This is a genomic window from Pseudoalteromonas sp. Of7M-16, from assembly GCF_022347805.1.
Lineage (GTDB): Bacteria > Pseudomonadota > Gammaproteobacteria > Enterobacterales > Alteromonadaceae > Pseudoalteromonas > Pseudoalteromonas luteoviolacea_F.
Genome location: NZ_JAKRFY010000010.1, coordinates 57,672 through 115,342 on the forward strand (window position 1 = coordinate 57,672; position 57,671 = coordinate 115,342).

50 protein-coding genes and 2 tRNA genes (2 of these 52 cut by a window edge) are annotated in these 57,671 nt (G+C 44.8%); 31 read left to right on the top strand and 21 right to left on the bottom strand.

Features of this window, described 5'->3' with window-relative positions; all coding sequences use genetic code 11:
• Positions 1-1,212, bottom strand: the 5' portion of a protein-coding gene (locus tag MHN81_RS12285; protein ID WP_231105477.1) for a PLP-dependent aminotransferase family protein. The gene continues 174 nt to the left of window position 1, outside the view; 1,212 of the gene's 1,386 nt are visible here — the first part of the coding sequence; it begins with the start codon at positions 1,210-1,212; the stop codon falls past the left edge of the window.
• A gap of 169 nt (positions 1,213-1,381) precedes the next feature.
• Between MHN81_RS12285 and MHN81_RS12290 the strand changes: the two genes are divergently transcribed.
• Positions 1,382-2,305 carry a DMT family transporter gene (locus MHN81_RS12290; protein ID WP_239425827.1) on the top strand — a complete coding sequence of 308 codons (924 nt, stop codon included), beginning with the start codon at positions 1,382-1,384 and terminating at the stop codon, positions 2,303-2,305.
• Here the strand turns inward: MHN81_RS12290 and MHN81_RS12295 are convergent.
• On the bottom strand, positions 2,283-3,155 hold the full coding sequence (locus MHN81_RS12295; RefSeq protein WP_343224731.1) for a diacylglycerol kinase family protein: 873 nt from the start codon (positions 3,153-3,155) through the stop codon (positions 2,283-2,285). The genes MHN81_RS12290 and MHN81_RS12295 overlap by 23 nt on opposite strands.
• A gap of 254 nt (positions 3,156-3,409) precedes the next feature.
• Here MHN81_RS12295 and MHN81_RS12300 point away from each other — a divergent pair, with 254 nt between their 5' ends.
• The 4 genes from MHN81_RS12300 (at position 3,410) to MHN81_RS12315 (ending at position 4,897) form a co-directional block, all read left to right on the top strand.
• Positions 3,410-3,559 carry a hypothetical protein gene (locus MHN81_RS12300; RefSeq protein ID WP_023399022.1) on the top strand — a complete coding sequence of 50 codons (150 nt, stop codon included), beginning with the start codon at positions 3,410-3,412 and terminating at the stop codon, positions 3,557-3,559.
• A 199-nt stretch (positions 3,560-3,758) separates the two neighbouring features.
• A tRNA-Ser gene (locus MHN81_RS12305) sits at positions 3,759-3,849 on the top strand.
• Positions 3,850-3,867: 18 nt separating this feature from the next.
• Positions 3,868-3,960 (top strand) — tRNA-Ser (locus tag MHN81_RS12310).
• A gap of 169 nt (positions 3,961-4,129) precedes the next feature.
• On the top strand, positions 4,130-4,897 hold the full coding sequence (locus MHN81_RS12315) for an MBL fold metallo-hydrolase (protein WP_023399021.1): 768 nt from the start codon (positions 4,130-4,132) through the stop codon (positions 4,895-4,897).
• On the opposite strand, the gene MHN81_RS12320 is transcribed toward MHN81_RS12315, so the two are convergent.
• Together MHN81_RS12320 and MHN81_RS12325 are read right to left on the bottom strand one after the other, a co-directional pair.
• The gene (locus MHN81_RS12320; protein ID WP_239425829.1) at positions 4,890-6,002 is read right to left on the bottom strand and encodes an aminotransferase class V-fold PLP-dependent enzyme; all 1,113 of its coding nucleotides are present in this window, start codon (positions 6,000-6,002) and stop codon (positions 4,890-4,892) included. The two genes, MHN81_RS12315 and MHN81_RS12320, sit on opposite strands and share 8 nt — an antisense overlap.
• The gene (locus MHN81_RS12325; RefSeq protein WP_239425830.1) at positions 5,992-7,185 is read right to left on the bottom strand and encodes a monodechloroaminopyrrolnitrin synthase PrnB family protein; all 1,194 of its coding nucleotides are present in this window, start codon (positions 7,183-7,185) and stop codon (positions 5,992-5,994) included. Before MHN81_RS12325 ends, MHN81_RS12320 begins: the two co-directional genes overlap by 11 nt.
• A 137-nt stretch (positions 7,186-7,322) precedes the next feature.
• Between MHN81_RS12325 and MHN81_RS12330 the strand changes: the two genes are divergently transcribed.
• The 4 genes from MHN81_RS12330 to MHN81_RS12345 are packed head-to-tail and all read left to right on the top strand — an operon-like array spanning position 7,323 to position 12,952.
• The gene (locus MHN81_RS12330; protein ID WP_023399018.1) at positions 7,323-7,784 is read left to right on the top strand and encodes an Lrp/AsnC family transcriptional regulator; all 462 of its coding nucleotides are present in this window, start codon (positions 7,323-7,325) and stop codon (positions 7,782-7,784) included.
• Between the two features lie 20 nt (positions 7,785-7,804).
• The gene (locus tag MHN81_RS12335; RefSeq protein WP_023399017.1) at positions 7,805-10,555 is read left to right on the top strand and encodes an ATP-binding protein; all 2,751 of its coding nucleotides are present in this window, start codon (positions 7,805-7,807) and stop codon (positions 10,553-10,555) included.
• Positions 10,507-11,802, top strand: coding sequence for an alpha/beta fold hydrolase (locus MHN81_RS12340; RefSeq protein ID WP_023399016.1), 1,296 nt, complete (start codon positions 10,507-10,509; stop codon positions 11,800-11,802). Before MHN81_RS12335 ends, MHN81_RS12340 begins: the two co-directional genes overlap by 49 nt.
• On the top strand, positions 11,792-12,952 hold the full coding sequence (locus MHN81_RS12345; RefSeq protein ID WP_239425831.1) for a GNAT family N-acetyltransferase: 1,161 nt from the start codon (positions 11,792-11,794) through the stop codon (positions 12,950-12,952). The genes MHN81_RS12340 and MHN81_RS12345 overlap by 11 nt, the downstream gene beginning before the upstream one ends.
• On the opposite strand, the gene MHN81_RS12350 is transcribed toward MHN81_RS12345, so the two are convergent.
• Complete coding sequence (locus tag MHN81_RS12350) at positions 12,929-13,519, bottom strand: DUF938 domain-containing protein (RefSeq protein WP_023399014.1); 591 nt, start codon at positions 13,517-13,519, stop codon at positions 12,929-12,931. The genes MHN81_RS12345 and MHN81_RS12350 overlap by 24 nt on opposite strands.
• A 197-nt stretch (positions 13,520-13,716) precedes the next feature.
• Here MHN81_RS12350 and MHN81_RS12355 point away from each other — a divergent pair, with 197 nt between their 5' ends.
• The 5 genes from MHN81_RS12355 to MHN81_RS12375 all read left to right on the top strand — a co-directional run bounded on the left by MHN81_RS12355 (position 13,717) and on the right by MHN81_RS12375 (position 16,910).
• Entirely contained in the window at positions 13,717-13,887 is a 171-nt protein-coding gene (locus MHN81_RS12355; RefSeq protein ID WP_023399013.1) for a hypothetical protein, read from the top strand.
• A 94-nt stretch (positions 13,888-13,981) separates the two neighbouring features.
• The gene (locus MHN81_RS12360) at positions 13,982-14,353 is read left to right on the top strand and encodes a hypothetical protein (protein ID WP_023399012.1); all 372 of its coding nucleotides are present in this window, start codon (positions 13,982-13,984) and stop codon (positions 14,351-14,353) included.
• Between the two features lie 8 nt (positions 14,354-14,361).
• Positions 14,362-15,738 carry a class II fumarate hydratase gene (locus MHN81_RS12365; RefSeq protein ID WP_023399011.1) on the top strand — a complete coding sequence of 459 codons (1,377 nt, stop codon included), beginning with the start codon at positions 14,362-14,364 and terminating at the stop codon, positions 15,736-15,738.
• 192 nt (positions 15,739-15,930) lie between these two features.
• Positions 15,931-16,530 carry a hypothetical protein gene (locus MHN81_RS12370; RefSeq protein ID WP_239425832.1) on the top strand — a complete coding sequence of 200 codons (600 nt, stop codon included), beginning with the start codon at positions 15,931-15,933 and terminating at the stop codon, positions 16,528-16,530.
• Positions 16,527-16,910, top strand: coding sequence for a hypothetical protein (locus MHN81_RS12375; RefSeq protein WP_239425833.1), 384 nt, complete (start codon positions 16,527-16,529; stop codon positions 16,908-16,910). Before MHN81_RS12370 ends, MHN81_RS12375 begins: the two co-directional genes overlap by 4 nt.
• A gap of 315 nt (positions 16,911-17,225) precedes the next feature.
• Here the strand turns inward: MHN81_RS12375 and MHN81_RS12380 are convergent, their stop codons facing one another.
• Positions 17,226-18,218 (bottom strand): zinc-dependent alcohol dehydrogenase family protein, encoded by a 993-nt coding sequence (locus tag MHN81_RS12380; RefSeq protein ID WP_023399008.1) that lies wholly within the window; start codon positions 18,216-18,218, stop codon positions 17,226-17,228.
• Positions 18,219-18,316: 98 nt separating this feature from the next.
• Here MHN81_RS12380 and MHN81_RS12385 point away from each other — a divergent pair, with 98 nt between their 5' ends.
• Positions 18,317-19,207: a LysR family transcriptional regulator gene (locus tag MHN81_RS12385; protein ID WP_023399007.1), complete on the top strand. Its 891-nt coding sequence runs from the start codon at positions 18,317-18,319 to the stop codon at positions 19,205-19,207.
• On the opposite strand, the gene MHN81_RS12390 is transcribed toward MHN81_RS12385, so the two are convergent.
• Both MHN81_RS12390 and MHN81_RS12395 read right to left on the bottom strand, forming a co-directional pair.
• Complete coding sequence (locus MHN81_RS12390; protein WP_239425834.1) at positions 19,204-20,016, bottom strand: SDR family NAD(P)-dependent oxidoreductase; 813 nt, start codon at positions 20,014-20,016, stop codon at positions 19,204-19,206. The genes MHN81_RS12385 and MHN81_RS12390 overlap by 4 nt on opposite strands.
• A 142-nt stretch (positions 20,017-20,158) precedes the next feature.
• On the bottom strand, positions 20,159-20,869 hold the full coding sequence (locus MHN81_RS12395) for a DUF2306 domain-containing protein (RefSeq protein WP_239425835.1): 711 nt from the start codon (positions 20,867-20,869) through the stop codon (positions 20,159-20,161).
• 186 nt (positions 20,870-21,055) lie between these two features.
• On the opposite strand from MHN81_RS12395, the gene MHN81_RS12400 reads away from it, so the two are divergent.
• The gene (locus tag MHN81_RS12400) at positions 21,056-22,267 is read left to right on the top strand and encodes an AraC family transcriptional regulator (RefSeq protein WP_239425836.1); all 1,212 of its coding nucleotides are present in this window, start codon (positions 21,056-21,058) and stop codon (positions 22,265-22,267) included.
• Between the two features lie 10 nt (positions 22,268-22,277).
• Here MHN81_RS12400 and MHN81_RS12405 read toward each other — a convergent pair whose 3' ends face one another.
• From MHN81_RS12405 to MHN81_RS12415, 3 genes are all read right to left on the bottom strand, one after another.
• Complete coding sequence (locus MHN81_RS12405) at positions 22,278-22,496, bottom strand: TIGR02450 family Trp-rich protein (protein WP_023399003.1); 219 nt, start codon at positions 22,494-22,496, stop codon at positions 22,278-22,280.
• A 109-nt stretch (positions 22,497-22,605) separates the two neighbouring features.
• Entirely contained in the window at positions 22,606-24,597 is a 1,992-nt protein-coding gene (locus MHN81_RS12410; RefSeq protein ID WP_239425837.1) for a methyl-accepting chemotaxis protein, read from the bottom strand.
• 279 nt (positions 24,598-24,876) lie between these two features.
• On the bottom strand, positions 24,877-26,064 hold the full coding sequence (locus MHN81_RS12415; RefSeq protein ID WP_023399001.1) for a cellulase family glycosylhydrolase: 1,188 nt from the start codon (positions 26,062-26,064) through the stop codon (positions 24,877-24,879).
• 344 nt (positions 26,065-26,408) lie between these two features.
• On the opposite strand from MHN81_RS12415, the gene MHN81_RS12420 reads away from it, so the two are divergent.
• The 4 genes from MHN81_RS12420 (at position 26,409) to MHN81_RS12435 (ending at position 28,975) form a co-directional block, all read left to right on the top strand.
• A complete protein-coding gene (locus MHN81_RS12420) occupies positions 26,409-27,020 on the top strand; it encodes a biliverdin-producing heme oxygenase (protein WP_023399000.1) in 612 nt (203 codons plus the stop codon).
• Entirely contained in the window at positions 27,010-27,486 is a 477-nt protein-coding gene (locus MHN81_RS12425; RefSeq protein ID WP_023398999.1) for a YbaN family protein, read from the top strand. Before MHN81_RS12420 ends, MHN81_RS12425 begins: the two co-directional genes overlap by 11 nt.
• Positions 27,487-27,794: 308 nt before the next feature.
• Entirely contained in the window at positions 27,795-28,319 is a 525-nt protein-coding gene (locus tag MHN81_RS12430; protein ID WP_239425838.1) for a TlpA disulfide reductase family protein, read from the top strand.
• A gap of 398 nt (positions 28,320-28,717) precedes the next feature.
• Positions 28,718-28,975 (top strand): helix-turn-helix transcriptional regulator, encoded by a 258-nt coding sequence (locus tag MHN81_RS12435; protein WP_239425839.1) that lies wholly within the window; start codon positions 28,718-28,720, stop codon positions 28,973-28,975.
• 459 nt (positions 28,976-29,434) lie between these two features.
• On the opposite strand, the gene MHN81_RS12440 is transcribed toward MHN81_RS12435, so the two are convergent.
• From MHN81_RS12440 to MHN81_RS12450, 3 genes are all read right to left on the bottom strand, one after another.
• The gene (locus tag MHN81_RS12440; protein ID WP_023398996.1) at positions 29,435-29,710 is read right to left on the bottom strand and encodes a helix-turn-helix transcriptional regulator; all 276 of its coding nucleotides are present in this window, start codon (positions 29,708-29,710) and stop codon (positions 29,435-29,437) included.
• A gap of 489 nt (positions 29,711-30,199) precedes the next feature.
• Entirely contained in the window at positions 30,200-30,634 is a 435-nt protein-coding gene (locus tag MHN81_RS12445) for a response regulator (RefSeq protein WP_239425840.1), read from the bottom strand.
• Complete coding sequence (locus MHN81_RS12450) at positions 30,627-32,597, bottom strand: PAS domain S-box protein (RefSeq protein WP_239425841.1); 1,971 nt, start codon at positions 32,595-32,597, stop codon at positions 30,627-30,629. The genes MHN81_RS12445 and MHN81_RS12450 overlap by 8 nt, the downstream gene beginning before the upstream one ends.
• A 938-nt stretch (positions 32,598-33,535) precedes the next feature.
• Between MHN81_RS12450 and MHN81_RS12455 the strand changes: the two genes are divergently transcribed.
• The 11 genes from MHN81_RS12455 (at position 33,536) to MHN81_RS28255 (ending at position 47,227) form a co-directional block, all read left to right on the top strand.
• On the top strand, positions 33,536-34,039 hold the full coding sequence (locus tag MHN81_RS12455) for a sigma-70 family RNA polymerase sigma factor (RefSeq protein WP_239425842.1): 504 nt from the start codon (positions 33,536-33,538) through the stop codon (positions 34,037-34,039).
• Between the two features lie 19 nt (positions 34,040-34,058).
• Positions 34,059-35,024 (top strand): FecR domain-containing protein, encoded by a 966-nt coding sequence (locus MHN81_RS12460; RefSeq protein ID WP_023398992.1) that lies wholly within the window; start codon positions 34,059-34,061, stop codon positions 35,022-35,024.
• Between the two features lie 112 nt (positions 35,025-35,136).
• The gene (locus tag MHN81_RS12465) at positions 35,137-37,641 is read left to right on the top strand and encodes a TonB-dependent receptor (protein ID WP_239425843.1); all 2,505 of its coding nucleotides are present in this window, start codon (positions 35,137-35,139) and stop codon (positions 37,639-37,641) included.
• Positions 37,642-37,661: 20 nt separating this feature from the next.
• Positions 37,662-39,569 carry a choice-of-anchor tandem repeat GloVer-containing protein gene (locus MHN81_RS12470; RefSeq protein WP_239425844.1) on the top strand — a complete coding sequence of 636 codons (1,908 nt, stop codon included), beginning with the start codon at positions 37,662-37,664 and terminating at the stop codon, positions 39,567-39,569.
• A 133-nt stretch (positions 39,570-39,702) separates the two neighbouring features.
• Positions 39,703-40,311, top strand: a complete 609-nt coding sequence (locus MHN81_RS12475) for a heme acquisition protein HasA (protein ID WP_239425845.1) — start codon at positions 39,703-39,705, stop codon at positions 40,309-40,311.
• A 54-nt stretch (positions 40,312-40,365) separates the two neighbouring features.
• Complete coding sequence (locus tag MHN81_RS12480) at positions 40,366-42,258, top strand: choice-of-anchor tandem repeat GloVer-containing protein (RefSeq protein ID WP_239425846.1); 1,893 nt, start codon at positions 40,366-40,368, stop codon at positions 42,256-42,258.
• A complete protein-coding gene (locus MHN81_RS12485) occupies positions 42,255-43,961 on the top strand; it encodes a type I secretion system permease/ATPase (protein ID WP_239425847.1) in 1,707 nt (568 codons plus the stop codon). The genes MHN81_RS12480 and MHN81_RS12485 overlap by 4 nt, the downstream gene beginning before the upstream one ends.
• 1 nt (position 43,962) lies before the next feature.
• Entirely contained in the window at positions 43,963-45,246 is a 1,284-nt protein-coding gene (locus MHN81_RS12490; RefSeq protein ID WP_239425848.1) for an HlyD family type I secretion periplasmic adaptor subunit, read from the top strand.
• 96 nt (positions 45,247-45,342) lie between these two features.
• A complete protein-coding gene (gene exbB, locus MHN81_RS12495; RefSeq protein ID WP_239425849.1) occupies positions 45,343-46,050 on the top strand; it encodes a tonB-system energizer ExbB in 708 nt (235 codons plus the stop codon).
• Position 46,051: 1 nt separating this feature from the next.
• Entirely contained in the window at positions 46,052-46,471 is a 420-nt protein-coding gene (locus tag MHN81_RS12500; RefSeq protein WP_023398984.1) for a biopolymer transporter ExbD, read from the top strand.
• Positions 46,472-47,227 (top strand): energy transducer TonB, encoded by a 756-nt coding sequence (locus MHN81_RS28255; protein WP_239425850.1) that lies wholly within the window; start codon positions 46,472-46,474, stop codon positions 47,225-47,227.
• A gap of 225 nt (positions 47,228-47,452) precedes the next feature.
• Here the strand turns inward: MHN81_RS28255 and MHN81_RS12510 are convergent, their stop codons facing one another.
• From MHN81_RS12510 to MHN81_RS12540, 7 genes are all read right to left on the bottom strand, one after another.
• On the bottom strand, positions 47,453-47,650 hold the full coding sequence (locus MHN81_RS12510; RefSeq protein WP_023398982.1) for a hypothetical protein: 198 nt from the start codon (positions 47,648-47,650) through the stop codon (positions 47,453-47,455).
• A gap of 523 nt (positions 47,651-48,173) precedes the next feature.
• A complete protein-coding gene (locus MHN81_RS12515) occupies positions 48,174-48,716 on the bottom strand; it encodes a cytochrome b/b6 domain-containing protein (RefSeq protein ID WP_239425851.1) in 543 nt (180 codons plus the stop codon).
• Between the two features lie 178 nt (positions 48,717-48,894).
• Positions 48,895-50,175 carry an FAD-dependent oxidoreductase gene (locus tag MHN81_RS12520; protein WP_023398980.1) on the bottom strand — a complete coding sequence of 427 codons (1,281 nt, stop codon included), beginning with the start codon at positions 50,173-50,175 and terminating at the stop codon, positions 48,895-48,897.
• Positions 50,175-51,038 carry an ACP S-malonyltransferase gene (gene fabD, locus MHN81_RS12525; protein ID WP_023398979.1) on the bottom strand — a complete coding sequence of 288 codons (864 nt, stop codon included), beginning with the start codon at positions 51,036-51,038 and terminating at the stop codon, positions 50,175-50,177. Before fabD ends, MHN81_RS12520 begins: the two co-directional genes overlap by 1 nt.
• A gap of 514 nt (positions 51,039-51,552) precedes the next feature.
• The gene (locus tag MHN81_RS12530; protein WP_239425852.1) at positions 51,553-52,653 is read right to left on the bottom strand and encodes an efflux RND transporter periplasmic adaptor subunit; all 1,101 of its coding nucleotides are present in this window, start codon (positions 52,651-52,653) and stop codon (positions 51,553-51,555) included.
• 87 nt (positions 52,654-52,740) lie between these two features.
• Positions 52,741-55,839 carry an efflux RND transporter permease subunit gene (locus tag MHN81_RS12535; protein WP_239425853.1) on the bottom strand — a complete coding sequence of 1,033 codons (3,099 nt, stop codon included), beginning with the start codon at positions 55,837-55,839 and terminating at the stop codon, positions 52,741-52,743.
• 353 nt (positions 55,840-56,192) lie between these two features.
• A protein-coding gene (locus MHN81_RS12540; protein WP_023398976.1) for a cytochrome c peroxidase crosses the window boundary here: on the bottom strand, positions 56,193-57,671 show its 3' portion. It continues 18 nt past the right edge of the window; 1,479 of the gene's 1,497 nt are visible here — the last part of the coding sequence; its start codon lies beyond the right edge, outside the window — the gene reads right to left on this strand; its stop codon occupies positions 56,193-56,195.

Genomic DNA, 57,671 nt, shown 5'->3' on the forward strand with positions numbered 1-57,671 from the left:
CATATTGAACAATGTACCACCATCAATACTTGCATCCAGCTCTAACCAGACTACACAACCGCCTCGCGGATCACTGATCCGTGTCTCAATTGGAAAGGCACTGCGAATACAGGCCAGCATTTTTTGTTTGTTTTCCTGTAGCCGCAGTCGCAACTTTTTGAGATGGCGATCATAAGCGCCCGATGCCAAATACTCTGCCAATACCCATTGATTGATCAGTGATGAAGAGCAGCTCAGCGCCCGTTTATATCGACGCGCTCTGGCAGCATGTCCCGGTGCCAACATCCACCCAACTCGATAGCTCGGCGCCGCTGTTTTAGAAAATGAGTCACAGGTGATCACTTGCCCAGGTTGGGCATAATACTGAGCAGGTTTGCCACGGTATTTGGTAAAATACAAATCGCCATATACATCATCCTCGATAAGCGTGACGTTATTTTCTACCAACATTTGTAGCAAACTTTGACGGCGACTATCCGGCATGAAACTGCCAATCGGATTGTTAATACTGGTAGAGCACACACATGCTTTTACATCGTGTTTGGTCAGCGCATGTGCTAAGTCTTCAAGCCATAAGCCATCATCAGGACAAACTGGAATTTCAATTGCTTGTAGTCCAAGGTTTTCAATTAGTTCTATGATGCCAAAATAGCCAGGAGACTCAATCGCTACGACGTCTCCGGGCTGCGTCACGCACTGCAACGCAATCGCCAGTGCTTCTTGGGCACCATTGGTGATGACAATATCATCGGCGACTACAGATAACCCCATATGCAAATAACGCTGTACTATCTGCTGCTTTAACTTCAACAGCCCATCCATAGCGCCATACTGCAACAGTTGCTCACCTGCTTGTTTTAAGGCACTGCGCATCATTTTTGCCAATATAGCTTCATCCCCCATCGCAGTCACTGGGTTAGCAATGCCAAATTTCGCCTCGTGTGGCGCGTGTATCCCTTCATATACCTGTTCAATTAAAGACTGCTTGTTGACCTGAGTTGGGTTGATGGGCAACTTGCAGCGCCTTGGTAAAGTATTTTGCTCACCATCAAATAAAAAGTAGCCGGATTTTTCTTTCGAATAGATTCTCCCTTGCCCTTCAAGGTGATAGTAGGCTTGTTTAACTGTCGGGATACTAACTGACAGCTGTTGCGCAAGTTTTCGCAACGAAGGAAGTTTATCTCCTGGTTTGAGCACCTGCTGAGAGATCATGTCATTGATCACATCAATGACCTGCTGATAAAGGAATTGACTGCTTTGCACGCGATGACTCCACATCAATCTGTATAGGTTAAAAATGACTTTTTCTGTATCTATTATACACAGATTATCCGAGTAAACTGCTCCTTGTCGCAATAATCCAATTATACAAGGACCAACGATGAGAAATTGGCTGTTATATATCATTACCGTTCTTATTTGGGGCTCAACTTGGCTGGCCATTGAGTTCCAGCTCGGTCAAGTCAACGAAGTTGTATCACTCTTTTATCGCTTTGCTATTTCTGCACTCTGTATGTGGGGCTTTGTTGTTTGGCGACAGCTTCCCATGCAGTTTAAGCTCATTGATCACGGTTTTTTCATACTTTTGGCCATAGGTAACTTTGGACTCAATTACCTGCTACTTTACTGGGCACAAGGTAGTTTATCTTCAGCGATGGCATCTATCGCTTTCTCCTTTATGCTGATCTTAAACATGATCAATACTCGCCTATTTTTTGCCAAGCCAATTGCCTTTAAAAGCTATATTGGCGCGGCTTTGGGTGTAGCTGGGATCGTCAGTTTGTTTTGGCACGAATTAGGGACGGCTGATTTATCTTCTAATACCTTGGTTGGTCTGGCATTGGCACTGGCGGGAACCTTTGTCGCATCTTTGGGAAATATGGTCAGTATCCGCAACTCAGATCGCGCCATTGGTGTTTTAGAGGGCAACGCTTGGGGCATGTTGTACAGCAGTGTGTTGCTCGGGGCATATATTGCCTTCAGCCCACTGTCATTTGTGGCACAAGCCGATACCAGTTACTGGCTCTCTCTGCTTTACCTCTCTGTTTTTGGCACTGTGATCGCCTTTGCATGTTACTTTTCTCTACTAAAAAATATTGGTCCAGAGCGCGCCAGCTATATCATCGTATTATTCCCGATTGTAGCAGTAGTGCTCAGCACACTTTTTGAAGGCTTTACTTGGCAGCTCAATACTTTTATTGGCTTTGGCCTTATTTGCGCAGGCAATTTACTGGTACTTGCCCCCAAGAAGCTACTCAACAAGTACAGCTCTGTGTTGCAAACTAAACAGGCCCATCCAAACTAGGCACCTTCAATCGCAACGACGCCGCATTGCACTTAACCAACGCGGGCGTTGTTGCGATTAAATCCCCATCGGCTTCAACACAAATGTTTGAAGAAGTTATCTTGAAATTGCTCCCACTTTGCACCTTTACCCACGATAATTTGGTGTGTAAGCCAAATAACATCAATGCAAAACTCAGCAAACGTTTGTGCCAAGCAATATTCGGAATAGTAACCATCTGTAGCTGGCCATCGCCCACCTCAGCCAATGGCGCCGGTGTTAATCCCGCAGCAAAATGACGACCATTGGCAAATAGACTCATTAAGACGCGCTGCTCAATACCGTCGACATTAACAGTGACACCCTTGTAAAAAAATAACTTAGCTATCCCTGCAAATGTATAACTAAGCGCGCCAAAACGCTTTTTTCCTGCCATCGCGGATACCACTTCAGCGCTAAAGCCGACACCCGCCATGTTGATAAAATAGCGTCGGTCTACTTGACCTACATCTACATTGCACGTGGAATCAGCAAAAACGGCAGCGCGCCACTGCCTGATTGAATAGCCAAATTGTCGAGCGAAATCATTGCCCGTACCGCAAGGTAATAAAGCCACACTCTTGTTTGTATCAACCAAAGCGCTTTCGTTTACACATAATAAAGCGTTGATGGCTAAGTTTAACGTGCCATCACCACCTAAAACTGTCACTTGATTTTGCTGTTTTATTAAACACTTTAGCTGTGCTAAATCGCGCTCAAAACAGCCACATGTTGCATACCATTGCAATTTGATTTGACGCTCAAGAGCGTTTTTTTCTAACCACTCCTTATGCGCCAGCATTTTTTTTCCACCCTGCGGGTTATACACCACTAACAAAAGATAAATCCCTAAATATTTTTATCTGAATAACTATTCAACCGTTCAATTATAAATCACAAAACACAACAAAAGCACCAACAAACCATTGAATAAATATTCATTAGTTCATATAAACAGCACAACAATACAACCACTCATTAGTTTTTCTAATGCTTCACAGGCAATTTTTATCGTTTTAATTTTAATCATCCCGAATGCAAAATAACCAAGTAAATTAACCGACAGTCAATTATTTGGAGTACGATATGCTTAATTCAGCTGCTGCGTGCAGCAACACGCAAACCACCCATGAACCAATCCGCGCTATTGCACAAAAACCACAAATTCAGTGGATGGCTTGGTTAAGTACAATCGGGCGATCACTGAACCTTAGTGCTGTGGTAATGCATAAGTAAATCTGTACTCTTGTACACTTGATGGCCAATTCAGTGCGGCCATCAACTGTTTTTCCCGTCTACATTTTAAACACACCCTATCAAAAAGTATAAATTTCAGGCAAACAATTCAATAACTTCGCTTTTTTGACTATTTTTTCAGCAAACGATTAAAAAACTATTTACAGCACCCAATTCGATAAGTATTATCTGTGCCCATGGAGAGATGGCTGAGTGGTTGAAAGCACCGGTCTTGAAAACCGGCATACGTTAATAGCGTATCTAGGGTTCAAATCCCTATCTCTCCGCCATTTTTAAAGTTTTGCGCCGGAGAGGTGGCCGAGTGGCTGAAGGCGCTCCCCTGCTAAGGGAGTATAGGGTTTGTAGCCCTATCGAGGGTTCGAATCCCTCCCCCTCCGCCATTATCTTGTAAAGAAACCGTCCATTGGACGGTTTTTTTATGTCTGAAATTTACATTCAACTTCTTTTAAGCCCCCATCCCTTAATTTCGCATTGAATACTTTTTCACTTCACAAACTGGTCAGATGTGTTAAGAATATAGTCATGTCTTTTTAAACTTTATGATCACCCATGCAAATTCATTTTATCGAAGGGTACATTCAACAAATTTACTTAGTCGAGTACCCCGACAAGTTATTGTTACTCGACGGATGTACACGCGCAGATGTTGATATTGTCTGTCATTTTATTTGCAAGGAGTTGTCGCGCCCGATCACCGATCTCAAACTCATTATTGTGACGCATATGCACCCCGATCATGCCGGAGGGGCGCACTTGCTCAGATCCCGTAGTGGCGCAAAAATAGCAACAGCCAAAGTAGCAGGTCATTGGTATAGCGGACTCGATGGCATTTTAATGCATTGGTCCGATATGATTCTGGCATTGTGGGTTGCCGGAAGAAAAAAGAAAGCACGGAAGAATCTTTGGTATGCGAGAAAATTAGCCGCAGACTACTATTTAGCAGATCAAGAGCGACTACCTGACTTTAATGAATGGCAAGCTATATACACACAAGGCCACACAGACAGAGATCTTTCTATATATCACGTGACTACACAGCGCCTTTACGTGGCCGATCTTTTTGTTAAAGTCAGAGGCCAGTTTATACCGCCCTACCCAATTTTTTACCCCAATCGTTATCGCAGATCACTACAAAGGATCCGTAAGCTGAAACCGGCATCGATCATTTTGGCACACCAAGGTGAGATCCCATTTACTGATATTGACTTTGATCGCTTAGATCAACTTGCGCCCCACGTACCTGTCACACATTGGCGCTCAGTCAAAGCGAAGACCAAAAAAGCCCTTGGCCTTCACCAACCTTTACCACCTAAATAACTGACTTAATAACTGCAATGAAACGTTCAATGTCCGTATTGTCGTTGTACACGTGCGGTGATATGCGCAACCCATAACGACGCGCATCCACCGCGATACCTTGCTGAGACAACTGATGTAAACAACTTTCCATATCATCAGATACATTAACAATCGCGGTGCCAGAACAGCGCTTTTCAAATTGCGGCGATGAAATACACCCAGGTGGGAGTGCTTGCCAAAGACGCTCAAGCAAAGTTAAGTTGTGATGGCGAATGTTTTCAATGCCATATTCACGCAACATATCAATGCTGTGCGCTGCCATCACATAAGGTGCAACCGAAGGCGTTCCACCCCAAAAGCGCAATGCGGTGTCGTGAGCAGCAAAATGATGAATATCAAATTCAAACGGATCTTGGTGTGAAAACCACCCGACATCTTTTGGCGCGCAGTCAGCCAATGACGCCGGTGAGACCCAAATAAATCCAGCTCCAGGTCCTCCACACAGCCACTTCACACATGAGCCCAGCACACAGTCTGCCTGCCACGCGGCTAAGTCTACTGCCAAAATCCCCGCAGATTGTGCAATATCGACAATCACCTTACATTGGTGCTGTTTTGCCAGTGATACGATCTCAGCAACAGGTGCTTGATGTCCCGTATTAGAGTAAACATGACTGACAAAAACCAAATCGAAATGTGCCGTTAAATGCGACTGCCAAGTCGACATTGCACTCACATCTTCGCCAGCAGGAATAAAGCACAACTCAACATCTTCAAGTGCCTGCTGTAAAACAAACCCCATACTTGGAAAGTCATCTTCACTGAGCAAAACTCGAATGCGACGACCGCGCAGCGACGGCATACTCATTAACCACTTGGTCAAACCACTCGACAAGTTTGTTTGTGGACAAAAATTGTCGGCGTGACCATTGAGCAATTTGGCCAGTGCTTGGTTAAACTGCATAATGCCATCTAGCCACTGTGCCCAGGGCTCACGATTCTGCTGCTGCCACGGCTGTATAAACTGATTGTGAAAGTGTTCAGGTGCACTCTTTAGCATGCGCCCGACCGAATGACTCAACAAGTAGGTTCCCTGCGGCATAAAAAAGTTATCAGCTTGCATCTGTCACCTCACTCGACACTAAGGTTTTGCGCAGGGTTTGTAAATCATCATAGCGGGTATCAAGATCTGTTCGCTTTGCACCAGCCCGCTTGTCTCGTAGCGTTTCAAGCTGAGCCAACAATACCTGCAATGGTGGGCCACTGGCAGTAACTTTGTCTAAATGCTGGTTAGCCAGCGCTTTTGCTGGACCACAAATATATTTTTCAACTAATTGATTATGATGCTGAATTGCCGTATCACCATGTAACTTGCACGCTTGTAAAAATACTTTTAACGCCGCTTGATACCAAGGCTCCTTGCACTGTGCCTGTGCCGCTAAAAAAGCATCCAATAAGTTGGGTAATCGCATACACTCTTTCAAAGTAGCCTGATCTTCCGGCATCATGTACAACAGCTTTTCAACGAGGATCTGAGCATAATCGACATCATTCGCCTGACATAAACCCAGCATCATATCAATCACATTTATACCGGCAAAATCACCGGCATTGGCACCACGATAAACTTCTTTGCCAACCCGGTACGGTTTGTAATAAGGCCTGACGACATAAAAGAAAGACTCGGTATCCAATTGCTTAAACAGTGCTTGGTTCGAATTGATAACATCGACCAGTGCGCGTTTAACTTCCTCTAACAACACTGGCGCCATTGGGTGTGAAATACCCAGAGGCTGAACTTTTAATAGCGCTTCTGCGGCCCGCTTGTAGGCTAAAATCCCACGTGTGTTGTAATCTATAAACAGCTTTTCAGCCGGATCGCTGGTAAAACGCTTATACGTCCCATTAATTGCAGTATTGTGTGTTGTTAAATGCGCTGTTGCAAATCTAGGTGTTACACCTATTGATGAACCAATATGCATTGCTAGTGCAGAAGCAGCCTTTAATGGGGAATGTCGCTCTCTACTTGGCTCAGTCAACTCATGACGGCGACATGCTGCCATATACAAGCCAACATTGCCGAGTAAGTCAAACGCATTATCGAACCCCTCATCGGTATTACCCTCAGCGAGTAGCGCCTCAATAAAGTGCTGCCCCTGCAACAATAATTGCTGTTTTATTTCGTCACCGACCCCTTCTACGTTGGCCGGATCAGCCTGTTCACGATAGATTGCCTCTAATTTATCGTTGAGCATGACAAACTCATTTCTTATCCAGAGGTCAAATTCTTGTGTTCGCTGTGTCATTGTAAAAATCCTGAAAATTGCATCATTGTCAGGCTAACAAAACATCGACAGAGATATTTGCCAATTATTTATTAATCGTTACACTCAAATAGCGGAATACTGATTTTTAATCATAAAAAGTAGCAGAATTAACTAATATGGCTGATATTGATAACAAAGATAGAATATTACTCAGTGCTTTACAGCAAAATGCACGACTGAGTAATGCTGCACTTGCCGAGCAAGCGAGCTTGTCCGATACCCCCTGTTTGCGGCGAGTTAAAAAACTTCAGCAAGACGGTGTTATTTTGGGGTATCATGCCGATATTTCACCTCCGGCTGTTGGTTACTCTGTTTTAGTATATGCATTTATTCGCTTGACCAAAAACTCGGTTCAAGCCGCAGAAAGCTTCGAAAATCATGTCGACGCATTGCGACAAGTCAGGAGTTGCTCTGTGGTGTCAGGCAGTCACGATTACTTGCTAGAAATTATCGCTGAAGACTTACCAAGTTATGAGCATTTTGTTAAACATAGCCTTGCGTCGTTAGATTTTATTGCAGCTGTCGAATCAACCATAGTGCTAAAGCAGACCTTTAATAAACGCGGAGTTCCTTTATGAGTCCAATAGGCATGTAATCTATGCAAATTCAATTCCGCTCGCCAATTCACCATCTCCTCGCCTATATCGGCTTGGCGTTAGGCTATTTTGGATTTGGAAAACTATTTACCCTGATCGCATTTCAAGATCAGGTGCTCCCGATTTGGTTGCCTGCAGGCATAGCTTTAGTCGGCAGCTACTTATGGGGCTGGCGTTTCGCACCGGCGATTTTCATCGCATCAATTTTGTTTAACTGGAGTACCTACTTCGGATTCAAACCCCATATCCATAATTACAGTGATATTTTGCAAGTCTCAATGGTCGCCACTGGCGCTGTAGTGCAGGGCTTGATAGGGGGCTACTTAATGCGCTTCTGGTTGGGTGATCCGCTATTGATGCGCTCAAGAAAAAACATCGCGTACTATGTCTTGCTAGTGGGTATCATCGCCAATGTCGCATCCGCTAATATCGGTATGTTAGCACTTAGCCTCTTCAACCCGCTGTATGCGTTTTCGCAGCATTGGCAAAACGTTATTGCATGGTGGTTAGGTGATAGTTTAGGCATTTTAATATTTACGCCTCTGTTGCTGATGCTGCTCAATTTGACTGTGTTTGAGCCGCGTCACTATCAACACAAACGCATCATCTTGGCTACTTGTTCGATACTCTTGCTCTCTGTGACCGCCACCACATATCTCTACAATCAAGGCAATCTTCAAGCGGCACAAAGAGAAGCACAACGCGAAGTGAATATCATTGAAAATGTCGTTTTGCGCCATGTAAATCTGAGCATGTTGGCCGTGCAAGGGGTTGCAGCTAAGTTGCAGTCTTTACCCAAATTCGACCAAGCCAAATTTATGCAAATCGCTGAGCAACAAAGGGCTCGTTATCCATTTTTATTTGCGGTTTCTTGGGGACAACGCATCGCGCAATCCCACGCGAACGATTTACAATCCGAGCTCAATGTTCTTTATCGCAACGAAGTGAAGTTACACGGCTTACCTTTGAATCCAAGGGACCCCATGGTGATCGTGAAATATGTCTCGCCTCAAGCTGAAAACTTTGCCTCACTAGGCTTTAATATATACTCCAGAGCCAACCGCAAAGCAGCATTGGAAGATCCAGAAATCATTTTGCAGCCCAGAGCAACAAACGTGGTCAAATTGGTACAAACTCATCCAGCAAAACCTGCCTATGTACTCTTTTCTCCGGTATTTCATCAAAATGCAACGACATCGCAAACTATCAACGCGGATATTATCGGCTATGCTATTGGCGTTGTACAAACAGATGTTTTGCTAACCTCAGTCTTAAAAACGACACTGGGAAATAATTACGACCTCGCTTTTTATGATGGCAACAGCGAAACGCCTTTTTTCAGCAATTATGATATTGCGCAAAAACCCTACGACGCCAATACGCATTACAACACGCAAATTCATTTTGCAGGCCAAACCTGGCGCTTAACCTTGGCTATTAAAGATAGCTATATCAGCAACTTAAACCACCAGCAGACCATTTGGCTGCTGACGATACAGCTCAGCATATGCGCGTTAATCACCTTTATTGTGCTGCTTTACAACTATCAAAATATTGCCCTTAACCATTTGGTTGCGGCACGGACCGAGTCGCTCAATATTGCATTGCAGGATGCACAAAAAGCGAATCAGGCAAAAAGCCGCTTTCTCGCCAATATGAGTCATGAAATCCGGACACCACTCAATGCCGTTATTGGCTTTGCGTCACTGGCCAATACCACACAAGCTGTAGACACCTTGAAAAAATATGTCACGAACATTGATATGGCAGCCAAAACTCTACTCGGCTTGGTCAATGACATTCTCGATATCACCAAGATTGAGTCGAACAAGCTGCACCTAGAGCAACGTGATTTCGATCTCCAACAGCTGTTGACGCGCATGGACAGTTTATTCGCTACCAGTGCAACAGAGAAAAACCTACACTGGCGACTGCACAGCAATGTAGAGCATGCCGTGTGGCTCAAAGGTGACGAACTTAGAATTGAGCAAATTCTGATAAACCTGTGCAGCAACGCCATTAAGTTTACTGATTCTGGTCAAGTAAGTCTGCACTGCGAGATAACAGAAAGTGAATCCGATTATCGCGTACAATTTATTATTTCTGATTCAGGTATAGGTATTGACGCCACACATCTAGCCCATATCTTTGCGCCATTTGTTCAAGCAGATGATTCTACATCGCGGCGCTTTGGTGGCACTGGTTTAGGGCTGGCAATTTGCAAAGAATTAAGTGACATGATGGATGGCAACTTATCGGTTGAAAGTCAGCCAGACGTGGGCAGCCAATTCCACTTCTCACTACGCTGCCCTTTTGGTGAAGCCCATAGCGCTCAATTACCCGATTTCGATGAAGCAAACATCGCGACACTGTCTATACTGGTCGCCGAAGATAACCCAGTGAATCAGATCGTGATTAAATCAATGCTAGATTCTTTTGGCGTCTCGTACCACCTGGTTGAGAATGGTCAACAAGCTGTAACACTTGCACAACAACAGGCGTTTGATTTAATTTTGATGGACTGCCAAATGCCGGTGCTAGACGGCTATCAAGCAACGACCACACTACGACAGCACTTCGATCAGCAAGCGCTCCCTATTGTCGCGTTGACTGCCGATGTCATGCCTGAAGATAAAGCGTATGCGCTGGCTATTGGCTTTAATAGTCACCTTGCAAAACCGCTTGATCGCGATAAGCTAGGGGCATGTCTGGCCCATTACGCAAAAACATGCTCAAAAAATTCATCGGCATAATCTCAGCACTGTGTGCAATCGGCGCCGCCGCGCAGGATTGCACTACACTGCCTAAAAACCATCAACAATACCTAACTGGCATGGCGTCCGGAGAATATCGCTACGCGAATCAAATTGGTTCGCCGGTGCTTAAACTGAATGCTAAGATGCAGTATAGCGAATATATTCAGGCTACAAACACCTTGCTCGCAACGCGTAATAAGCGAGCAAGTCTGCCTTGTCCACTGCCAGTTGTTGCACAAAATACGGCGGAAAAACACCGAGTAATTGATCACATCGTCCCTTACCAGCTCTTGCATACCAATCAAGACAAAGCCATCTTACTGATCCATGGCTTAACCGACTCCCCTTATATTTTTAGTTCAATCGCACAAGATTTGTATCGACAGGGCTTTAATGTCAGAACCTTACTGTTGCCAGGTCACGGTACTGCTGCCGATGATTTACGCCGTGTTCAATACCAAGATTGGCAACAACACGTTCGCTATGCCATCGAACGTACAAGCAAAGACTTTAACCAGTTTGCGGTCATGGGCTTTTCTACTGGTGCGGCTTTAGCTACGCTGGATATCGCCAAATATACGCCTGAAAACCTCAAAGCACTGGTCTTGATCGCTCCGGCGACCGCGTCCCATAACAAAAACAGTGGACTGGCTCAGTGGGTTGATTGGCTGCCCTTTATGGATTGGCTTGATAAAGATGCAGATCTTGATTTTGCTAAGTATGAATCATTTCCTCTGGCTGCTGCCGCACTTGTTCATGAAGTAATGGTTGATATGATGCAAACACCAGTCCCGACAGATCTACCCATCTTAACCATAATGAGCCAAGTAGATGCGACAATCGACAGTCAAGCAACCATGCGCTTGTTAACTCGCTGGGCAAAACGACATAGTGCACCGATGGCGTTGAGGCTATATGCCGAACAGCCTGTGGCTGTGCCTGATACCATCAAAACAACACAAATCAGCAAATTAGATGGGGTCGTTGATATGTCGCATATCGGTTTGCTTATTCCAAAAGAGCACCCCTACTACGGCTTGCATGGTGCCTACCGCCATTGTGGTAGCTACTTTGAAGACGCACAAGCCTATCGAGCGTGTAAATCGGCTGACATCATCACCTATGGCGAACACCACGAAGCCAATAAAGCAGCCTATCAACCTTTTGCACGTGTTACATTTAACCCTGACTACAAGGGTATGACGGTTCAACTTATCGAGTTCTTAAACACCCATGTCAACTGAACAATTTAGCCATCAATTTATTACTGAGATTAGTGAAGTTGACCAAAACGACTGGCAACGACTCGCGGGTCGTAGCTTGTTTACCAGTTATGCTTGGCTTGGAGCACTAGAAAGCAGCGGCAGTGTCTCCGAGCAGATCGGTTGGCAACCATACCATCTTGTGATCTACCAGCAAGGCAGCTGCCAACCCTTTGCTATTTTGCCCGGCTATATAAAAAGTCACTCCTATGGTGAGTATGTGTTTGATTGGGCGTGGGCCGAAGCTTATGAGCGCCATCAACTTGATTACTACCCCAAATGGCTCTGTGGCGTCCCTTTTACACCGGTCGTGGGTACTAGGTTATTATGTAAAACACCAACTGAGTCTCTGTATCAATATATTCTATCGGCTTTGAATGAAGCGACGGAACAACATGACTGGTCCGGATGGCATGTTAACTTCCCTTCAACAGCGGAAGCTTGGTCTAATACCCGGTTACTTGAACGACACGGGGTGCAATTTCACTGGCACAACCAACAGTATGTCGACTTCGATGCGTTTTTGGCGACCATGAAAGCGCGAAAACGCAAGATGATTAAAAAAGAGCGCGACAAGATAACACAATCTCAACTCACGATTGTCTGGCTAGATAAGTCGAGCATCAACAAAGAGATTATCGACCTGTTTTATCAATGTTACTGCCATACATATCGCAAACGTTCTGGACACAATGGCTATTTAACGCGGGCATTTTTTGATCTCTTATTTACTGCGATACCTGATCAGATAAAACTGTGTTGTGCATATCGCAAGGATACTCAAACAGACATTCAAAGTTTTGTTGCTGCCAGTTTATATTTACAAGATGAAGATACTTTGTATGGCAGATATTGGGGTGCACTTGAGCATAGTGAGCACTTACACTTTGAATTGTGCTACTACCAGGGAATAGACTACGCTATCAGCCAACAACTCGCACGTTTCGACGCTGGCGCTCAGGGTGAACACAAGCTGCTGAGGGGCTTTGAACCTGTGTTAACCCACTCATATCACACTATTTGCCACCCCTTGTTTAATCAAGCAATCGACAACTTTATCAATACAGAGCGCTCGCAAATTGCACACTATGCGCTTCAGTGCAAAGCGTTATTGCCCTATAAAACACAATAAGCGGTTATTGGCTGGCATCGCATGATCAGCGTCTAGTTCCAGCCCAGCAGCCTGTGCTAAATCGATTATCCACTCGATATCCCGGATCCCACTGTTGGGGTCTCGGGATTTTAAAAATGCGTCAAACTCTGCATTGCTCGCAGATGTATACTGCCCTTGATAATTGAATGGACCATAGATAATAACCTTGCCGTGCGGTGCGAGATGACGCCTGACTCCTTCGAAAAAGCGCACCACCAATTGAGGTGAGACAATATGTAAGGTATTCGCAGTATAGATCGCAGGTACTTGCTCAACAGGCCAATGCTGCGTTAAGTCAAGCGTTATAGGTCGCCGCAGATTGTCCAATTGCGCCTCCTCACACCACTGCGTAATACCGGCATGATTACATGCTAAATCAGATGTTTGCCATACAACTTCAGGCAATGCTTGGGCAAAGTGCACCGCGTGTTGGCCTGTGCCAGACCCGACTTCCAATACAGCACTAATATTGCCAATAAATGGGGCCAACAACGCTAGAATTGGATCTTTATTATTTTCACATGCCTGAGAAAAAGGTTTTGTCATATTGCACCTATTTAGATCGGATCTGCGCCGAAATAGCGCATTGTGCTTTGCATTTTGCAACGACTATGTCGTTATGTCTATTTACTTCACTGATTAATATGGATAAAAAAACTCTGGTATATGGTATGCAAAAAACATTGGTATTGACTATAAGTACCTAGTGTACCCGTTCAAATACCCTGTATGGAGATATAAATATGAAATATTCAAAAGTGACGCATATGCCCAATCAGAGCTTAGGTCATATCCCAGAGCCCGATACCACTGAGTCAAAACAAACTTACCAACAAGAAGTCGCAGATTTGCTGAGCAGTAAAGAGCAGGAAAAAGAGCAAACAACTGAACAATTTATCTTGGGATATAACTAACACTCCCACTCGACCTACAATCCGCATAAGGGTTGCTAATCTCCTATTTTAGTGTAATGATAATAATTATCGTTACACTAAAATATAATACGTCATGGTTACACCTCAAGTTCTGTGTCAGTTTCAACCCCGCTTAGATACACAATGTCAACGCCCTTATTTAGATGCCCCTGTGCACGTGGCCAAATTTATCGACGATGGATTTAAGCTGGCTAAGTGGTATGAGAAAAAACCGTGCGTGTTATTACAAGAACTCTATTTACGACGTGTCTTTTTTGAACTGCTAAACCACATTGCTGATCCGTTAGTCCATCAAAGCTATCGCCAGCAGTGTTTCGAGCAGCTTCATAAACCTCTTCTAGCATTAAAGCGTTTCTATAAAACACAACACCGCTCGATGACTTCTTTTTATCGTTTAGAGCGAGAAGCTAGGATCATAAGTCACGAATTTAATCCTTTTAACTAGGAGTCAGCATGACAACTTATCGTACCGCATCTGATAGCATGGGCACTTTAGAAGTACCTGAAACAGCACTGTATCAAGCGCAAACTCAACGCGCAGTCAACAACTTTCCAGTCAGTGACTTAACCATGCCAACCAGCTTTGTTCGCGCACTTGCTTACATTAAACAAGCTGCGGCAGAAGCCAATGCGGAGCTCGGCCACCTTGATCAAAATAAAGCCAAAGCCATCGCTAACGCATGCCAACAAATCATTGATGGTGACCACCTAGATCAGTTTCCAGTCGATGTATTCCAAACGGGCTCTGGCACCAGCTCTAACATGAACGCCAATGAGGTTATCGCAACCTTAGCTAGCCAACAGAGTGGCTTGCAGATCCACCCCAACGATGATGTAAACATGGGCCAAAGCTCAAATGATGTGATCCCAACTGCGATTCATGTGAGCAGTGCAACGTCGGCAGTCTATGAGTTACTGCCAGCACTGAAGCACTTGTCACAGACAATTGAAAGAAAGAGCAAAGAAATTGGTCACCACGTGAAAACGGGCCGCACGCATCTTATGGACGCAATGCCTGTTACATTTGCGCAAACCCTGAGCAGCTGGCAACAGCAAATTGACTCAGCCTACGAAGGCATCTTAACTTCTTTGGAAAAAGTTTATCAGTTAGGTCAAGGTGGCACAGCAGTCGGAACTGGCGTTAACGCAGATAAACAGTTTGCATCGTCATTCAATACCTACCTGAGTAGCAACGTTGGTATTCGCTTCAATCCAAGCCCTAACTTTTTCTACAACATTGGTTCCCAAGACGCCATCGTTGCGTTGTCTGGTCAACTAAAAACCTTGGCTGTCGCCAATATGAAAATCGCTAATGACTTGCGTTGGATGAACTCAGGCCCGTTAGCTGGTTTAGCGGAAATCGAACTACAAGCGCTTCAGCCAGGCTCTTCAATCATGCCAGGTAAAGTCAATCCAGTGATCCCAGAAGCTGCCGCCATGGTGAGTGCGCAAGTGATTGGCAACGATGCGACCATCACCGTTGGCGGACAGTCTGGTAATTTTGAACTCAATGTCATGTTACCTGTGATTGCATACAACATCTTGCAAAGCATTGAGCTACTAGCGAACATTTCTCGCCTTATCGCAGATAAAGCAATCGCTACATTCAAGGTCAATGAAGAAAACATTCAGCGTGCGCTGTCACGCAACCCGATTTTGGTAACGGCTCTTAATCCGGTGATCGGCTATGAAAAAGCGGCCGCAATTGCCAAACTTGCTTATAAAGAAGGTCGCCCAATCATAGAGGTAGCGGCAGAGCACACTGACTTAAGCGAAGCACAGCTTAAAACCTTGCTTGACCCGCAAAAGCTCACTGAGGGTGGCTTATAATTTAAAAGCGCTCTAGTCTTATATAGGGTTAGCAATGTTCACTCGCCTGTCGCTATTCAGCATCTATACAGGCGAGTCATGGCCCACTAAATTGGGTCAGTTTTCACTCAATTTGTTGCTTAACCCTAGCGTGCTTGCTCTTGTATCTCATTACAAAGCACGGCACACTGTTAAAAAAAAACAGGATAGATTATGAACGCATTAAAGCTAACACTTGCTAGCCTAGTAATTATTTCAGGATGTTCCACAACAAAGGCTGGCTCTGAGCCAACGCAATCACAACAACAAGCTCAACCTGAAGTATCTCAACAACAGGAAAAGCCCAGCAAAAAGCCGATGAAGCCAGCTCAGCTGCAAACCAAATCAGCGACTCGCCATGATAAGGGCACCAGTAAGCCTGCACCGGCAAAAATGATCACCACCATGGAGCCAATTGCACACTACGATGAAGACGAAGTGTCAGAAGCAGGGATCAAAAACCAACACGCTTACCTCAATTTTATTACTAAGGACAAAAGCTGTGACAGCAACAGCCAGTGCATAGCCATTCCAGTTGGCAGCAGAGCATGTGGCGGCCCTTCAAGTTACTTATTATTTTCAAGTAAAACGGCCGATCAGAGCAAGGTCTATGAATTGGCGAAAAAACTCACCGACAGTGAAGCACAGTACAATGCCAAACATGGCATGATCAGCATTTGTGAGCACTTACGTCAGCCATCAACCCAATGTGTTGAAAATACTTGTGTTAAACTAGATAGTACGAACAAATCACCAACTAGGGACTATCGATGAAGTGGAACCTCGGCACACTATTTGGTCTGTCACTGATATTTTTAGCCGGCTGTGAAGCCACCTATTCAGAGCCTCAATCTGCTCAAGCGAAGTCAAATGGCTCATTGGAAGAGATCATCGCAGATAAAGGATGTGACGCCAGTTTTCAATGTAAAGTGATTGCGGTAGGTGAACGGCTTACCTGTGGTGGACCAAGCCGGTATTTAGTTTATTCATCACGCAATGTGAATGAAGAAGAGGTAGAGCACGCCGCTAAAATGGTCACTATGGCAGAGCAATTACAAAATAAAGATAAGATTGCCAGCGAAATTTGTGAGCCAGTATTACCTGTTCAAGCGCTATGCATTAGCAGTAACTGCCAATCTATTGTGTTGAAATAATCAAGTAGACAGTGATGTGAACATCACTGTCTACCCCACTAATATGTAATTCAGTATCACCAGTGGTATCACCAATGCGACACATAACCCCGCCCGCCCTAAATAAGACAAAACTAGGCGTTTTTTAATCCAATAGCAGTACATAAAACGCAGTAAATACGTTGATGCAACGCCGAACAGTGCAAACATCAGCAGTAACGAAAGAAGATAAAAAGACACCGACAACTCATACGCTTAGACACATAAATTTATCATAGCGGTACATTGTTAAAACTGCACCTATTTTAGTTGATGCAATGGCGGAGACATTTTTACTTACCAACGATTGCTGACCACCACTTTCCCCATTGCCTGCCCACTGCTTAAGCGCGCGTGTGCATCGCCGATTTCATCGAAACTAAAGTCCGTGTTATCCAATACAGGCTGTAGTTTCCCGCTATCCACGATTTTGGCCATACTTGCCAAAATACGACCATGATCGCTGCGTTGCACGTTATGTAGCATGGGGATCAGCATAAATACGACGTGCAGTGACAAGCCTTTAAAATGGGCGACTGACAAATCAATTTCTGCCAGTGACACAGTAGTTGCTATCTGGCCATTTAGCGCCGCCGCTTCAAAAGAGTTTAATAAATTCGCGCCTCCCACGGAGTCGTAGACAAGATCGAATCCAGCCCCTTGCGTATGCGTCGCTACATAGTCGGTAACCGATTCAGTCTGATAATTAATTGGCGTTGCACCAAGCTGTTCTATCAAACTCAATTGTGCTGGTTTTGAACCTGTTGCATAAACTTCAGCACCAAAATGCGTGGCCAACTGTATCGCAATGTGACCAACCCCTCCTGCCCCACCATGCACCAATACTTGTTGATTTTGACCAACGCCAGCGCGCATCAAACCTTCATACGCGGTGATCCCAACCAATGGCAGTGCAGCAGCCTGCCGCATGCTGAGGGACTTTGGCTTATGTGCGATGAGGTTTGCATCAGCGACCATATACTCGGCTAGTGCGCCGGGTAAATCGGCCAGACCACCAGCACAACCATACACCTCATCGCCCACTTTAAAGCCCTCTACATCCTCGCCAACTTCATCCACGATGCCAGCAAAATCCATCCCCAAAATGGCTGGTAGCGCCGGAGACAGTGGCAATGCTGGACCCATTTCTCGGATCATGGTGTCAACCGTATTAACACTGCTCGCCATCACTTTAATACGCACATGCCCAGCACTGACCTTAGGCCGTGCTGCCTCTGCTTGTGTAAAAACCTCAGTACCACCAAATGCATTAATCACCATCGCTTTCATAACTAAACCCTCGTTCATTGAATGCATCTAGTATATTTTTTAACTATAATTTTGATAATACAACTACTAATACAATCAGTTTTAAGATTTGGTTGATAATGAATATTGCTCACTTAAAGTTGTTCACGCGCATCGCAGCGACACACAATATAAGCCTTGCAGGCAAAGAGTTGGGACTTTCAGCGGCGGTTGCCAGTGCCCATATCAATAAACTTGAAGAAACACTGGGGACACAACTGCTCTACCGTACCACGCGTAAAGTGTCATTAACTGAAGAAGGGTTTGCCTTTTTACCTCATGCAGAGTCAGTACTTGATAGCGTAGAAAGTGCCAGAGCAGCTATTGGTGCAGGCAGCCATACCCCTCAGGGTACACTGCGCGTCACGGCCCCCGCTTCATTTGGCAGAATGCATATCGTACCCGCACTTGTTGAATTCACCCAGCTCTACCCAGAGCTTCATATTGATTTACGCCTTAGCGACAGCATAGTTGATATGGTCGAAGGCGGATTTGATGTGGCAGTTCGCAATGCTGCGTTAAGCGACTCCACCTTGGTCGCGCGTAAATTGGCCAGTGATACACGTATTTTGTGCGCCTCTCCTGATTACATTGAGCAACACGGTATCCCTGCGACAATTGAAGAGTTAAAAGCTCACCCTATCATCAACCTCACCGGGATAGAGCACTGGGTATTTGCCAACAAACAAGGGAATATAAAATTTAAACCTGCGAGCAAACTACAGATTGATAATGGCGAAGCTATTCGAGACGCATGTATGCGTGGCATGGGGATCACTTTGTGTTCAATGTGGTGTGCTTATCAAGCACTACAAGAGGGAAAACTGGTTCAAGTACTCAAAGACCAGCCACTTATCAATGATACCGCACTGTGGGCCGTCTACCCGAGTTCCCGGTTACTGGCCCCCAAAGTACGAGTGTTTATCGACTATCTAAAAGCCTATATCGGCGATGTCCCCTATTGGGATTAGGAACTTTGAAGCTGTGCTTCCAGCTGTATCAAAACCTCCATCAATTGGGCCATCAAACCCGGCGTCGACGCGCTGACATGTGGATCGCGAAACTGGCCAACATCATTGTCAAAGTAGCATCCAGAAGCTTGAGCAAAACGTTCAGATAATGCGGCCTCAAGCAAAATATCAGCACCAAGTTGCACGCTACTACCCTGCATTCCATACGCCTCTTGCACCATTTTACTACCTAGAAATGACTTGGGATTAACTGCGATAACGCTTGGCCCAGGTTCTTTCCACTGAGCGCCAATCTGCATTGACCACATGGTCAATGCCAGTTTGCTTTTCGCATAAACGGCGCCAGCAGTTAAATGACTAGGCGTGAGCAACTCTTGGGCCTCAAATGGCGATTGGGCGGCCGATGACAAGTTAATAACCCGCCCACATGCACCCAGCGTACTACGCAACCCTTGCATTAAGATATAAGGTGCAATGGTGTTGACCATAAATCGCATGTCAAACCCTTCACTCGTCACTGTGTCGTCGACATGAAACACCCCGGCATTATTGATCAATACATCTAGCTGAGGACATTCCTCAGCCACGGCTTGTGCCAGCGCGCTCACCTGAGTCATCACAGATAGGTCGGCACAGTATTGCCCAACTTTATCTTTACCAAAACGCGCAACCAAGCTGCGACATACTTTACTTAGCTTTTGTGCGTTACGCCCGTGTAACAGCACGTGATGCCCTTGCTCCAGTAACGAACAGGCGGTCGCCAACCCAATTCCATCAGTTGAACCAGTGATCAAAATCGTTTTGCTCATATTCTTTCCTATGCACATTGGCTGAGAATGAAGCTGCTACTTTAATACCACAGGTTTATCTTGATAATAGCTATTAATAATAAATTAGTTTCAAAAAATTATTGATAATCATACTTTGCTAAACGCCCACTCACTGTCATACCTAACCAGCAGATGCACTTACCATATCATCTTTATTTTTGTCTATTGCCTTTGCCTGCCTCTTATCCAACCACTCAACTAGTAACAAGTTTATCGTCATTGCGATTAGCCGGTCATAGTCGTGGTAAAATCCAAAAACCCCTTTAAAGGTTTCCTGCCAACTACCCAAGAGCAATTGTAAAATCGCACCGAGAAATAACGGTGTGATAGCTGCTAAACAAATAGCGATAGCACGCATCATCCATTTTTTGTGCGCTATTATTTGCCCTTGTAATACGTACCAAATGGCGATACCAAACGCCCCAACAATTGCCACACTCATGGTAACCAAAGCAATAAATCGCGCGCCCAACTCATCGGGAGTCAATACTAAATGCATCCAAATACCAGAGAGTGCCATAACACATCCCGATACAGCAGCGATGCGCCCAGCGAATTTGTGCCATTTTGGATAGTGCAAACGAATGCGTGGTGAAAACTGCCAAGGCATGGTTAAAAAGAACACTGCTCCGGAAAAACCGTGTGTTAAAATCGCAGCAGGTGTCGAAAAGTATTGAGGGTTAATGATATTTGATATCCCTGCCACAGTTCCCGCTCCCAACAATACAAGGGCCACAATAATGATGGCTGGTATGCCTGGGATAGCAGTGATCAGAAGTAGACCACTGACAACTGGCCAGTTGAATGGTATTTGTCGATTTTTTTGCGTCATTACTTGCTCACTTATTTGATTGGTGATGTGTGAGTTGATTATGTAAGATGACTAAAAAAGTGTCGTCCGCGCTGATTGGCGAGAACTTTTATGGGGTTATTTCAACCTAACAATTAATTTTAATATGTTGTTTTAACTACTAACTTTAATTTTAGAGACCGTTCTAAAAAGAGCTTTGCAACGCATATGATGACCGAGCCACCAAGCCTATTTGCACTCCAAATTGCAACCCTTAGCGTGATCATAATCAGCGCTCACCAGCTTTTATTGCGTGCTCGGAACTGGCAAGTTTACAGGCCTTTAGCTGGGTGTTTACTTGCTATCGGCTTCATTAGCGCATTGCCCATTAGCAAAACATTATTGCCTGTTAGCTTTCAAGTATTGCACTTAATCTTCTGTCTACCCGCGTTACTACTTGTTGCCCCCTGTTTATGGCTATACAGCAAAGGGCTAACCTGCCAAACACCTTGGTCATTTCAAAAAAGCGATATAAAGCATTTTGCGCCAAGCGGATTTGGCTGTCTGGTAGCACTGGTAGCGCTGATATTACCAGAGCAATATCGCTACGCCATTTTAGTAAATGATGATCTGACGCTCGTAGAGCAAGCCCCAACATTGCTTCGCAACGTTATTTACGGTTTATTAATTGTGACTTTTGTCTGTGTATTGGGCTGGATAGTGCAATCTGCCTGGTACTTTTACAAACTCATCAACAGGCTGCATCACTATCACAATCAACTGAAAGATGTTTTTGCGTCGACAGAACAAAAAGAGCTACGTTGGTTAGTCTGGCTTTTACTCTCGGTTGGTGGGGTATGGTTATTTATTGCTCTGGATTTGTTTTTAGACAACCTTTTTAGCCCAATTCAATTTGATCAACACCTTTATGAAATGATGCTCCTGCTCCTTGTATACAGTCTCGCTTTGTGGGGCTTAAGACAAAAACCAGGGTTCACTGAATGTTATGAAATAGCAGATAGCCATGAATTACTGCCAGATCCAATTTCCGCAGAACAAGTGAAGTACCAACGCAGCGCACTGGACCATCAGCGCGCTTCTCAAATAGCCATCAAATTGGAACACGCCATGGTGACGGATAAGCACTACCTAGACGCAAGTTTATCCTTACCTAAACTTGCCAAGCACATTCATACACCCAGTCACTACATTTCGCAAACACTCAATGAGACACTCGGAATGCGTTTCTTCGACTTCGTCAATCAACATCGTGTCGACGCTGCGAAACAGCTTTTGGCTCAGGAGCAAGACTCTATCCTCACGATTGCCATGCAAGTTGGTTTTAATTCCAAGTCGGCATTCTATACCGCCTTTAAAAAACACACTTCGCTGACCCCTAGCGCTTATCGGAAACAGCATCAACTAAATGGCAATCAATAGTGGTTTAAGATTATTGCCATCCTATTTTCCACATTTTAGGATCTTTTAACTCGCGCCAGTTGATGGCAACTTCACGCCGGGTCATCAGCGCTTCAATGAGACATTCAATCACACATCCCTGCTCGTCAAATTCGACCGACGTGACAATAAAATGCTTCTCTTTGTGAGTAGGACTGACCGATGTCCACTTGCTATTTAGTAGCTTTCTAGGGTTAAGTGCATGCTGCATAAGTGTTCATATTCGCTGTTTTACAGCATGATACGACCGCACAATCGTCTGGGATCAATTAGATATGCAACCGGCGGGTATAACCACTTCGATATACCCACCGACTTCATTATCGTACTGATTGGCTTACCGTATATTCAGCGATCAGCTTATCCATCACTTTAGCAGCCTCAGCAATATCAATAGCAGCAACATTGATTTGCTCTGCGCCGCTGACATTTTCCGTTGCTTTTTGGAAAATACCATTGATGTTTTTACTCACTTCATCAATCGCATTACTTTGCTGCTGCGTATTACTCGACACCGACTCGGTCACCAGCTCAACCTGCTGCGCTTGCTCTACAATTTGCTCGAGTGCGCGTTTGATTTCTTCTGCCCGCTCTGCCGCTTCTAAGGCATTTTCTTTGCCTTTCGTGATCACATTAGAGGCCTCTGAAGAGCTGGATTGCAACTCAGTCACCAAGGCTGATATCTCTTCTGTTGATTTTTGCGTACGGCTCGCCAAGCTGCGGACTTCATCGGCGACCACAGCAAACCCACGACCTTGCTCCCCGGCTCGGGCGGCCTCAATTGCAGCATTTAGCGCCAGCAAGTTAGTTTGCTCAGCAATGCTTTTTATCATTTCGACCATAGATGAGATACTACCAACACGCTCATTCAGTGCATCAACCGTTTTGGCAGACCGTGCCATATCGTCGGATGCCTGCTGTATCACCTGCACCGCATCCGCCACAACTTGCTGTCCTTGGAGAGATTCTTGCGTCACCGTTTTAGCCGCTACAGCGTTTTCATTCATGGAGTTTGCAATGACTTGAATATTGGCGCTCATTTGCTCTGAGGCAGAGGCAATGGTTTGGATACCCGACTGCTGACTAATTAAATTCTCTTGGCTTTGCTGGATCGCCGCCGCCGTTTCTTGCGAGGCATTAGCGATGTTAGAAGACACTTTAGCAAACTCGACTAAATCGTCTTCAAATTGTCGCGTGAGTTTATTGATGTTGTTTGCCGATTTACCTAGGTCATCTTTTGAAATTACACCAATTTCATGACCTAAGTTTTTATGTAACATTGCAATATCGATACCCTCAGCGATTTTTGCTGACTGTCGGCGACGCAAACGAATGGCAAAGAACAGTGACGCGGTGATCACCAATCCAACCACTAAAATAATCAACTCAATCACCAACACCAAAACAGCGTGTTGTTGGATCTTTATCGCGGTCTTGTCAACCAATGTAAGCGCCTCTTCTTCGGACTCTTTTAACACATTGATCCGCTCAGTCGCGGCTTTAAACCACGCCTCTGCATCTAAGCCAAAATTGGCATTTTTGTTTTCAACCGCACTGCGATAGCGTGCAACTGCTTGAAAGGCATTGTCACTCAGTGCTTGCTGAAAAATTCTTTTCATGATTGGAGGCGACGCTTCAAGCGCTTCTTCTAAATACACATCTTGCTTGGTCATCAAGGCCACATGTTTGGTTTTTAACGCTGGTGTAAAGCTATCGCGACTCAGCACATTTGACAGCACCGCGCGTTCAATACCAGCCGATTCTTTGGCACTTGAGAAATTATAAATCGCAATCAGCTCGGTGGCGATGGTGTGGTCATTGCTCAATCGCGAGGCTGTGATCACCATATGCAGCGCTTTGAGGTTGATATCCGTGTAATATTTCAGCGCTTCTGAAAGCGGGATGGATAAGGTGTCTACACGACTACGGATCTGAGATAACTGGCGGAACTTACTTTCAAATTCAGCCAACTCTTTAGCCATTTCAGGCATCAATTGCCAGTGTTGTTTTTCTTCCGCTAACTTGGCAATCTGTTTGTCTGTTTGACTGCGTTGCTGACGTAACTTGTCCTTAAACTTTGTGCCTTTGGAACCAATAAACCCTGCAGAGGCCCCTCGTTCTTTTTGTGTTTCATGGATCACACTCAACACCATATGACTCAAAAACGCATTGTACTCTGCATCATACGCGTCGTTCATCCGTTTCGCTGACATTGATACATCATAAAAAATCACTGCGCCTAAGAGTAAACATGGAAGTAATACAACTGTTGTCATATGGCTAGATACAAATCGAGCAATTGCTTGTAACATCACTTCACCACTATTTTTTCTTAAACATTTTTTTTACGAAGTAAACTATAGTACAGCTCACTTTGTTGCAAATTATTTATTCAAAAACCCCATCTTTTTGAAAATATTAAAATTAACCATGCATACCTAAATTCCCCCAGTAAAGGTAAAAAGCCAAATAAGTCAGTACTATGAATAAACTAGCGACATTTAAACCGCTCTGTGATTATTCCAAAAAATTAAATAAAAAAGAGAGCTATTACTCTCTTTTTTACTGTTTGATTAGCAACGCGCTGACAACTAACGTCCCTCTTGTATTTTCGCCTTTATCCAAGCACCCGCTTCTTTCAATTGAGCGTCTGAAAAGTCTTGCGCCGCACAGCTGCCCACTTGCCAAGCAGCCCCACTCAGCGGATCGTCTGAATAATTCCAGTTGGTCCAACTGATTTTTTTTCGTGCCATCAGGTCTATGTATTTTTGCGAGCTGATGAAGTCATTTGCACCGCCACCTGTGTAGTGCTGAGTGCCAAACTCGCTGACAAACACAGGAAAAATATCTGAGGCTCTATCCAGCATATTGCGATGATATTCGGTGTGTGCAGCAGCATAAAAATGGAAGGTGTACATAATATTGTCGAATGGCACTGGGTCGTTGATCACATCTTGTAAATCGCCATCCGCCATTGATGCACCAAACGTAGACCACCCGTGAGTTCCGACCATAATAAGAGCATTAGGTTGAATCGCACGGATCACAGGAATAACCTGCTCAGCATAGTGGCGTACCGCTGACCAAGGAACGCCATTTGGTTCGTTGGCAATATCATAGATCAGGTTATTGCGGTGTTTATGCTTGGTCACAATATCAGTGAAAAACTTTTTAGCCCCTTCAACATTGTAGTTTGGGTCGCCCGGATCAAGCTGGTGCCAGTCAACCAACACATATAGCCCACGCTGGCTCGCCATTTCAATGAGTTGGTGCATTTGGTTAGTAAAGCCAACCGGATCTGTTTCATATCCGCCTTCTTGTACATACAAGCTCAAACGCAAAATATCAGCTTGCCAGTCAAACGCTAATACATCCAAACTTTTTTCAGTTAAACATTTACCTAACCCATGCCACTGCAGACCGTGACTGCTCATGCCACGAAGCTGCACACGCTGGTTTGATTCGCTGCACAGTCCCGTACCACACACCTTTAAACGACCGTATTTTTCAACCGGCGTGATCTGTGTTGCATCATCACAACGGCCTAAATACCGCCATGCCGAACTGGTTCCAGGCTCCGCACTGGTCCACCATTTGGCTTGATACAATATATTGTTATGGACAAGTTTGTCGCCAGTATTTGCATGGCTCGGCTGACCCTGCCAATCAGACTGTGGCCAATTCGGATAGACATTGGTATCTGCACAACTTGCCGCATCAGCATGACTGGCAGCTAGTCCCAAACACACTGTGAGGGCACTTAAATATCGCTTTTTCATCGCGCTTTCCTTTACATGTTATTTACAATAATGTTCCCAATTGAGATATAGAGACTTTCATTTGAAATGGCTAGGTTTTGGCGGATGATTGATCGTAAAGTATTGCTATTGGTTTGATATGTGTTTAAAAAGCGAGCACACCCATTGGTTAATAGTGAGCTAATAATCGCGTGTAGCACCCCAGGGTTACCTTGGCCAGAGCAATTCACTGAACCAACTTATGCAGTTCACAAGCCAACAAAATTATTTAAATAACAAAAAGTTAAAAATAAACACAAAGTATATGGTAAGGGTTTTTATCGCTCATACGTTCTTATTTATATGACCAATTAAATTAGAAAAATATGAGCAGCTTAAAATCATCTAACTACCCTAGAATGAGTAAACTTAGAACATCAACATCCAGTGTTCATGACCAACTCGACAAAAAGATCATGGCGCAGTCACCGTTTGAAAACAAAGCCAATTATGGTCATTTTTTGCGCTACCAATACTATTTAATGAAGCACGTTGCAGCACTGTATCAAGATGCTCAATTAGCAACCATTATCCCAGATCTGCAAGCTAGAGATCGCAGTGCTCAACTGCTTGCAGATTTTCAAGATTTAAACATGCCACAGCCAGCTACTATGCCTACACTGAGCGAGCTTAACACCTCTCATTTTGAAAGTTTAGGCTGGTTATATGTCATTGAAGGCTCAAAGCTTGGCGCGGCCATTTTGGCCAAAGAGGCTGAAAAGCTAGGGCTAAGTGAGAAATATGGTGCACGCTTTCTAGCGGGTTCAGAGGTCGGCAGGGGCGCTCATTGGAGAGAGTTCATGCAAAGCATTGAAAAGGTAGAGCTCAGTGAGGACCAAGAACAGGCCATGTTAACTGGTGCACAAGCTGCATTTAAATTTGCTAATGAGCTGGTAGAGCTCAGCTATACTCATTCACCAAGTACCCATGTCGCTTAACGTACAACGTAATATGTTGAAGTATGGCTATTTTGCCGGTGGTATTGTATCGCTTGGATTGGCTGTGATTGGCGCTTTATTGCCAATCATGCCAACTACGGTATTTTTAATTATGGCACTGTGGTGCTTCTCCAAGTCGTCTAAACGCCTCGAACATTGGTTGCTCACACATCCCCAATTTGGTGTGACACTAAGCAATTGGCAAAGGCACAAAGTAGTGCCTAAGAAAGCAAAATACTTTGCGGCAATAGGTATGCTGGCAAGCGTGCTGATATCTGGTTATGCGCTGTCTTTTGGCTGGTTGCAAATTGCACTTGCAGTTCTTTTCGCATTTATCTGTAATTATTTGTTTGCTAAGCCGAATAGCACAGCCGACCAACCCAATTTAATACGCCAAAAACACGGAAATGTGTTACTGAGTATGGTTGCGATAATCCTGTTTAGCTGCTGGTCTATCACTCTTTAGTACAGCAATATCGGATGCACCGTGTAAGGCGCACAATTAAATTGGCGCCACGTCTTGGGGTATCAACAAGCTTATTTATACCAGTGTATTTCTTCACCGTAACTGCTCAAACGAACAAGCTACTTCACCCAAGAATCACATATTAAACCAAAGAACAGATAGCCTTCCCTCATACGCCCACCATGAAGCAACCTAAATTAGGGACAATTGCCAAATCACTGTTATCATGATAAAAAAAGAGCGTTTTAAAATATTAAAGGCACTTAAACCCGCGCTATTGCGCACACATCTCTAACAGGGCCCACTGAATGAAAAGATACCTGATGCTATTATTTGTACTGTGTTTTACTGCCTCGGTAAACGCGAACATCACACATTTTGGTGCCGATCAGGTGATCGGTCAAAATAAGCTAGGTGAGCCGGTATTTCGCAGTACCACCACACCCACAATTGTGACGTTCTGGGCCTCATGGTGTGTATACTGTAAGCAGCTACTTCCGCTTCTTGAGGGGCTTCAACGTAAGCTCACAAACAATCGTATTCGAGTCATTGTTGTCAATACAAAAGAAGAGGGCAAGCTAGGACAAACTCGGCGCACATATAAAAAATTGCTTCGACAATTTGAACAGCGAGGAATGCAAGTTGAGTTTGTTTTTGATAAAAAAGGTGTCCTGTACAAAAAATTTAAGAAACCTGGCCTGCCCTTTACCATGGTCATAGAAAAAAATGGCCAGATCAGCTATACACAAGCAGGTTTCAGTGAACGACTGGCACAGCCTATGTTGGACGCAATACAGCGAGCATTAGATAAAAATACGCCTGATAAAATCTAATTCGCGCCCTTACTATCTTACAATGGGCAGGCTCTCTTTTAGTTTGCTTTTACGACCACACGGGACGCTTGCTCACATAGTTAAATAATTGCTCGCGAGTTCATTACAGGGGCCTATTCTTTTCGCTTTTTTATAACCATAAGAATCAACAATATGAAAGTTTGACTAAGTTTATGCACGACGACCTTACACCATTTATTACACAATTAACTTTGAGCATCGCAGAGGAAAAAAGTAGGCAAAGCACCATGAAAGTATCCGCCTTGGGTAAATTTATTACCATAACTATTGATATAAAGATGATTCCAAGCACTCATTTTCACAATGCATGCTAAAGATTTAAGCCCACATAAACTCTATCAAAGTAATACCTTCAAATTTTGGAAAGGAATAATGATGTGATAAGTGGTAATGACCTTAAAGCGATGAGAAAAAAAGCAGGACTTACGCAAAAGCAGATGGCCGATAAACTCAATATAACTAGAGAAACGGTCAGTAACTACGAATTGGGTGTAGGTGAGCCTAGAACAGGGCATTTTTTCAAATGGCTGTTTTATTGTAAAGTTGATGCAAAAGCACTCTTAAATCAGATCAAAAGTATCAGTGACGAAATAAATGATAGCGGTGGCTCTCATCGGTTCAAAGATGACGAATAACGTCCCTATTGCCCAAGCACTTTGAAATCTCTCTTCAACGATAACCTTTAAAACCGCCTCTCATTATTGTTCTATCTTAAGAGGTCGATCGCCGCATTCGATTTCAAAAATTAATAGCTCATACACTGCACTGTTTTGATTCATGGCTCTGCTGTTGTGCTGTCTGTCATGCTAACTAGCTGATCATTTAAACTATCAACAATAGAGTGTTTGCAACACCACAGCTCAATACACATTGGCAGATGAAAAGGTGCCGTAATTTATATTGACCTCAAGTAGATGAGCATACTCTCAATCCGTAAACAATGATCGTATATGGACAGTGTTTTTGACATAACAGACACTATTTTAAAGCACCTAACACATCACAGGCTCACAAAAACGACTGATACCTGTTCAAAAAAGCAAAATTAACGGTTTGACGTAAGCGCCTCTCAGCTGCAGCGCATCAACGTATTGCTAGCCAGCATTTTGGCTACTGCCATTGCCAGTATAGCTAATATAAGGACAGGCAAAATCATCACCAAATATTAGATACATTTCGTAAAGCTGCGCCATTGTCATAATTGTTCTGCCGGTCTCAAAATTACTAATAGTCGCTTGGTCTACATCAAGTTTTGCACCAAGTTGACTTTGCGTCAGCTTGTTCTTTTTGCGAACTCGACGTAAGTTATGCTGTACCTCTTCCATTAGGTTATTCACCTTTATTTTTCTTCTTACTGCATTGTTTTTCATCTCTTCCCTCGCCAATCAGTATTGATGGTAAATATTTATTTTATTTTTGATAGTGACTTACAAACTTCATTGTCATCAATATAATTTGCTTCATGCGGAAAAATCTTCGAATTTTATTAAAAGGCATCCACTCACTTATAGCCCACATATACAAAAGCTAAGAAAAACAGCCAGTAGTAAAGGTATTGAACAATAATTGATGTAGAAAAACAGAGTGCAGCAGCCAGAAGCGAGGTTAGAACAAACCAATGTGTCCGCTGGGAAATATAAATAGGGGTCATTGCATCACGCTTTCCTACCAGCGCTTTATTGACATTGCCTATAAATTCAACTTTTTCAATGTGACTGATTGCGGTTCTTCGAAACAAGTCCACTAGAAGCACTTGCCCTTGCCATACCAAAACACTAGGCTAGGCAACGCCTACTGCGCGGGCGAGTACCCAACCAACCTAATATAATTTCGTCTAAAAGCCATAAGCGTTACGGGGGTTAGTCTCCTTTTGGTAAAATCGCAATCTGAAACCAATAGTCTTTAAGCTTTTGTACAGCATCAAATAATGACTCTAGTTTAACGGGCTTTTGAATATATGTATTGGCCCCAAGGTCATAGCACTCCTCAATGTCCTTTTCATCATCTGAGGTTGTCAAAACCACAATGGGGATGTTTGCAAGACGCCGAGTGCTTTTTATTTCTTTTAACACGAGACGACCATCCAATCCCGGTAGGTTAAGATCCAACAGTATCATAGCCGGCTTTGGATGTGACGGTGTCCACTCTTGACTGAGGTAATTCAGCGCTTCTTGGCCGTCTTCACATCGTACAATTGGATTTGATAGGTTACCGTCTTTTTTAAATGCCCGATTAGTCGCGTAATAATCGTCATCGCTGTCTTCTACAATCAAAATCAATTTATTGTCATTCATTTTCGACTTCACTTTCCTTCAATGTAAAATAGAAACTTGTTCCTTTTCCAAGCTCCGACTCAAACCAAATTTTACCCTTGTGTTGTTCAACTATTTTTTTCGCAAAGGTCAAACCAGCTCCCGTACCCTCGCCAAACTTTTTATTACTATTTAGGCGCTTAAATATTCTGAAAACTTCGGTTTTAAAATGCGCATCAATGCCAATGCCATTATCTTTGACACAAAATGCATGCCGTTCTAAATCATAATTTACATAAATAGATTTACGTTCCGATAAGTTGTATTTGTACCCGTTCGTTATTAAGTTGTATAACAGCTCTTCTAATCGCGTTTGGTTACCAACCACATTGGGTAAGGCTTCTGCGAATACTTCGACGTTATGTTCTTGCAGCGACTCTGTTAGGCGTTCAAGCACATGACTGAGCGCTTCATCCATATTGACCTGCTTGCTGCTTTGCTCCTCACGACCCAATCTTGAGAAATACATCAGATTAGAAATGAGCTGCTCCATTTTGGAGCCTAGATATACCAAACGGTCCAATTTATAGACACCATCTTCGCCCAGTTCAGTCTCATAGTCCTCTTTTAAAAATCCAGCGTGATTTTGTATTGCTCGTAACGGCTCTTTTAAATCATGAGAGGCAATATAGGCAAAGTTGTCTAACTCTTCATTGGACTTGGTCAAGCGCTCGATCAATTGCTCACGCTCTCGCTCCATCGCTACTTGCTTTGAAATATCTCTCACTACCCCACAATAAAACTGCTCTCCCGCAACCCGAAACCCCGTAACCCCTAAATCCAAAGGGAATATTTGGCCATTTTTGCGCTGACCCTTTACTCGTTGACCGGTGCCGATGATCTTCTTGTTTCCTGACGTTAAATCATCTATCAGGTTTTGATCACATTCACCTCTATGTGCTTTTGGCATAAATACACTGAAATTTTTGCCAATGCTTTCCTCTTTAGCGTAACCAAATATATTCACTGCCGAGTTGTTGATGCTCGTTATCACACCATGTGCATCGATAGTGATGATGCCATCAATGGCATTGTCGAGTGTTGCTTTATGTTCCACATCTTGTGCACTAATGATCCGCTCAGACATACGAGATTTAATTAAATAAAAAGAAGCAATACCTGCAAGGAAAGAGACAAACAGTCCATTAAGTAGAGCAATATAGTGAATGTCAGAGTCATCAACGGAAATACGACTTTGCTTGGGCCACAGCAATAACTCCCAGTCTACGCCATGCAGTGCAAATGAATGACTAAAACCAGTCGACTCGTCATACTGCATACCCACCTCTACTTTACTAAACATCACGCTGCCCTCTGACAACACTTCTATGTTGTAGTCATTGATAAATTCATGCGGAAGCAAGCTATCTACCAATTGGGATATGTCAAACACGCCCAAAATAAACCCGTCAAATCTACCGTGAATATAAATCGGAAAATACGCTAAAAAGCCTTTACCGCCTTGAACAAGTTGAACCGGCTTAGACAGTGAAAAGTTTTTCGAGACTTTTGCTCGCTCTAGGGCTTTTAATCTGTTTTTCTCAAATGACAAGTCGAGATCCACTGCCGACTCGTTGCCTTGCAGTGGCACAACCCATTTAACAACATACTCGCTGTTTACCCACTCGACAGCACGCAGCCCAGCATGGTCATTGACATAATCCTGAGCATCCAATCGCCACTCTTCAAAAGGCGGTCCTTCTCGCGCCACCCAGCGATTGCGCATGCGCTCCAGCGCACTGATGATGGCAGGCATTGAATTGATAAATTGATGCTCAATTAATTCGCTCTTGGCAATCGCGGTTAATTTAATGAGGTGCTTTTCTTGATTATCAGCAAGTTGCCAGACCCAAAGAGATGCCAACATACTCAGTAGGACACAGATAAAAACCACGATAAAAGATAATTTAAATCGCTTCCCTGTACTTTCTACATCTATATGCAAAGCAATTTCCTTTTTATTCTCGCGCAATGAGTGGTAAATGACTTTAAGTCAAAAAGTCGGTACGCGTTTACCTGCCAAGAAAACAAACACGCTTCATTTAGTGTAATTGAATCTGTGTATTTTGCGCCATTAACGCACAACATTTTTATAACATGCTGAAAATTAAAGTTTCGCGAGAAATAATGGGCGTTTATTACCACAAAAAAACCATCACACAGCTAGCTCTTAAAATAAAAAACACAGAAAATACAAAAGGTAACAACGGTTCATTAGCGCAGATAGTGATAACCTCGTCGGGCTACAAAGTACCAGCCCCTCGCACTCAGTTCGATATTTTTCAGCTAAATCATCACCCTGAGTCGGGCTAATTTACATATTATTTAACACTGTGTGGAAAACTTATAGCAAACAGACTTGCGTATATCGTATTTAATATCGCTGATCGTTATCGCATTTCCATTTTGTGGATCACCTAGCCAACTGTCTATTTGACTAAAATTTAAGCATTAAAATACAAATGGATAGATGCAAATCACGCAACACCGCTCGACATTTTGCTCGGTCGTTAGACCCTTTCAAAACAATATTTTTCATCAGTTTCAAAGCGACCAAGCTTTTACTCATACTCCTTGCCCATACCCCACTCTGCTGCGAGAAATTACGCGGTTTTAGTGATATTCAATAACAACTAAAAAACTGCTGGAGCCAAAGAATATAAGGCTTTTAATGCGGAACACCTACCCCGTACCAAAGCCAAAAAAGCTAGTCCCATATTGTCGGCTCGCACTGACAATTCTGATAATTATGAACTAGAAAAAACCCTAAATTCAGCATCGAGCAATGTTTTATTCGTAGAATAATAGACTTGCGACACCATCTTATTAATGATACCGTTAATGATAATTATTCCTATTTATGCACTATGGTAAGGAACAAAGGTGTCGAATTCCGCTGGCATGGACCTTTTTATTCGTGATAACCAATTTTGGTTAGTTAGATTTTTACAAAACAAACTAAAACTACATTGCCATCACGATGCACAGGATTTATCTCAGGACACCTTTATTAGGGCCCTGACTTCATCCACAGATCTGCTCGAAGTCAAAGAGCCAAGAGCATACTTAGCAACCATCGCCAATCGCTTGATCATAGATAAGGCGAGACGCAAGCGCATCGAGCAAGCCTATATTGAAGCGCAAACCGAAATGCAGCAAGAGCAAGTGCCTTCATGTGAAACGGTATTAGAAACCATGCAAAGATTAGAAGCGCTATCGCGATTATTAGAAGGTCTGGCAGACAAACCTCGACGCGCCTTTTTGATGGCACGTTTAGACGGCATGAAATACAAAGAGATTGCTGCGCAACTCAATGTTTCTGAAAGTATGGTGCAAAAATACATCGCACAAACATTGCTACATTGCCACAGTCAACTGATGGATTAATCAATACCTAGAGAAACTCATGTCGGCGAATCAAACCAGCTATCAACATAAACTCAAGCAGGCAGCAGACTGGTGTGCTTTACTCCATTCAGATTCGCCCGCCGACGAAGATATTCAAGCCCATCATCAGTGGCTTAACTTACATCCTGACAATCAAAAAGCCTACGCGGAATTACAAGCACTATGGGGCGAATTTGATACCCCGGAAGATACTGGCCTGAACGTTCGGGTGCTCAACAATGTACTCGACAAAGATAAACCCAGATCAGTCAGTCTTGGCAAAACCTTCCTAAGTGTGACTTTGTTCGCAGGGTTTGGATTTTTGCTAAATCATTTGGGACTAAGTGGCGTCACAGCAGATCACTATACCCTAAAAGGCCAAACGCAAACCATACAGCTGCAAGATGGCAGCGTATTAACATTGAATGCCGAAACGCAAATCGATATTGAATACAATACTGACACCAGATTGATTCGATTATACAAAGGCGAAGTACATGTTGAGGCAAAAACAAATCCTTCATGGCCCTTGGTCGTCGAAACCCAAGATACCAGCGCAACAGCGTTAGGGACCAGCTTCTCAGTGAAAACCAAAGGGCAAGATACCTATGTCGTGGTGAGCGAGTCCAAAGTAGAACTTTGTTATTTACCACAACATAGATGTGTAATTGGCCAACAAGGCCAAGCTATGGAAGTTGCAGATAAATACCTAACAGGGCCCTATCAAACAAACCCTGACATCAGGTTGGCATGGTTAAACAATAGATTAGTTGCAAATGATATCAGTCTGACTGAGCTACTGGAGTCATTAGAGTCCTACTATCCAGGAGTGTTTGTATATCAGCATGAAAAGCTAAGTCAGATCCGTGTTTCGGGTGTCTACCCTACCGATGATGTCGACTTAGCACTGAAAATGCTGGCGTCAGATCCAGCCATCAAGCACAGTTCTATAGCAAATTATCTACAGATTATCTCTTTGAAATAAAATGACTTTTTAAAAAAGGATAAAAGTTTTTTAGTTTTTTTGAGTTTTTGGGTACTGTTTTTTTTTACTGCCCCGTCCTATAAGTAGCTCTAAATAATAATGAGAACCATTTATGATAGGCGACAGTGCTACTCGCTCAATTTTTACTGCTGTGTTGTGTACAGGGCTTGCTCTACCAAGCGCCGTTTTGGCACAACAGGCACACCAACTTGATATTCCCAAAGGCAGCTTAGCTGAGGCACTCAATACCTTGGCACTGCAAACAGGCGTACTGTTGCAATTTGATCCCAACCAGATAGGCAGTGCCCAAACAACTGGGTTAAAAGGCGCGTTTGTACTGAGTGATGGCTTTGAACAGTTGCTCGCAGGCACAGGTTTATACGCTGAGAAAACCAGCAATGGTAGCTATGTCATTCGAGCGCTATCAGGCAACCTTGAACACGCGGTCATGCTCGATACGCTAGAGGTATATGCCAGTAATAATACCCATAAAGAGATCTATCAATCCGCTTCTTCAGACACTAAATTAAGCCAAGATCAGCTTGCCCGTGTAGCACCGCGTGATACCTCTGACATTTTCTACAATGTGCCCGGCGTGACCACATCGCAAACACGTCAAGAACCCGGAGTCGCGGTCAATGTACGTGGTATTCAAGACTTTGGTCGAGTCAATGTGATGATCGATGGTGCAAGACAAAATTTTCAGCGCAGCGGACACGGCGCCAATGGTACTGTCTATCTAGATCCCCAACTGCTTTCCAGTGTTGACATTGCAAAAGGTCCCGTCGGCCACGCTGGCGGCGCAGGTGCCATTGGCGGTGTCGTAAATTTCAACACACTGGAATTTGCTGATCTCGCACTTGAAGGGCAAGACCACGGCAGCAAAGTGGCGCTCGCAACAGGCAGCAACGCATACCATATGCAAGGCTTACTCGCCTCTGGTGTACGCTTGGGAAAGGATCTTGAGCTGGTCGCAGCGGTTGGGCGCAAACACGTCGGAAGGTTTGAGCCTGGTCAGCACGGTGGTAATGCCGGCAATGACAACTACTTTAATGCGCTCAGCTCGTTTACCGAGCAAGATCAATGGTCCTCTTTGCTCAAGGCCAGCTATAAAATCAACGAACAACACGCCATAAAGCTGAGTTATGTGGGCTTCTCTGCCAACTTCGACGAGGGCTCGACCACAGGGGAAACCGAACAACCCAGTGCCACCAGCAAACTCAGTAATGACACCATTAAAGTAGATTACTTCTGGAACCCTAACTCAGATTATTTTGATTTAAGTTCAAGTGTTTACTACAACCGAACTCAAATGCGCCAGCATCAGTTTGAGCTGGGAGACTCAATAAACCCCTACGGGGAGTTTGAGTTGCAATACGAAACCAATACCTTTGGTCTGGTGCTCGAAAATATTTCATTCTTTAGCTTAGAACATGCTTGGCTGAGTGAAGCTGATTCACTGCTCATGCTCAATACAGGCGTGGAATACTTTAGAGACTGGACCCAGCCTCAAGCAATCCAACAAACGCCTGGAACGGGTGACCCAACTTGGTTCACAGGGGCAACTCCTGGGGGAAACCGTGCAGTGAGCAGTGCGTTTTTCCAGACCGAGTGGCAATATGGGGAATACCTGTCCATTGAAGCGGGCGTCAGATATGAGCACTTTTCACTCGAGGGAGAGGGTGAGATCAACTCTGGTTCGATTCTCAATCCACCCGGTGTCACCCCGAGCAAGACGCTGATCTACACTAATTTTTCCGTGGCACGCCACGACGAGTTTGTCTCACCTAACTTACGATTTGCATACCGCTTTAATGATGAAATTCAAGCTTATGTCAGTTCTGCCAAAGGTGTGCGCCCTCCCTCGATCACTGAAACTTTGTTATTCGGGATGCATGTGGGCAACCAATTTCCTTTCTACCCAAACCCCGGCTTACAAGCCGAAGAATCTCGTAACAACGAAGTGGGGATGAATTTTGAGTTTAGTCAGTTGGCCAAAGAGCATGATCTGTTTATTAAAACAGGCTGGTTCGAAAACACCGTAGACAACTTCATCATTCAGGGGATGGTGATGAGTCCAACCTCAGTGAGCGACAAAAGTGGCATTCGCAGCTATGTCAATTTGCAAGATGAGATCCGCTTTGAAGGCATAGAGCTACAAGCTGATTATCAATCTAAAATGATGTTTGCTGAGCTCAATTATACCAAGATGAATTTCGATCCTGGCCTGGGTGACTACAACCCGTTCCCACTAGGTAGTCAGGTCGGTTTCCCCGCTACAAACTTAGGTAAAACTGAGTCTGGCGGACTGCTTTACATTCCACCTCCGAAAAACAATGGCGCCATCACACTTGGATTAAAGTTGTTTGATGACAGCCTAAAAGTTGGCGCAAGAATGCGCTTTGAAGACAACGATGGTCGCGGTGGGAAAGCCTATGAGAAGGTCGTGGACTGGGAAGTTTACGACGTGTGGCTGGACTACCAATACTCACCAAATATTCAGTTGCGCATGTCGATTGACAACCTCAAGGACCTCAATTATGCCGAGGCAAATGGCACCTCTTACTGGATTGCGCCGGGACGCAGCGTCATCGCAAGAATAACAGCAAAATTTTAATTAAAGACAAGGGTATAAACATGCGAAAAGCTTTTAAGTTGGCACTTATCAGTAGCGCGTTAGTTAGCGCAAACTTGGCAAGCGCCGCTGAGATCAACCTGCAGCAATTACATGTGTTTGGCACACCACAAACCATCATGTTTGGTGGTGATAAGGGCATGTTGCCTGCAAAGCCGCCCGTACTACATCCGGTCAGCGGCAAGCTTGTCGGCACTTTTCTCTCTGGTGGCGGTAGCGATTTTGCCTCAATCAGACAGTCCGGTATTTATTATTTTACACCTCAGCTAACTGAAGGTGCGCTAACTGACTACAACACGCAAGCCAACTCTCTAAATACCGAGATCACAGCGTTTGGTACAAATGTTGTTATCGACGGTAAAGGCATGGCTTACGGTGGCGCTAAAACCAGCTTATTTAAGTGGAGCGAAGGCGAAGAAATGCAAGATGCACTGGCAGACCTTGATCTGTCAGGTATTAATGGCGGTAAATTTGAAATACATGGCTTACTCACGGTTGATTCACAAGACAACGTGTACTTCGCAGCCTCAGATCGCAGCGATGACTTTTATGCACTGCTAAGACTCAGCAGCACAGGTGAACTTGCTATGCTGGTCGATTTCAGCCGCGAAGAATATAAGCAAGCAGCTGGCGATCTATACGTTTTCACTAAAGGACAATCACCTGCTGCATTGGTTTTTAGTGCAGCTGACAATGCTATTTACGGCCTTGCGCATAAATCAGCAGATTCCGCAGGTGCCGGCAGTAATGACGGCTTAGAAGGTGATAACTTTGCCAGCGGTACTTTATTTAAAGTGGACTTAACCAATGTCGCAACAGATGGCAGCACAGATGTCACTGTACTCAAGAGCTTTGATGATGAGACTCACGGGCTGATTGACGATCATGTGCTGGCAACCAACGGACTCGTCGAACACGGTGACTGGCTTTACGGCACGTCACAAAAAACCATCTGGCGCATGCACAAAAGCAATGACAACGGATTCACTGTTTTACACACCTTTGCGACACAAGAAGATAGCCAAGATGGTGATAAACCAGCAGGTCCCCTCGTGTTAGCCGCCGATGGCAACATTTACGGCACAACTTCAAGCGGTGGCAGCGATGGCGAGTCCGGTACGCTCTACCGTATTAACCTAAGTGAAGATGCCACTGATGTAGACAGAGCAAAAGACACTTATGAAGTCGTGCTGCACTTTGCCGGCAAGGATTCAATCGCACCTATGGGCCTATCCGCTGGTACCTTGCTTGATGGTTCACAAACCATATATGGCGCAACAAACGGCAACAATACCACAGACTCAGGCGGTGTTTTTCAATTTTCTGTCACTCAACACGACCTCAGTTTTACCACTGAAACAGCGCAGCTCGAACTAGGTGAGAGTCTAGAGCTACACTGGCAATCCACAAATCTCAGTGGCTGTACTGCCAGCGGTGATTGGGCAGGTGAAAAGGATGCAACGGGTCAAGAAACCATTGAGCCAGAGTCGGAAGGTGACAAATCTTATGTGCTCACTTGTCTGGATACAGATCAAAAGGCCTTTGTTCGCACACTTGAACTGGTAGTCAATCCAGAGCTGGAACCGGAACCAGAGCCAGAGCCGGAACCAGAGCCAGAGCCAGAGCCGGAGCCAGAGCCAGAGCCGGAGCCGGAGCCAGAACCTGAGCCAGAGCCAGAGCCAGAGCCAGAACCAGAGCCGGAGCCGGAGCCAGAGCCAGAACCTGAGCCGGAGCCAGAACCTGAGCCGGAGCCAGAACCTGAGCCGGAGCCAGAACCTGAGCCAACACCTGATGCGAGTGAAACGCCTACACCGGAGCCTCAGGAAGACAAAGGCAGCAGTGGTGCATTTGGTGGGTTAATGCTGATTTTGGGCTTGGTAATGGGCAGACGATTCCGCAAAGCCAAATAAGCAAAACGAATTTGAATTGCAAGGGCGTACCCTTGCCAATAACAACGGACATATCGGATTGGCGCGCAGCCGATATGTCTCAACACGACCGTTAGGTCAATATTATAAAACAATTAACTATTAAGGATTTATCATGTCTATACAAGTAACTTACAGCGTTAGCTACGACTTCCCTAGCCTAAACGACTTCTTCACTGATGCATCTCGTTTTTTCACTAACACTGACTACAACGAAAACATTGGTAGCTTTGCTGGTGCTGAGAATCCAAACCCAACTGTAGACCTTGGCTTTTGGGGTCTGTTCGGTACTTTCTCTGGTACACAGTATGCGCAAGAAGGCCAAGTTGGTGCTGAAAGTCTAGGATTTATCATTCAAGCTGCTGATGGTTCTTACATTGACTACACATTCTTCGCAGGTCCTTCACACACTATGTACGGTGAAATCGCGTCTATCTCATTCGGCCGCGGACTAACTCAAGATGCAAACGGTGAATACAGCTTCACTGAAGAGCTAGTGAGCTTCGACGGTCTGGACACTGTTGGTCTAAACGCAGGCTTTGATGCAAATGGCGGCGTAATTGGCCGTAACGCTGGTGACAATACGACACACAACATCGTTGATGGCATGAAAGACTCAGACTTCAGCTACTTGATGAATGTACTATCTACAAATGGTGTTGATTTAGGCCCAACAGGCACTGTGGGTGTATCTGCCGCAGTTGACTTCGACCTAGTCGCTTAACCCTAGAGCACTGCAGCTAAGCTGCAGTGCTATCTGTCTTTTATTGAGCCAACTATGAAAAAACTCTGTATCTTTTTGTTATCACTACCTTTCTCTAGTCTTGCAACCACTGCAATTGATCATGTCAGCGTTAATTACCTCACGTCCCTTCACTATACAGGGCCTGAAGGTTGGCCGAGTGCGGGAAAACCATTTGCACCGCCCATTTATAACGCAGAACGAGATCAATTGATTGGCCTCTCATTAATGGGACGTACCGGCAACGATGTCGTGGCACCAAGTATGTGGGGACTAACACCGGTTGAAGGTCATTATTTTGCATTGGCAAAAGATGTAAATGGATTGGTCGGGTTTGTACAGCATCCAGAATTAGATCGACTGTACAGTATTGACAGCAAAGGCAATGTTTTCTTCGTGCACTCAGATGGCAGCAATAAAACCATTCTATTTAACAATGAAAATAAAACGCTCTTCCCGCAACCTAATGTCAATCCCATATTTGACAACCAAAGTCGCCTGCTGTTTATCGATACAGATCACAAAACCTATTCTAGGTTAATGCGGCTAGAACACGACAATAGCTTGTTGGAACTATATCGCTTTAACAATAGTCCGCATAGTGACTTTACTGCTGCCGGCGGTATGTTACTCAGTGGCAACACACTTTACGGCTACATTGGTTACCCAAGAGGCATACCATTTTTAGATACTCTATCCATTGACGACGATTTTCCCGTCGGTGCGCTCTATGCTATCGAGCTCAGTGAAAATCCGGTGGACGCTATTACCATACTGCACGAATTTACTTTACAGCAAGGTGAAATTCCGTGGGATACAAACGCCACTGAAGGTCGCATCGCTACTTATTTAGTGGAAGATGAACAAGGCTATTTATATGGTTCAACCTCTGTTGGAAGCTGTAAAACGAAAGGCATCATTACATACAGTGGCAAAGAGACTGCATTTGCCAATGGTCTCTGTGGTGGTGACTACCTATTTTATAGCGCGATTGGTGACCGTGAGCGCTTGATCCATACAGACTACCCTCATTACGATGGCAGCAACCCTCATGGCTCGGTATTTAGACTCAAAAAAGATGGCTCGGAATTTACCTTACTGCATACCTTTAGCGGCGAAGATGGCAGTCAACCTCGTGGCCCGATGGTGATAACAGAGAGCGGCTATTTGTACGGTACGACGATGGGTGGCGGCGTACATAAAAGCGACTTAATCTCCGTGAGAGAGGGTGGAAAATACCCCGAACAAGCACTCAATATGACAAGTGATGGGACTATTTACCGTATTAATTTAGCAGATATCAAGTTCAAAGATGGCAAGCTCATTGAGAGTGGCTTTGAGCACGTGCACTCCTTTAAAGGCGGACCTGGTGAAGACGTAGATGGCAAAACCCCCACAGGCTTAATGCTGGCAGAAAATGGGCGGCTCTATGGTACAACCATAAATGGTGGTCGTGGCTATACTAACCAAGCGGGTTGGGTGTATGAAAATGACATTTTGGGCACTGTGTATGAAGTCGATCTCAGTGGTATGAAGCCCACAGGTTCAGTCTCTATCAGCATCACTCCCGGCACTTTAAAGCTTGGCGAAGAAGCCGAAGTGACCTGGAGTAGCAGCAATGCGACAAACTGTATTGCCACAGGCGGTGTCGCGAGCGGCGACTGGGTGCCTGATGGGGATATTGCACCACAAGGCAGTATCAAAATATCTCCTGATTCCGGCGTGTACTCCTTTTCCATCAATTGTCGAGATGCTGACGTCGGCGCTCGAATTGGTGCGCTCACTACGCTCTACGTAAATGCAGAGGCCAAAGTCAAAGAAAGTGAAACCGTTCACTACGGTAATGGCGGTGCCCTAAGTTGGGGCTGGTTGGCACTATTGGGCGCTTGGCGGATTGCGCGCGCTCGACGTCAAGGGGATAACTCATGATCCCCCAAGCTCAGACAAGTGAAGCATTAAAAGCCGCACTGAGTAAGCAAAAGCGTAGCTTACTGCATGTCGCAGGCTTCAGTGCTGTCATAAACTTATTAATGCTCATTCCCGCAATTTACATGCTACAAGTTTACGACCGGGTATTGAGCTCAGCCAATTTAGACACCTTATTGATGATATCCATGATGGTGGCAGGTTTCTTTTTATTAATGGGCGCACTGGAGTGGGTACGTAGCCGAGTATTAATTGGTGTCAGTGAAAGTTTTGATAACGATTTACACGGCAAGGTTTTTGAAGCCGTATATCAACATCAGCTCAAATTAGGCAATGCCAATCCGGGCCAACTTATCAACGACCTCAACCAAGTCCGTCAATTCATGACAGGTACAGGCATTTTTGCCTTTTTCGATGCACCGTGGGCGCCAGTCTTTCTGCTGTTGTTGTTTTTCTTTCACCCCTTACTCGGCACCATTGCGCTGGTCGGCACCTTGCTATTATTCGCATTAGCACTACTCAATGAAGTCTGGGCTAAAAAACCCTTACAGGCGTCTTCTTTGGCAACCGCTAATGCCACGCGACTGGCCAGCGGTATCATCAATAATGCAGAAGTTGCGTATGCCATGGGCATGCAAGGCAATTTGCAGGCGCGATGGCAAACTCAGCACCAAGCAGGTATCAGCCACCAAAGTGAAGCCAGCAACTTAAGCTCAGTACTCACAGCCACCAGCAAAGTTTTGCGCCTCGCGTTGCAATCAGTTGTTTTAGGCGCCGGTGCTTGGTTGGCAGTAGATGGCCAAATCACCGCCGGCATGATGATCGCCGGCTCTATCATGGCTGGTCGCTTATTATCTCCAGTTGAGCAGCTCGTAGGGGCATTTAAGCAATGGCAGAGTGTGAAGCTGTCTCGCCAACGTCTAGATGCGCTATTACACCAATACCCAGCTCCAGAAGTCGGACTCGCTCTGCCAGCCCCAAGTGGCAAATTAAGCGTAGAAAATGCCACCTTGATCCCACCAATGGCTCAAACTCCTGTGCTTAGCAATGTAAGTTTTGAGCTAGAGCCCGGTGAGGTGCTCGCCATACTGGGCCCTTCGGGTGCCGGAAAGTCATCCATTGCACGATTGATCACCGGGATCTGGGCTCCGCGCATGGGCAAGGTGCGTCTAGACGGCGCTGACATTTTTCAATGGGATACACAAAATTTAGGCCCTCACTTGGGTTATTTACCTCAAGATGTCGGCTTGTTTGCAGGTAGTATCAGCGAGAACATTGCCCGCTTTGGTGATATAAACGACGAGGCTGTCATCGATGCTGCACGGTTGGCAGGCGTACATGAGATGATCCTCAAATTACCCAATGGCTACAACACAATTTTAGGTGAAGGCGGCATGGGTCTATCTGGCGGTGAAAAACAGCGTATAGGTTTGGCAAGGGCGCTGTACGGCAACCCCAAACTGGTGATCCTAGATGAGGCTAACTCGAACTTGGACGATGCTGGCGAAGCAGCACTGGCAAACACCATCAAAACACTCAAGCAGTCCGGTTGCAGTGTTATTTTCATTACTCATAGAGCCAATATTTTAGGCCTGAGTGACAAGATATTGTTGCTCAATAAAGGCAATGTGCAGGCCTTTGGGCCCAAACATCAGGTACTAGGTGCAATGCAAAAAGCCCAGCAAGGCCACAGAGGAGCAGCGTAACATGAAGGCAAATCAAGAAATCGCCGGCAGTCAACATATCCGTCTTGGCTGGATCACTATCGCCTTCAGTTTGGGCATGTTTTTAGTCTGGGGTGCATTTGCACCGCTGGATAAAGGCGTGGTTGTCGAAGGTCAAGTGGTTGTTGCAGGGCATAAAAAACAAATTCAGGCACCACAAAATGGGGTTATTGCGGACTTATTAGTGCAAAATGGACAGTGGGTAGAGCAAGGAGACCCTTTGCTGATCTTGGATAATAAAATTGCGAAAAGTCAGCTAGCGGCTGCCACAACCCAATATTATATGGCACTGGCAGAGAAAGAACGCCTGAACGCTGAATTGGCAGATGCAGCTCAGCTCCAATACTCTACGGCATTGACCAAGGTGAATTTACCCCAAGCACACCAGGCCATGGTGCTCAATCAACAAGTATTCGAGCAACGCCGTGGAGCTTTACACACACAACTAAAATTACTGCAAGACAACAAACACACCACACAATCTCGCATCTCTGGCTTAGAACATGTTGTAGCCAGCCACAATCAAAGAGCGAGCGTCTATGACAACTGGGTAGCGGACACCCAAGCGTTGGTTAAAAAAGGCTTTCAATCGCAAGAGCAGCTTTACCAATTGAAAGCACAGGCCGCTGAGATCCGGGCTGACTCTGCAAATGCCAGATCAGAGCTATTGTCACAACGTGCCCGCCTACTAGAGCTAGATACTCAGCTACAGCAAACTCGCAAAAGCTACCGCCAAGAGGTAAGTCAACAAAGGGCAAAGAATCAATCCAATATCAGTGAGTTTCAACAACAAATGATCACTGCACAATTTAGTCTAGAGCACAGTGAAATTCGCGCCCCTGTAGCGGGCCAAGTGGTTGGGTTGGATGCCTTTGGTGACGTCGTGTCTCAATCTCAGCTGCTGATGGAAATTGTACCCAAAGGGCAACAACTGATCGTCAATGCAAAGATCCCGAGCAATCTGATTGACAGTGTCGCCCTTGGTCAAGATGTCGACTTGCTATTTAGCGCATTTAATACCAGCACCACACCAAAAGTGCGCGGTCAGGTTGAGCGTTTGGCACAAGATACAGTGAACGACGAACGCACCGGACAGCCCTACTATCAAGTAGCTATCCGAGTCAGTGAAGATGCGCTTGCTGAAAACTTGGTGTTACAAGCAGGGATGCCAGTGCAAGCCTTTGTCAAAAATGGCGAGCGTTCAATGTTAAGTTATCTGCTCAAACCATTAACTGACCGCATTCCAAATGCGATGGCTGATACATAAAGTAAAAAAATTTAAAAACTAATTACGCTTTTTTAAATCTCACGCGTTCTTTAAACATAAGGGTTTGTTTTTAGATAAAGCAGGATTGAACAAAAGATGAAAAAAACCACTGCCTGTGTTGCACTATTGCTCACATTTGAGGCCTCGGCCGCTGGCGGCTCCCTCACCGCTTACGGTATGTTTATGCAAGCAGATTGGGTGGTCAAAAGCGTCATGTTAATGTTGGTCGCTGCATCAGTGGCTTGCTGGGGGATCTTTATCGCCAAGCAAAAGCAAATTGCAGCTGCACGCAGCCGGCTCAGCGAGTTGCTAGCAAACAGCCGCAGCAAAAATAACCTAGAACAACTGCGTACTCCGAGTGTTTTAGAAGCACAGTTAGTCACTGAAGTGCTCATTGAATTAGACTGGGGCGCAAAAAATAATGCCACAGCTGAAGGAATTAAGGAAAGATCCCTACAGCGAATGAAGAGCCGTGTCGACGAGTTCACGGATGGTTTGACTCAAGGCACAGGTTCGCTGGCTTCCATTGGTTCAACAGCCCCCTTTATCGGTTTGTTCGGTACGGTGTGGGGTATAATGAACAGCTTCATTGGTATTGCCACCACCAACACCACCAACTTGGCCGTCGTCGCCCCAGGTATTGCCGAAGCCTTATTGGCCACCGCGGCTGGCTTAGTCGCTGCAATACCCGCGGTATTGATGTACAACCATTTTACCCGAAATATTGCGCTTTATCGCAAACAGCTTAATGCCTTATCAAGCCAGTTGCTCGTGCTCGCTGGCCGCCAGCTTGAGCAGCAATAACATGGCGATGATGAATGACGGCGAACAAGATGAGTTCGCACTCAATAATGAAATCAACATGACACCATTTATCGATGTCATGTTGGTATTGCTGATTATTTTCATGGTTGCGGCACCTTTATCAACGGTGTCAGTGCCCCTTGAATTACCCGGTGCGAATGCAGAGCACCAAGCTCTAGACCAAAAACAACTGATTTTATCTTTAGATAAAGAGCGACAACTTTTTTTAGGTGACAAAGCCATTGCCGAGACAGAGCTCGCTCATGTCCTCAATGACGCCAGTGGCAATAACCTTGAACAAATCATATTTATCCGTGCTGATCAGCAAGTTAATTATGGGGCGCTGATGTCATTACTGAATACGCTCAGAGACATAGGTTATCTCAATGTATCGCTGGTCGGCGAAGAGGACCTGAATTAAGTGCTTTCTCGCCGTGATTGGTCGCTCGCATTTATCTGGGCCCTCGTTTTACACCTTGCTGTACTTGGGGTTGCGCTTTGGAGTTGGCAACCTGCTGCGCCGCTTCCCCCAACTCCATCTACAGCCCCCTTTGTAGTCAAGCTAGCACCTTTAGCCAAGACGCATAGTCAATCACAAGAGCTTCATAGCTCACAGGCTCAATCGGCCAGCGCACCACCTCCTGCAAAGGTTAAAGCAATTACCCCCAGTGATATCGGGTTAGTGCATGAAGGAAAAATTGCCGCAGCAAAGAAGCTTGCGCAAACCACACCACCTGAGCCCAAACCAACACTTCAACCAGAACCAGAGTTGATTGCAACACAATCCGCACAACAGCAAAGCAGCGCAAGTCAAGCCAAAGCTATCCAAGCAGAGGCATTAGCCACGCAAAATCAGGCCCAGCACCAAGGCCAAGATGAGATACTTACTTTGCAAATGACACAAAACTGGCAAGCCGAGTTAATCGCCCATCTAGCAAAGAAAAAACGCTACCCAAAAATGGCGAGAAAACGCCGTCAAGAAGCCACCGTGATGGTGCGTTTTACAATAGATGCACAAGGCCAAGCACTCGATATCGAAGTGGTTCAAGCCTCTCGCTATCCGCTGCTCAACAAAGAAGCAAAAAGCGTTGTTAAACGCGCTCAACCCCTGCCGCTGCCACCCGAAAAAATGGTTAATAATAAAGTACTGGTGCCTGTACGCTTTTATTTGCTCTAACCGCGTGCAACCTTTAAAGACGCCGGCTTGGTGTCGATAGAATTAGATTTAGCAGCAAAAAAATCGCACCAGCTCAGAACGCGTTCTTCAGCAAGTAAACACTGCAAGCAACGATGCATTTGTCATTGAGGTCATTTTGGCGCATTAGGGGCATTAAATAGCAACATCAGCCTTAAATTACAAAGTGCAGTTGCTATCATATAACAACTGCACACCTAGACTTGATTAACAATCTCTCATTGAAAAATCGCGACAAGTCCACAGGCCACCGGTACATAGCCTAGTGCCATCGCACTCGTCTCTGGTGTCACAAAATGCTGAATTTGGGCCACCACCAGCAACACGCGGTGTCGCTTCGATACCGACTGATTTACCATTGAGAGACATACTTTTTAGGTGACGTTTGTTTAGTTTAAGCTTCATAAGGGTTCCTTTTATGTTTTTTTGAACTTTGACCAATTCTTAATCACACTACTTTGTATACAATATACTGTCAATAATTTTAATTCTGATACTATACAATGAAGTTTCAGTGCTTTTTGGCGATGAAAATTGACTATGAATAACGTCTACGGAGGAGGGGTTCACAATGGCAATCGCCTTTACGTTGGCGAATATAAGCAGCTGATGTAGCTAAACCGCCAAGTTCTATAACTAGGTATCGCCGCAAATTTTCCCAGCAAACTAACGCGCATTGGTCGGAAGCGCTACAACAGTACCGCACATGCTTGATTATAAAATAAGCATATTAATCATTACCTTAAAATTGGCGATGGTGTCAGTTGAAAGTGCCAGTGAGAATCGGCTCATTTTGGACGAATAGACTGAAGTGGGTGGGCACGAGCCAATTTAAAACTGGACCCCACCCCCCAATATCAAATGGGCTCTCGCACCATTAAAGTGTCCAACATCAAGGCTTTAGCACCTTAAACTTTATCAATACTGGTTACCACATTCGCTGCAAAATGCGATTGCCTGAATATTGATGTTTTACCAAAGCACCTAAATGCATGATGATAAATGCGAACAATATATAGCTGCTGTATTTATGAATCGTAAAATAAAAGAGCAACCAAGTCTTATCCGTTACAATGGGTTCCATACTCCACAAACCAAACATACCGAATGGCCTATCCATCATCAACACTCCCGAAACAAGCAGTATTGCTATCAGGTTGTACATACAAATATGGGCAAGGTGCGCCACTTTGACTTGCGCAGTTGGTAATGTTTCACTGTAGCTCGGCTTTTTGGTGCGTACCGCATGCGCCACTCGCCAAATAAAAAACGGGATATATAACATTGTCAAAGACACGTTAAAGTCTGCAACTACCTGCTTTACGTCTTGTAAAAAGGTTGTTTGAGACTGAGCCGTTGAAGGTATAAAACTCACAAGTATACCCGACAGCATGGCCCATATAATTACCACCGCTGACACCCAGTGCAGTGCTCTGGCTGTGCGATCAAACTTTAAAACTGTAGATTCCATAGTCACATCTGAGTAAAAGTAAAAAAGGTCAGCCTTTTAGATTTAAAGTTAATGGATCATCTAAACTTTCCCTTAAATTAAAGGCGCATGATGACACCTCAACCCTGACTGAAGTGGTCTGTGATTAAGGTGCCCGGTGTGATTAAATCACTCTACTCGAAAAGAGCTGGCTGATTTGTCAGGCCTGAGTAAAGTTGTTCACCGCTTTTTTAGCTGCTGATAGACAGGAACCCATATTGTGTCCCTCCAAGTAGTCACCGGCAATTTCTAAGCCTTCAATGCTCTTCACATAATCGCAGATGATTTTTTTCGCTTGAGAGTGATTAGCACCATAAGCGCATAACCCGCCCATATGCCTTTTCACGTGGTAGCGAACTCTTGGAGATTTAATTGGAAGAATGGACGAGAATTCAGATTCAGCCAATTTGACTAACTCTTCATCAGAGAGCTTTAATGCCTCGCGCCCTTTTTTACCGGCAATTGTAAAGCGAACTGAATTAAGTTTATATGATCGGTTTGCTGAACAGTGACCGATATGGAAGCTATCGTCAAACATAATAGACTGACAGTCTTCAGTAAATATGTCAGATTCATACTCAGCGTTGATCAAGGCAACGGGGAAATACCTGACCAGCTTTATCGCTTCTTTTACATGCTCAGGTAAGTCAATGACGTTTGGCAATAAATGCAGTGGTAGAGTCACTAACACCTTGCTCGCATCAACGCGCTGCTCACCCTCTTGGTTTTCCACCATGAGCCCGGCCACCTTATTGTCCTCAATTAGGACTTTATTGACGCGTGTATTTAATTGCACATCGTGATTGGCCGCTAGCGTTTCAAAAAACTCCCCAATCGTATTGCTAAAGGTGCGTAAAGAGCCCACACCAAATGGCATGATATGAAGCAAATTAGAATAATAGGTTTCTTCTGGTTCGGCACCACCCATAATAATCGAAAACATGCGCAAAGGTCCTTTGCAAAGTTTCTCATGGAAGTGCTCAGTGATCGGTGCGTGATCGTACTCTTTTTCAACTTCAAGCAGCTTGCCTTCATCGAAATTGAGTTGGTGTTTGTGTTTTAACTTGTAGTTAATCATACGCTTGAACTGCAAGCTTCCCGTGATGCCGATGTCTTTCATCATGGTCACAACTTCGGCAAAGCCCATCGTTTTGCGAAATGTCTTGAGCTCGCCATTCATGATGATATTAAAGGCATGATGCTGCTTGTCGAGCTCATTCATCTTTAGATCATTGGCAATTTCAAAAAAATGCGTCCAGGATTCAGCAAAGTTTTTTCCGCCAGTCTCAAAATAGCCATCTTCAAGCTTTTCATATCCAGCGCGCCCGCCGGGCTGCCCTTCTGATTCATAAACCGTTGAAGAAAAGCCACTCTTCTTTAAAAAATGTGCACTACCTAGTCCAGAAATACCGGCGCCAATAATATGTATATCTTTATCCATTATGCTACTTCCTTATTATTCTCGTTATTTGATATGGATGAAATTAGTTTGCTCAACACATCTCCTGGACCCACTTCCTCAAAGTCACATTGGCCAGTTGCATTGATATTACGTATAGAGTCTACCCAGTGGACCGGGCTGCTTAATTGCTTGGTTAGATTTTCAGCAATGGAATCTGCTTGGTAAGGTTTGGCCGTTACATTTGAAATAACGGGCACCGAGAGGGAACCAAAATTAAATTGCTGCAAATAATGGCCGAAAGCTGCTTCGATAGTTTTCATGTATCTAGAGTGAAAAGCGGCACTCACTGGCAACTTAATAAATTTGGCGCCACGCGCTTCAAATGCACTTTTTGCAAATTCAATATCATGCAATAAGCCCGAAATGATTGTTTGCACAGGAGCATTGTAGTTAGCGACATCAATATTATGTAGAGAATGTGTTTTTAATACATCGTGGACTTGTATCGCATCCAGGCCAATGACTGCGGCCATCACCCCATTCTTCGCCGTGCTCATCAATTCGCCACGTTTTTTTACCAGTTGTAATCCTGTTTCAAAGCTAAATGCGCCTGCAGCAAACAATGCGGTATATTCGCCCAAACTGTGTCCAGCATAGAAATCTACTTTTTCATTCAGTTCCTGCTTTCTCTTTAGATAGTACAAAGCATTCACCACATAAAGAGCAGGCTGAGTGTACTGTGTTTTGGACAAAACGTTATTTGGATCGACTAAACACAACTCTTTGATTGAATATCCTAAAATGTCATCTGCAACACGCACATAATCGACAAATTCATCAAACAGTTCCCCTCCCATCCCAACTTCTTGGGATCCCTGTCCAGGGAAAACCAACGCTTTCATAATATCCACCTTTTATAATTATATTTTTGTTATATTTTTTGAAAATAACTCCACTTAAAATTCGCTCGACGTCGCACAATGTCTCAGTCATCTCACGCGAAAATAAGTAGTTCCTCATTCCCAGTTACTTTGCATTCAAAAAATAAAAATCCTTGGATGTTTTAATTTATTACTTAATTTTCGAGTCCTTCGATGAACCCTGTTTTTGCGAGTTCACCTCTAGGTGCATCATCACTGATGACCTAGCATAATTTCTTAACGGTCAGCATAAGCTTGACTGGCGCTGCGTTACCAACTTTTACTATTGCGGCATCACTTCCTCATTCACCAATGCGCCTTTACTTTGTCAAACTGTTTCAATACTGACTCTGCTGGTATGCTTTCCTCTACTTAGTTTTAACTACGACATTTGCCGCACAGCTGTATGTTTTGCTCGCCTTATTACGCATAGTTAGCTTGTATATACAGGCCCAAAAAGCGCTAAAGAGGCACTTCGAGGTGCCTCTTTGAGACATCAAAGAAGCGGTCGCACCAATTGTCCTGGGCGAACACGTTCCGCTCCACGAACAATGACGGTATCGCCATCACTAATATTGCCTTCAACCACAATATAGTCGTCGGTACTGGTGCCCAGATTCACTGGCACTCGAAGTGCTTTTCCTTGAGCATCTACGGTGTAAACAAAAATTTGATTTTGTCGCAATACCAGTGCATCTCGCGGCACAGTGACTTGCTTTTCAGCTGCGCCACTTGGCAACTGGACTTTAACCGCTTCGCCAATCACCCAATCAGGTGAATCAGGTTTGATCCGTACTTCCAGCATACGTGAGCGTGTGTTGCCAACAGGGATCACGCGTTCTATCACACCCAATTTAGGCGCTGACATAGCTTGTGCCTGAGCGGGTTGCAACTGAACACGTGCCCCTAAAGTTAAGTTGTCGTACAAGTGGATCGGCGCACGCAGCGTAATTTCCTTTTCATCGACATTCACAAAGCGCAATAAAGCTTGGCCTTCGGAAAGATATTCACCGAGCTGAGCCAAACGCTCGACAACCACACCATCAAATGGCGCCACGATCCGAGACTGCTCAACTAAGTATCGAGTGCGCTCGACTTGGATCTCTGCAGCCGCTAAGTCTTGGCGGCTCATGTCTCGCTCCATTTCCAATCTATCTAGCTCTGACTGTGAAGTACTATTTTGCTCTGCTAGCTTTTTCTCTCGTGTAATTTGACGCGACAAATAGCTCAGATGGGCTTTGAGCCGCTCAACAGTCGTTAGATTATCTCGCAGACGCAGTCGCAACAGGCGGTCATTGAGTGTTGCCAATACATCACCTTTTTTAACGCGCTGCCCGACCTCAGCAATATTGAGCAAATGCCCAGCAACTTCAGTGGCTATCCTTGAATCGACTAAGCTGATTAAATCACCTGACAGCCATGTAGCTGGCGCAACTTCTTGCAACTTTGCGGTTGCCACATCTACAGCAACCCCTTTAGGCTTAGCTTTCGCGTTATCATTTGCTAGCACTGACGTCGTCGATAACATCATCAATAACACCAGCCCGCAGCTCAGTGCCTGTTGCCCAAAAATTTTATGTTTAAAAATCTTCTGCATTACTTACTTACCTAATTTGAATCCAATACTTTGATTTATGCTGGGATCAGGTCCTAACCCGATCCACAGCTAACTTTAATTCTGCTTTCACGACTGAGACAAAGACGCCTGCGCTTCATCGCTTGCTTCATCCGTCGCCGGTGCTAAGCCTTTGCCCATACGTAACAAGCAAGGCAATAACAATAAAGTAAAGACCGAACTAATGGTCATGCCACCAACAATGACCGCAGCCAAGCCTCGATAGATTTCACTGCCATCACCTGGGATTGCAAGTAGTGGCAGCATGCCGACGATACTGGTTGAAGTACTCATGAAAATAGGTCGTAAGCGTAGCTGCAATGCGCGCTCAACCGCTTGATGGCGATCTAATCCTGAGCGCTCTCCCATGCGAGTTTGGTGCACCAATAAAATCGCATTGTTCACAACTAAACCGAGTAAAATCACAAACCCAATCATGGTTAATAAATCCAGTGACTGATAAGTGATTGAACTGATAGCTTGTAACGCGACAATACCGCCCACCATAGCCAAAGGCATCGCCAAGACTACAAGGAAACTGTCTTTCACGGAGCGAAATAGCGCGCTCATTAATAAAAATAGCAAGCCAATGGCAAACAAGAAGTTCTGTCCGAGCGTCAACACTGCCTGACGCAAGTTATCGGCGCTGCCACCATAGATTATGTTGCCATCCTCTGGGAGTACTGCACGGATACTGGGTTCAACCTGCCCTTGTAAAATGTCGAGTGTTTCTTCAAGCGTTTGATCTTGTGGCGGCATAACTTCCAACGTGATCGTTCTACGGCCATCCACTCTCAGTACCCGGCCTGGGCTCACAGTACGTTCAACACTCCCCAGCTGATTGAGCGTCACTAGGTTGCCAGTCGAGGTGATAACTGGTGTATCTGCCAAACTTTCAGGACTATCCCAAGGCGCTGTTTTAACTATAATATCGAGTCGTTTTTCACCATCAAAATACTCACCAACATAGGCCCCATTACCAAGCGTACTCACCAACAAGCCAAGATCTGTACGGTTCCAGCCTTGCTCAGCTAGACGCGCATCCATAGGCGTAACACGTATTTCTGGCTCTGCACTTTGCCTTCTTGGATGTACGCGAACTCTCGCTTTTGGCATTGCTTCTTTCACTAAGTCAGTGGCTATCCTCGCGACTCTATCGAGTTCTTGTGGGTCTTTGATTTGAATATGGATCGGCACACTGCGGCTTCCGCCTAATCGGCCAAACAAGCTCCGTTGATTAGGAAAACCAACCAAATCAGGTAAATCGGCCAAAATCTCATTTTTAATTAAGGATTTGATTTCGTTGACCTGAGATAAATCTTGACCGATCACACCCATGTTTCCACCGCCATCAGGGAAGACCATGATGTAATAGTCTTTCAAAGCAGGCTCTCGTTCACCATTTAAATAAGGCTGCAAACGCTCAATCATTACGTTCACAACATCTCGCTCTAGTGTTGTGATATTCGTCGCAGGTGGGAACATTAAAAAAGCATCTACACTGTCTTGTTTGACAGGCGGTAAATAGTCAATTTTTGGTAGTGCGAGCCAAGAAACCGAGGCTGGCACACCTATTAGTACAAGGGTTAATATCGTTCTTCGCATCGGACTAGACGTTAGATTCATTACCCAACGAGTGATGCGATTCCACAGTGCGTGCAAATGGTCGGCACTGGAGAGATCTTTATCTGAGACGTAACGATTCATCAACAGCGGCGTGATTGTCAGCGCAACCAACAAAGAAAAACACACGGCAATCGCGATGGTTAAAGCCAAGTCACCAAACAGCTGACCCTCTACATCTTCTAAGAAAAGCACGGGTATAAATATGGCGACTGTAGTAGCAGTAGAGGCTAAAAGTGCTGGCCATACCTGCGTTGCACCTTGAACAGCAGCCGTAAAACGGTCTTTGCCTTGCTCTCGCAGCCGGATAATATTTTCCAGCACCACTATTGATGCATCTACAACCATACCCACTGCAAATGCTAAGCCCGCCAATGAAATCACATTAAAACTGCGGTCCATCAACTTTAACACCGTGAAAGTGGCCAGCAACGACAACGGGATCGCCACGGCAATGATCATGGTTGCTCTGAGCTTTCGTAAAAACAGCCATAAAATACCGATGGACAATAGCACGCCAAACCCAAGATTACTGGACAGTAAATTGATTGAACGATAAATAAATACGGAAGAGTCGAAAGACTGCTCCATGGTCAATTGGTTTTCTTTTAAAACACCTTGTCGAAGCTCATCAACCGCCGCTTTCACTAAGTTAAGTGTAGTGAGGACGTTAGCGCCGGGCTCGCGATCAATTCGAATACTGATCGCCGGGTTACCATTTTGTACAGCAAGATTGGTACGCCTGCCGTCTGCAACTTCTATTGTGGCAATATCGCCGAGTTTAATTGCTTGGCCATCATGCCAATCAATAATTTGATCTGGTAGCGTACTGGGATCGTAACGGCCCGTCATGCGCAGCGTATATTGACGTCGTCCAAGATCGACAAGCCCACCCGATACGTCGTTTGCACGGCCGAGTAATCGAGCCAACTCTGGAATGCTCAACCCCAGCTGAGCGGCGCGGTGAGGGTCTATGGTAATTTGTAATTCTTGATCGCTACCGGCACCGCTGCGCACTTCGACATTACCTACGCCCGGAATGGCCATTAATACGGGTCGAATAACATCATCAATAAAAACACGATATTCACTGATCGGTTTAGGGTTGCCCGGTAAAGACTGAAGAAAGAAAAATGTCAGTGCTGGCGCACCACCACCGAGTCTGATCTGAGGTTGGGTCGCATCGCGCGGCAGTGGATCGAGTCGATTCATTCGACCAATCACATCGACCATCACTTTTTGCATATCAGTGCCAATGGAGAAAGTCAGGTTCATTCTGGCAACCCCAGTACTGGTGCTGACATTCAACTCTTCCAATCCAGACATGCCTTCCAATACCCGTTCAATAGGTACGACAATCTCTGATTCCATTTCTTTTGGCGACGCTGTGCGCCACGCCGTTTGTATTGATAACTGAGGGCGTTCAATATCAGGAAGCAATTGAATGGGCAATTTCGCTACAGAAAAAATCCCCATTAAAGCGACAATCGCGATCAAAACCGCCGTTATAGCCGGCTTTTTCATCGTTATTGTTGTTAAATTCATCTTTGGTAGTCCCTTTATACTTAACTCGTGTTCAAGCCAATCCAACTAATTCGGAGAGGCAAAACAGCTGATGAGATATAAAGGAAGAATACCCAATGAGTTTAGTCACTAAGCTCATTAAGTTATTCATTCCTTGAAATCTAATCAATCAAATTGGCTAACAGCAATTTTTATATTAACCACCTTGCGGTGGTTTTTGTTGTCTCTCAAAAATACAAGAGACGAATTTTATACAAGCTGGTTTATCCAACTCATTTTAATCACCGATCGCCAAATACCTATATTAGGGAATGCACGTTGTTGTGCAACGTGCTTACTCCAAGTTTTTAGACTGATGTCAGTGATAGACACGCTTAATCTTGACCAGCTAGTGTCGGTGGCTGAACCGTTTTGGTGTCTGTCAAGGTCTTTAAATACGCGACCAGCGCCGCTTCTTCTTTTTCGGTAAGACCGAGGTCTCCCATCAAATCAATGATTTCACTACTCGCTGAGTTTGACGTATTCACTTCAGGCTCAGGCCAACAGTCTCTCTCACGCGCCTGTTTTGCAGTCGTCCCAGCAGGACACTTGATAGGATCGACTTTCGTCAATGACGTATTATAGAAATGAACAATGTCTTCTAAATTTTTAAAATAACCATTGTGCATAAAGGCTTTTGTAAACCCATCGCTTGATCTCATATCAACATTACGTACAGTAGGCGTACGGAAGTGACCTGCATGACCACTTGTAAGCGGTGTCTTACTTGTGTGCTCAGAAAGACCAACATCCGGTCGATCAGGATCAAAATTTGATGCCTCATAGTTAGGTGGCAAAGTAAGGTGATTGAACGTATTGTCGGTGAATTGGTTATGTAATTCGTTACCGACGGAGTCTCGTGCTTCACTGTTGTGACATTCAGCGCACTGTGCATCCTTTCCAGTGGGGTTAAGTTTGGTCTTTAATCCCCAGAACAAATCGTTACCAAGGTTTTCTAAATCGGTAAATTCTGAATATGGAGAGACACCAGGCGTATCATCATTATCATTCATCACTGCAAAGTCACGTTTAGAGCTATAGGAGTTAACTTCATCTGATTGCTGCCATGCCGAAAGAGCCACACCAATACGCTTAAAGCTGATATCTACACCCGTTTGCTCACAGTCGATTTTCTCTTTCCAAGCTTGCTCGTACAAACGCGCATACTCTGATTTTGCCACATGACGACAAACAAACTCGGCCCCTGGCATGTCGTTGTCATTGCCATCAGGCACATTGTGCTCAACATCATTGGAAAATGGCCCCAACGCTTGATCAACAAGTGGCCCGAGGAATCGTTTATAGGCAGCTTTTACTTCATCTGAAGAACCGTCGAAAACTTCCATACCGACCATAAAGCCGGTAGCGCGACCATCCCAAAACAGTCCGCCCTGACACAGCCAGCCATACTTTTCTTTTTCACACTCTTCTGGACCCCAAGCAAACTGCGACACGCCAAAGTTCTTAGCGCTACTGGTATAAGCTACCGTAGGAGGTTTACGATTGCCTGTGCGGTGTGACACGGCTCCCGGTACGACAATTGACCCCGCATTAATCTCAGCATCTGGTGATGTCCAACCAGCTTCAGGTGCATGGCATGATGCACAAGACTGTCCATCTGGCGATGAGATCTCATCGAAAAAAACGTGCTTACCTAAACGCTCTAATGCATCTACGTCCGGCTCTGGAGTTATGCTTACTAACGCATCAGCACTAGACTCAGTGCTTTTCGTTGGATTTTCCGACAAGCCAGATACACATGATACACATAGTGTCGCTACTGACACACTGAGTGTCATTATTAAAAATTGATG

Coding starts and splice junctions, on each gene's coding strand:
- MHN81_RS12290 (WP_239425827.1), top strand. CDS start 1,382: ATGAGAAATTGGCTGTTATATATCATTACCGTTCTTATTTGGGGCTCA.
- MHN81_RS12300 (WP_023399022.1), top strand. CDS start 3,410: ATGCTTAATTCAGCTGCTGCGTGCAGCAACACGCAAACCACCCATGAA.
- MHN81_RS12315 (WP_023399021.1), top strand. CDS start 4,130: ATGCAAATTCATTTTATCGAAGGGTACATTCAACAAATTTACTTAGTC.
- MHN81_RS12320 (WP_239425829.1), bottom strand. CDS start 6,002: ATGCAAGCTGATAACTTTTTTATGCCGCAGGGAACCTACTTGTTGAGT.
- MHN81_RS12325 (WP_239425830.1), bottom strand. CDS start 7,185: ATGACACAGCGAACACAAGAATTTGACCTCTGGATAAGAAATGAGTTT.
- MHN81_RS12330 (WP_023399018.1), top strand. CDS start 7,323: ATGGCTGATATTGATAACAAAGATAGAATATTACTCAGTGCTTTACAG.
- MHN81_RS12335 (WP_023399017.1), top strand. CDS start 7,805: ATGCAAATTCAATTCCGCTCGCCAATTCACCATCTCCTCGCCTATATC.
- MHN81_RS12340 (WP_023399016.1), top strand. CDS start 10,507: ATGTCTGGCCCATTACGCAAAAACATGCTCAAAAAATTCATCGGCATA.
- MHN81_RS12345 (WP_239425831.1), top strand. CDS start 11,792: ATGTCAACTGAACAATTTAGCCATCAATTTATTACTGAGATTAGTGAA.
- MHN81_RS12350 (WP_023399014.1), bottom strand. CDS start 13,519: ATGACAAAACCTTTTTCTCAGGCATGTGAAAATAATAAAGATCCAATT.
- MHN81_RS12355 (WP_023399013.1), top strand. CDS start 13,717: ATGAAATATTCAAAAGTGACGCATATGCCCAATCAGAGCTTAGGTCAT.
- MHN81_RS12360 (WP_023399012.1), top strand. CDS start 13,982: ATGGTTACACCTCAAGTTCTGTGTCAGTTTCAACCCCGCTTAGATACA.
- MHN81_RS12365 (WP_023399011.1), top strand. CDS start 14,362: ATGACAACTTATCGTACCGCATCTGATAGCATGGGCACTTTAGAAGTA.
- MHN81_RS12370 (WP_239425832.1), top strand. CDS start 15,931: ATGAACGCATTAAAGCTAACACTTGCTAGCCTAGTAATTATTTCAGGA.
- MHN81_RS12375 (WP_239425833.1), top strand. CDS start 16,527: ATGAAGTGGAACCTCGGCACACTATTTGGTCTGTCACTGATATTTTTA.
- MHN81_RS12380 (WP_023399008.1), bottom strand. CDS start 18,218: ATGAAAGCGATGGTGATTAATGCATTTGGTGGTACTGAGGTTTTTACA.
- MHN81_RS12385 (WP_023399007.1), top strand. CDS start 18,317: ATGAATATTGCTCACTTAAAGTTGTTCACGCGCATCGCAGCGACACAC.
- MHN81_RS12390 (WP_239425834.1), bottom strand. CDS start 20,016: ATGAGCAAAACGATTTTGATCACTGGTTCAACTGATGGAATTGGGTTG.
- MHN81_RS12395 (WP_239425835.1), bottom strand. CDS start 20,869: ATGACGCAAAAAAATCGACAAATACCATTCAACTGGCCAGTTGTCAGT.
- MHN81_RS12400 (WP_239425836.1), top strand. CDS start 21,056: ATGATGACCGAGCCACCAAGCCTATTTGCACTCCAAATTGCAACCCTT.
- MHN81_RS12405 (WP_023399003.1), bottom strand. CDS start 22,496: ATGCAGCATGCACTTAACCCTAGAAAGCTACTAAATAGCAAGTGGACA.
- MHN81_RS12410 (WP_239425837.1), bottom strand. CDS start 24,597: ATGTTACAAGCAATTGCTCGATTTGTATCTAGCCATATGACAACAGTT.
- MHN81_RS12415 (WP_023399001.1), bottom strand. CDS start 26,064: ATGAAAAAGCGATATTTAAGTGCCCTCACAGTGTGTTTGGGACTAGCT.
- MHN81_RS12420 (WP_023399000.1), top strand. CDS start 26,409: ATGAGCAGCTTAAAATCATCTAACTACCCTAGAATGAGTAAACTTAGA.
- MHN81_RS12425 (WP_023398999.1), top strand. CDS start 27,010: ATGTCGCTTAACGTACAACGTAATATGTTGAAGTATGGCTATTTTGCC.
- MHN81_RS12430 (WP_239425838.1), top strand. CDS start 27,795: ATGAAAAGATACCTGATGCTATTATTTGTACTGTGTTTTACTGCCTCG.
- MHN81_RS12440 (WP_023398996.1), bottom strand. CDS start 29,710: ATGAAAAACAATGCAGTAAGAAGAAAAATAAAGGTGAATAACCTAATG.
- MHN81_RS12445 (WP_239425840.1), bottom strand. CDS start 30,634: ATGAATGACAATAAATTGATTTTGATTGTAGAAGACAGCGATGACGAT.
- MHN81_RS12460 (WP_023398992.1), top strand. CDS start 34,059: ATGTCGGCGAATCAAACCAGCTATCAACATAAACTCAAGCAGGCAGCA.
- MHN81_RS12465 (WP_239425843.1), top strand. CDS start 35,137: ATGATAGGCGACAGTGCTACTCGCTCAATTTTTACTGCTGTGTTGTGT.
- MHN81_RS12470 (WP_239425844.1), top strand. CDS start 37,662: ATGCGAAAAGCTTTTAAGTTGGCACTTATCAGTAGCGCGTTAGTTAGC.
- MHN81_RS12475 (WP_239425845.1), top strand. CDS start 39,703: ATGTCTATACAAGTAACTTACAGCGTTAGCTACGACTTCCCTAGCCTA.
- MHN81_RS12480 (WP_239425846.1), top strand. CDS start 40,366: ATGAAAAAACTCTGTATCTTTTTGTTATCACTACCTTTCTCTAGTCTT.
- MHN81_RS12485 (WP_239425847.1), top strand. CDS start 42,255: ATGATCCCCCAAGCTCAGACAAGTGAAGCATTAAAAGCCGCACTGAGT.
- MHN81_RS12490 (WP_239425848.1), top strand. CDS start 43,963: ATGAAGGCAAATCAAGAAATCGCCGGCAGTCAACATATCCGTCTTGGC.
- exbB (WP_239425849.1), top strand. CDS start 45,343: ATGAAAAAAACCACTGCCTGTGTTGCACTATTGCTCACATTTGAGGCC.
- MHN81_RS12500 (WP_023398984.1), top strand. CDS start 46,052: ATGGCGATGATGAATGACGGCGAACAAGATGAGTTCGCACTCAATAAT.
- MHN81_RS12510 (WP_023398982.1), bottom strand. CDS start 47,650: ATGAAGCTTAAACTAAACAAACGTCACCTAAAAAGTATGTCTCTCAAT.
- MHN81_RS12515 (WP_239425851.1), bottom strand. CDS start 48,716: ATGGAATCTACAGTTTTAAAGTTTGATCGCACAGCCAGAGCACTGCAC.
- MHN81_RS12520 (WP_023398980.1), bottom strand. CDS start 50,175: ATGGATAAAGATATACATATTATTGGCGCCGGTATTTCTGGACTAGGT.
- fabD (WP_023398979.1), bottom strand. CDS start 51,038: ATGAAAGCGTTGGTTTTCCCTGGACAGGGATCCCAAGAAGTTGGGATG.
- MHN81_RS12530 (WP_239425852.1), bottom strand. CDS start 52,653: ATGCAGAAGATTTTTAAACATAAAATTTTTGGGCAACAGGCACTGAGC.
- MHN81_RS12535 (WP_239425853.1), bottom strand. CDS start 55,839: ATGAATTTAACAACAATAACGATGAAAAAGCCGGCTATAACGGCGGTT.